The organism is Veillonella dispar (assembly GCF_900637515.1).
Taxonomy (GTDB): domain Bacteria; phylum Bacillota; class Negativicutes; order Veillonellales; family Veillonellaceae; genus Veillonella; species Veillonella dispar.
Window position 1 is genome coordinate 346,028 of record NZ_LR134375.1, and the last position, 57,671, is coordinate 403,698.

The following is a 57,671-nucleotide window of genomic DNA, read 5'->3' on the forward strand; positions in this document are numbered from 1 at the left end:
ATAAAATGACTATATAACTATAGAATTATGATATGTTTATAGAACTTTGTATTTCTTGTATAATAAGTATATAAATACTGAACGTTGTAAAAGGAGGCGCTATGGCATTTGTTAGATATTACGTAGGCGATGTGGTAAAGATGAAAAAGTCACATCCTTGCGGCAGTGATGAATGGGAAGTCAAACGGATTGGCACTGACTTCCTCATTGTATGTAATGGCTGTGGTCATCAACTGTTGATGCCGCGCCCAAAATTTGAAAAGGCAGTTAAGAAAATTATATCTAGATTGCCAGAGAATGAATAAGGGGGACGTATGGTACGACTCACTGATTACGTAACAAGTGGGGGCTGTGCATGTAAGATTGGGCCTCATATATTAAATCGTGTATTAAAAGCGGTGACGCCTGTTACTAATGAACATGTATTAGCAGATATGACAGGCGCTGACGACGCAGGCGTATATAAACTTTCAGACAAACTAGCATTAGTACAAACATTAGATTTCTTTACGCCTATGGTTAATGATCCTGTTTTATTTGGGAAGATTGCTGCGGCTAATGCGTTGAGTGATGTGTATGCTATGGGAGGAACACCGTTAACGGCTATGAACATTGTGGGGTTCCCTGTGCCTCTTGTTGAACAAGGCGTATTAACAGATGTATTAAATGGGGCGGGATCCATTGTGGCTGAATCTGGTGCTGCCATTGTTGGTGGTCACAGCATTGAAAATAAAGAGCCTATCTTCGGTATGTCTGTAACAGGGCAAGTGAATCCAAACCGAATTTGGAAAAATAAAGGGGCCCAAGTAGGGGATGTGCTGATATTAACTAAGCGAATTGGTACAGGGATTATGAATAATGCTCTAAAAGGTGATTTATTTCCTGTAGGTACTGAGCAGGCCGTCACTAGCATGAGTACGTTAAATCGGGTGGGAGCAGAAGTGGCTCACAACTTTACCATCCATGCTTGTACGGACGTAACAGGCTTTAGTCTCATGGGGCACTCTGTAGAAATGGCTAGTGCCTCTGATGTGACAATACACATTAAGGCTTACGACATTCCTCTCTTTGATGATGTCATCGAAGCGGCTCAGATGGGATTAGTACCAGCTGCATCCTATGGGAATCGAAAGGCTATAACAGACGTTCAAGTAGATCAGGCTTTGGACCCTGTATGGACGGATATTCTCTTTGATCCCCAAACCTCGGGTGGTTTACTGTTCTCTGTTCCCGCTAATGAAGGTGAACAACTCGTAGAGGCGTTACATAAGGCTGGTATAGACTGTGCGGCTATTATTGGTACTGTTGAAAGCTTTAGTGGATTAGCAGTACGCGTTACAGAATAGATTTATAAAAAACAAGTTTTCTACTATTGGCTATCGATATTTAATTACAATATCATTAGCTGATAGCTGATAGCTGATAGCTGATAGCTGATAGCTGATAGCTGATAGCTAATAGCTGATAGGTAATACTTTTACAAAATATATAATGTATATAATATAGAGGTGTATGATGAGCAATACAAATGAATTAACTGTAGATGTACGTGGTAGCTTGTGTCCAAAACCTGTGATTGAAACTAAGAAGGTTAGCGATGCGAATCCAGATGCTGTTATTACTACTATTGTAGATAATGAAGTGAGTCGCGATAATGTAGAAAAGTTTGGTAAGTCTCGTGGTTATGGTGTGGCTATTCGCCAAGATGGTAAGGATTTCTACCTCACTATGACCCCTAATGATAATCCAGTATCAGATGGTAGTTGTGAACCAATGAGTTTTGGCAACCGTGTCATCTTGATGACAAAGGACTATCTTGGTGAAGGTAGTGAAGAATTAGGCCGTAACCTAATGAAAACGTTCTGGGTATGCATGGTAGAAGCAGATGTGAAACCATCTAAGATTTATTTCATTAATAGCAGTGTTAAGATGGTAACTAACGATTCTGTTCATTTGGAAAATATTAAAAAGTTAGCTGATGCAGGTGTTGAAATTGCAGCCTGTGGGATTTGCCTCGATTTCTATGGTGTGAAAGAAAACATTGGCGTAGGTAGTATTACAAATATGTATGCTATTACAGATGCAATCCTTGGCGACAATATTGTTAAGCTATAATGTTAGCAGCTTATTTTGATATATTGATTTTAAGCTATTGGTTTAGATTAGATTTTTCATTTCGAGCATTAATAGTTTAGGTGAAAGAAATCTAATCGTATCGATTGTGGTAGGAGGTGAGGCATTGGAAAATAAAAAATTACTTGTTGTTTTTACATCCTATTATTTTGGCGATAAAGCAGATAAGTTATTAACAGAACTAGAGGTGCCTCATCAATTAATGGCTACACCTCCAGAGCTGTACGATATGTGTGGTTTATCGGTGCAAATAGATCCGAGTATTGTTGAGCAGGTTCAGACTATTTTAAAAGAACATAAGATTAGTACGTCAGGACTTTTTTGGTATGAAAAAGGGGAGCTGGCTGTACCATATAAAGACTAGACTATGTCTAGTCTTTTGTGTTTTATGATGCATTTCATATGATTAGTATGGATATTATGGTAGTATAAGCATAGGATATTTTTATCACTTATGGAGGTATATATGAGCAAATATGAAATAGAAAATGTAAAATTAACGGCTCCTAAATTGGATCGTAAAGATTTAGAATATGCTATGACATATCGTTATGCATGTAAGAAGTTTGATAGCAAGAAGAAAATCTCTGAAGAAGACTGGAATGCAATTTTAACAGCAGCTCGCTTGGCACCAACATCCCTTGGTTTTGAACCTTATGAATTGTTAGTCATCCAAAACCCTGAAATTCGTGAAAAAATGAAAGCTCATGGCTGGGGCATTCAAGCAGGTCTTGAAGCAAGTCATTTTGTAGTGTTCTTAACACGCAAAAAGGTAGACTTAGAATTTGATTCCCCTTATGTTCGTCATATTCAAGAGGAAGTTAAACAATTACCTGCAGAAATTGATGCAGCATATCGTGAAAAATATGCCCAATTCACTACAAGCGATTATAAAACATTTGAATCTGAACGGGCTGCCTTTGATTGGGCCTCTAAACAAGGGTATATCGTTATGGCGAATATGATGACTATGGCGGCGTATGAAGGCTTAGATTCTTGTCCATTAGAAGGCTTCAATCAAGATGACATGACCGCACTCTTAGGTGATGAACTTGGCCTGTTCGATACTAAACACTTTGGCATTGCTGTAATGGCTGCCTTTGGTTACCGAGACGAAGAACCACATCGTAATAAAACACGTCGTACAATGGATGAAATTGTAACAGTAGTTGAGTAGATCATATATGTAGAACTAAATCGAAATTCTTCATTTAACCTTTAGAATTGAATGCTATATTATAAATATATAACAATTCTAAAGTATTTATAAATACTGTATTTTTGATGGGATTTATGAATATTTTGATTGAATAGGAAGGAGTCACAATTATGGCATTAGAAGATAAATTAGATCAAGTTAAAGGTGCAGTAAAAGAAAATGCAGGTAAATTAACTGATGACAAACAAATGCAAGCAGAAGGCGTTGTTGAAAATACAGTAGCAAAAGTAAAAGACGCTGCTACTAATGTTGCTGATGACGTTAAAAAGGCTGCGGATGATGTTAAAGATGTAGTAGATGGTGCGATTAGCGGCCTTAAAAATGCATTGGGCAATGATGACAAATAAAATTAAATAAAAGCTATTATATAGCAATGAAAAAAACCAGTAAATCGATAGATTTACTGGTTTTTATTATTTATAGATTTGATTATACGTTGAAGCGGAAGTGTGTTACATCGCCGTCTTTCATAACGTAGTCTTTACCTTCAAGGCGTACAAGGCCTTTTTCTTTAGCCGCGTTTTGGCTACCGCAAGCTTGTAAGTCATCGAAGGATACGATTTCGGCGCGGATAAAGCCTTTTTCGATATCAGAGTGGATTTTACCAGCCGCTTGAGGCGCTTTTGTGCCGTTTACGATTGTCCAAGCACGAGCTTCCATTTCGCCAGCTGTGAAGTAGTTGATAAGACCTAAGAGTGCATAACTTGCTTTGATAAGTTTAGTTAAGCCAGATTCTTCAAGGCCAAGATCTTCGAGGAATGCAGCGGATTCTTCTTCGGATAACTCTGCAATTTCGGACTCGATACGAGCGGACACAACAACGATGCCAGCGCCTTCGTTTTTCGCATATTCCTCAACGCGTTTTACATATTCGTTGGAAGAGTAGTCAGATACTTCATCTTCAGAAATGTTAGCTACATAAAGAGATGGTTTTGCTGTAAGCAATGTTAACTCTTTAATCATTTCCAATTCTTCTTCTTCAAGACCTTGTGCACGAACTGGTTTTGCTTCACCTAAACCTTCGATGATGCGTTCTAGCAATGGTAATTCAGCGCGAGCATCTTTATCGCCAGATTTAGCGATTTTTTCAATACGTTGTTTACGTTTTTCAACGGATTCAAGGTCTGCAAGACAAAGTTCAGTGTTGATGATTTCGATGTCGCGAATTGGGTCGATGGAGCCAGACACGTGAGTGATGTTAGGGTCATCAAAACAGCGAATAACTTGTGCAATAGCATCTACTTGGCGGATGTGGCTAAGGAATTTATTACCTAAACCTTCGCCTTTAGATGCACCTTCTACGAGGCCAGCGATATCTACGAAGCGCATAGCAGCAGGAAGAATACGTTTGGAGCCGAACATTTCAGCCAATACAGCTAAACGATTATCTGGAACGTCAACTACACCTACATTCGGCTCAATTGTACAGAATGGATAGTTGGCAGCTTCAGCGCCTGCTTTTGTAATAGCGTTGAATAATGTACTTTTACCAACATTTGGAAGGCCTACGATGCCTACTTCTAAATTTGTGCTCATGGTACCACCTTTTATTAAAACATTGATTTCGTTCTTTGTGAAAGCTTTCATTAGAAACATATTTCTTATAAAAACCTTATCAAACACATATTATATCATATTCTAATCGATATATACATTTCTATAGAATTTGGTCTAGATTATTTTTTGATTAGTGCTATAATGAAATGGCGATAAAAAATATTCATAAAAAATATTGATAAATAGATGTAACTATATAATAAATATATAACTATTTCTTATTTATTAATTAAATGAAAAATTTTGATAATCGTAATGAGACTAAGCTGTGTATGAATAAATATATGTATCATAGATTTGTTTATAACCTGGCTAAGGAAGGAAGTTAACCATGTTTTCTAAGTTATTTGATAGTTTTCTAGTACATTATTTAGAACGGTTTAATGATCATTGTTTTACTGTGAAAATTGGCGATAATGAATACACGATCGGTGAAGGTGAACCTGAGTTTACGATTCGCGTAAATAGTGATATCCCTAAAAAGGATATACTTGTTTCTGCAGAGCTAGCATTGGGCGAAGCGTATATGCGCAAGGATATCGAAATAGAAGGGGATTTGTTTAAAGCACTTTGCGTTGTGCTTGGCCATGTAAACAAAGATTCTATCAATAAAAAAGTACTTAGTTCACTATTTAATGTAGGTCTAAAAAAGAAAGACCAAAAACAACAAGTGTCCTCTCACTATGATTTGGGCAATGAGTTTTATAGCTTATGGTTAGATAAAACAATGAGCTATTCTTGTGCGTATTTTAAACATGAAGATGATAGCTTAGAAGAGGCACAGTATCAAAAGGTACATCATATTCTTGATAAATTGTATTTAAAAGAAGGCATGACCTTACTTGATATTGGCTGTGGTTGGGGCTTCCTTTTGATTGAAGCAGCTCGTAAATATGGTGTTAAAGGCTATGGTTGTACCTTGTCTGAAGAGCAATGGAAGAAAGGCCAAGAGCGTATTAAGAAATTTGGCCTTGAAGGACAAGTTGAAATTGAATTAATCGACTATCGCGATGTAGCTGCCTCTGGTCGTACATTTGATCGTATTGTCAGTGTAGGTATGTTAGAACATGTAGGGCGTCCAAACTTCCCACTCTACATGGAAGATGCGTCCACCATGTTAAATGATGGGGGATTGTTCTTGCTTCATTACATCAGTGATCCAGCCGAAAAAGAAACAAGTGCATGGATTCGTAAGTATATCTTCCCAGGTGGTTGCTTGCCATCCCTTCGTGAAATGGTTGGCATTGCCTATGATTATGGTATGAATGTTATCGATGTTGAAAGCTTGCGCTTGCACTACTATAAAACATTGATGCATTGGTACAATAATTTCCAAGGCGTCCGAGATCAAGTAGAAAAGGTACGTGGCACTGAATTCGTCCGTATGTGGGATTTATATCTCTGTGGTTGTGCTGCTGGTTTCTATATTGGCAATATGGATTTACACCAAATCCTTATGACAAAAGGCGTTAATAACGATTTACCATTAACTCGTTGGTACTAATAGTATTGTAGTAAAGCATATATTGTAATTAGTAAAGAATATAATGTCTATATATATAGGGACCGTCTAAGGACGGTCCCTTTGTTGTATCTAATTATTATAGTTAGATGTGTTGTATGTGAATGTGTTTTGATTAGATATATATTGAAAGCATAAAAAAGAGGATAACCGAAGTTATCCTCTTTAGTGTGTATTGAATTATAGAGAGTGAGCTCGTAATTCTTCAGCGGAATGTGTGGAAATCCAAGCCGGTGGAATATCGAATACAGTGTAGCAACCTGTGCCGCCATGTTTAGCAAGGCGGTAGATACCACGAGCGTAAGCAACAAGTGCGGAGCCTGTGAATTCAGGGTTGGAGTCAAGTTTTAAGGAGTACTCGATAACGTGACGAGTGCCTTCTGTGCTTTCACCAGAGCGAAGAACGAAGCCACCATGTGGAATACCTTTGTGGTTGCGATCAAGTTCTTCTTGAGAGATGAAGTTTACTACAGTTTCATAACCTACGAAGTAGTTTTCCATAGTTTTGATTTCATTTTCAATTTTAGCTTTGTCAGCATCAGGAGCAGCTACTACATAGCACTCACGAAGGTGACCTTTGTAGCCATCAACGTCTGGAGTTTCACCATTACGGATTGCTTCAAGGTATTGTTCTTTAGGAACAGTGTATTGACGAGCATCAAGAACACCATCGATACGACGGATAGCATCGGAGTGACCTTGGGAAACACCACGGCCCCAGAATGTGTAAGATTTGCCTTGAGGCAAGATGCTTTCAGCATATACACGTTGTAAAGAGAACATGCCTGGGTCCCAACCACAAGAAATCAATGTAGCAGTTTTTGCTTCTTTAGCTACTTTGTCTACGTTTGCGAAATGTTCAGGGATACGTGCATGTGTGTCGAAGGAATCGATACAGTTGAAGTATTTTGTTACCATTGGAGTTTGTTCGATAAGGTCTGTTGCAGAACCACCGCAAAGAACCATAACATCGATTTTACCTTTGAAGTTTGGTAGATCTTCCATAGTATATGTAGGAACACCAGACACTGTTTTTAAACCTTTACGGCGAGAGAATACACCAACAAGCTCCATATCAGGTTGTAATTTTACGGATGCTTCAACGCCACGACCTAAGTTGCCGTAGCCAACGATACCAATACGAATTTTGCTCATATTAGCCTCCTATATAAATCGAGAAATTTAATAATTAACATTTTTATTATAGCATAAAATGATAGTTATTAATATTTTTCTATAGAATCAAATAAAATTAAATACATAATACTATCTATCATATTGATGCTGAGATAGATCATAACGTTTAACTAACATAAAAAGGACCGATTATACTCCTAATATAGGTGTACAATCGGTCTTTTTGTCGTTATAGGTTTTAGTTTCTATAGGGGATAAGCTTTATGCTAATTATCCTATTAGAATTTTAATGTTTTAATTCTTTCAACGGCGCGAATTGTATTTTCACGGCTACCGAAAGCTGTTAAACGAAGGTAACCTTCACCGTGAGGACCAAAGCCAGAGCCTGGTGTAGATACGATTTGAACTTGTTCGAGCAAGATGTCGAATAATTCCCAGCTAGTCATGTTACCAGGTGTTTTTAACCAAATGTATGGAGCGTCAACGCCGCCGTATACAGTAAGACCAATAGATTCAAGGCCTTCTTTGATGATGCGAGCGTTTTCTTTGTAGTATGCAATGTTAGCGCGAGTTTGTTCGCGACCTTCTTTTGTGTATACTGCTTCAGCACCGCGTTGAATGATGTAAGGAACACCATTGAACTTAGTGCATTGGCGACGATTCCACATAGGGTTTAGTGCTTGGCGTTCGCCGGATTTAGTTTTACCAGTTACTTCTTTAGGTACAACTGCATAAGCACAACGAGTACCAGTGAAACCAGCTGTTTTGGAGAAGGAACGGAACTCGATAGCTACTTCACGAGCACCTTCGATTTCATAGATGGATTTTACAGTGTCTTCTGTGCTGATGAAAGCTTCGTAAGCGGAGTCGAACATCAAAATCGCATCATTATCTTTACACCATTTGATCCATTCTGCTAAACGAGCACGGCTCAAAACAGTACCTGTTGGATTGTTAGGGGAGCAAAGATATACGATATCTACGCGTTCAGAAGGGAATTCTGGAGAGAAGTTGTTTTCCGCGTAAGTAGGGAGGTATACAACCTTTTGGAAGATGCCATCTACTGCTTCGCCAGTACGACCACCCATTACGTTGGAGTCTAAGTATACTGGGTATACTGGATCCGTGATAGCGATGATGTTATCTTCGCTGAATAACTCTTGGATATTACCAACATCAGATTTTGCACCGTCGGAAACGAATACTTCATCAATTGCAATGTCTACGCCTAATGGTTTGTAGTCGCCATCAACAATAGCTTGACGTAAGAAGTCATAACCTTGTTCAGGACCGTAACCGCGGAATGTTTCAGCTTTACCCATTTCTTGAACAGCTTTGCTCATAGCATCGATAATTGCTGGAACAAGTGGTAATGTAACATCGCCGATACCAAGACGAATGATATCTGCATCTGGATGAGCTGCTTGATAATCTGCAACCTTTTTAGCAATATTTGCAAATAAATAAGAACCTTGTAGGTTTAAATAGTTTTCATTAATATTAGCCATGATGACTCCTTTTTATAATCAGATTTCTCTATATATAGTAAATTATATAGAATAATGACGCAAGGATTTTCTATAGAATTTTTCCTTAATCTAAATAGTGTAAATAATTTTAATATAAAAGATTATAATATGAGGCATTTATTACTCGTTGATTGTATTAAAGTAAAAATATAGGAAGATTGTATTCGCATAGAATTTGATTTTTTCATCATTTACTCATAAAAAGACCATTGATATAATGAATTTATAATAATACATTGATCTATTGTGTATGATATGGGGTAGTTTTAGTAGTTATGTGCAGTGAGTTAAATTGCTATTAAGGGAGGCGTTTGTAATGTTAAAGTCTAAAGAGGCATATGAATTTATTTGTAAAGGTATTAATCGAAAAGGTAAAATTAATGAATTTGAAACTATTTTTGGTCAGAATAAAACTGATATAAATAACGATACTGTAAAAACAAATAAAGTTAAGCAAGACGATAACTATATTGAAGTAAAAAGATTTGCAGCAAATTTTTATAAGGCTCCTATTGTAAATTACAAAGGCTATGTAAAGGGAAAGGAGCAAGCGGATAAGAATCGCTATAGTGAAGTTATTTCAAGTACTCTTTTATCAAAAAATCTTTTAAAGACGTGGAAAGAATTAGAGCCAGTACGAACGAATCATTTTGATACAGACCATACTCCTTCTGAAGAATTGGATATGAAAAGGCTTCAAAGCACTAATCGAAAAGAGGAAATATTAGCTAAGTTATTATTTTACCAAGGTAATATTGATGGGCTAGGATATATATTTGATTATCAAACACCATTAAAGGAAGCACGAAATGATTCTTATGGAAAAATAGATTTATTAGGCTATAACACTGATGACGAATGTTATTCTGTAATTGAATTAAAATATCGTCCATCTGGTAGTGATGAAACTTTACTAAGATGCGTTTTAGAGGCTTATACATATTATAAGCTGCTAGATATAAATCAGATTAAATCTGCTGTTGGGCATGATGGTATACAGAAACTAAAGGAATTGTCTGGATATAAACATACGAATGAATCTGAGTTAGTCGTTTTATTTGATGAAAAATCTTGTGCCAAAGATGATGGTGGAGCAGAAAATAATTTGATGCTTCGTATCGTTTCAAATGAACCTGATGATCCTAATAACTATCCATCCAAAACTGTTGTGTCACAACAGTATAAAGAGTGCCAGGAATTAATTAATCCAAGTAAAAGAAAAGCATTACGAGCTTTATGTGAGGCTATATTAAAACAAGAATCTAAATTAAAACAAATTCGATTTGTTGTATTACAAGCTCAAAAAGTAAGTAAAGCGCCTTATAAAAATAAAGTAGATAATTGGTCAGAAAATTTGGATCATTTATATCGAGCAGAAACATTGCTTACCATTTCTAAGTAAAGGTTGAATATGAATATTGTTGTTCATCGTGGCACTCATCAGATTGGTGGTAGTGCTATAGAAATTAGTACAGCATCTACTCGCATTATGTTAGATTTTGGTAATGAATTAAGTTTAGATGAAAAGTACACACCTATAAATCTGGATATAGACGGCGTTACAAAAGGAAAGCCGGATTGTGACGGTATTGTGATTTCTCATTATCATATGGATCACTTAGGGCAACTAACCTCTGCACTATCAGAAATTCCATTATATATGGGTGAATTAAGTAAGGAAATCGCGCTAATAGGTGCTGAGTATCAAGATAGAGGTTTATACTTGCGCTTATTAGGTGCTAATACATTTCGGGGCGGAGATGTATTTTCTATTGGTGATATACGTATCAGACCTTTAGTTATCGATCATAGTGCTACGGATAGTTATATGTTTGTCATTGAAGCAGAAGGTAAACGTGTCTTATATACAGGTGATTTCCGGAGGCATGGGTTGCGCCATCACGTATTAGACAAATTAGTTAATACCTATATAGGTGAGGTTGATGTATTAATTACAGAGGGCACCTCATTGTCTAGAGACGCAGGTGATTATATATCTGAAGCCACAGTGTTAGACGATATTTCTTCATATATTCAAGATGGGAAATATGTTTTTGTTATGTGTTCCTCTACGAATATTGACCGTATTATGGGGATTTGGCAGAATATGCCAATTGATAAAGTACTCATTTGTGATGCTTATCAGAAAAGAATATTAGATACTGTGATTAATAATGTATATTATGAAAGTTCTTTGTATCGTAGATATGATAGTCCATTAGTTATTGATAAAGGAAGGTATCCTAAATACTATATGGAACATGGGTTTGTATCCTTAGTAAGAGGGACAGAAAACTTTATTTCTAAAATTAAAGAGTTCCCTAAAGATGATGTACGTATTATATATTCCATGTGGACAGGATATATTGAGGAGAATTTAGCATTGAAAGAATTGTTAGATACATATCCATCTTATATATGTCATGCCAGTGGTCATGTCTCAAAGGACGATTTAGCTCAGTTCATAGAAATGGTTGATCCTGATATTGTTATTCCGGTTCATACTGATACCCCTGAAAAACTAAGGAGAATACTGCCTAATAGAAATGTTTATGTCGTTAATGATAAAGAGCCATTTATCATATAATTCCTTTAAGAAATTCTATTTATGTTGTATAATAAATAAAAAGAGAGCCATCAACGTGTGGTAGCGTTAGGCTCATCTTATAAATGTTTTCTTATGATTGCCTAGCGTGCGAGTATTTTGAATACTCTGTTGCGTTAGGCTTTTGTCTTTACATTATTTGAATAGTGCAAAGAGTGATATTGCTATGGAAATTACAAAAAGAATTAAGTAGTACTTTTCGAATTTGCTCATAGTATCACCACCTTTCGGTGATGAGCCTAACTCACGTGATGACTCTTAGCATTAGTATATCAATGTAATTTTAGGAAAAATAGAATTGACATTTTGTTATATACCAATTTTTGCGTAGTGTTTTACTACGCTTTTTTATTGTAAAATATCAAAACTATATAGGATTAACTTTGTTTTTGATATAATCTAAATAAATACATATTATAGTGCGATTTTATATGAAAGTGGTGTCTTTATGCTGACGATTAGCAATAAAGGATGGCTTTTTACTTCTATATTAAGTGCTTTGATGGCGTTTACGTCGTTGTCGACGGATATTTATTTGCCTGCCATGCCAGAGATGGGACGTGATCTCCATGGTGATGCGGAGTTAACGTTGACTGGTTTCTTAATAGGTTTTGCGCTGGCTCAGCTTTTTTGGGGAGCTGTTAGCGATAAAATTGGTCGTAAGAAGCCTTTGATTATGGGGATAGTCTTATTTATCATAGGCTCAGTAGGTTGTGCCTTGAGTTCATCTATGCTAGAATTACTAGCTTGGCGCGTCTTCCAAGCTTTTGGTGCCTGTGTAGGACCCATGTTGTCACGGGCTATGATTCGTGATTTATATGGTCGGACTGAAGCCGCAAAAATGTTATCTACCTTGGCTATTGTTATGGCCATAGCTCCCATAGCAGGGCCGATGTTAGCAGGGCATTTACTAGTGTGGTATACATGGCATTCCATATTTTGGTTGCTTGTTGCCATCGGTATTTTAATGCTTGTTGCCGTATTAGTCATTCCTGAAACACATCCTGTAGAGAAGCGTAGTAAAAAGTCTATAGGTCATACCTATAATAATTATTGGATTTTATTACGCAACAAAGGCTTTATGAAGTATACGCTATGTGTTAGCTCCTTTTACATTGCTATCTATGCATTTTTAACAGGATCGCCTTATGTATATATTGATGTATATGAGGTACCAAAAGAGTATTTTGGATATCTCTTTTCCGTTAATATTATTGGTGTAATGTTATTAAGTGCCATCAATCGACGCATTGTAAGTGCTATACGTCTCGATAGATTATTGCGATATGCCACATTATTTGCTGCTATTTGTGTATCTGTTGTAATGGGATTGATTGTTCTAGGTTACCATTCACTGTGGTTAATCGTTATTGGTTGTTTTTTATTCTTCTCTATGAACGGCATCATTGCAGCTGTAACGAATGCATTAGCATTAGATAGAGCAGGTAGAATGGCTGGCTCTGGGGCAGCATTATTAGGGGCTATGCAATATGGTAGTGGTATTGTATCATCGTTGATGCTTACCTTCTTGCCAAATGACTCGGCAGATCCTATGATGGGGGTCATTACATTATTTGTTATTATCTGCGCCATTATCGCTTTTCCTGAGGATGAAAAATATAATCGTATATAATATTGGTGAAAGCAAGGGTTTAAATTTGAACCCTTGCTTTCATCATTTTTTTAGGTTATAATAGTAAGGCTTATTGATGGTAAGCACTTCCTACCCCTATGTGTCGATAGGGGCATTAGTCCGAAAGAGGAGGTGATTTTGTATGAACAAATACGAAGTCATGTTTATTGTGAAACCAGCTGAAGAGGAAGCAACTAACGCTGTTATTGAAAAAGTAGAAGCTTTAATTGCTCGTGTAGGCGGCACAGTAGAAAAGGTAGATCGTTGGGGCAAGCGTCGTCTTGCTTACGCTGTGAAGAAATTCACTGACGGTTTCTATGTATTGATCAACTTTGAAGCAGCACCTGCTGAAATCAAAGAAATCGATCGTGTATTGAAAATCAACGATGAAGTCCTAAGACATCTAATTGTTAAACACGAAGCATAATTAAAGCCTGGAGGAAAACATGAACTCTGTACAAATTCTAGGTAATTTAGCTCGTGATCCTGAAGTACGCTATACCAAAACTGGTCGTGCTGTAGCAACTTTCACAGTAGCTGCCACAAACACCTATATTGATTCCACAACAAATGAGACGAAAGAACAAACTGCTTTCATCAACTGCGTTGCTTGGGGTAAACTTGGTGAAGCGGCAGGCAATCTTCGTAAAGGTAGTCGTTGCTTTGTAGAAGGTCGTTTGCAAACTCGTTCTTACGAGACTCAGGACGGTCAAAAACGGTACGTTACTGAAGTAGTAGCGAACTTTGTGGGCCAATCCCTTGATATGAATACTAATTCTTTCGAAGGTGGGTCCAATTTTGATAGTTTCAGTACAGGCGGCGATGACGAAAACATCCCGTTCTAGTGTCAGGGACTCCTACTAATTCGAAAAGGAGGATTCGCAATGAGAAGAGATAGAGGCAGAAAGCCAAGAAGAAAAGTATGCGTTTTCTGTGCAGACCATATCGATCAAATCGACTATAAAGACGTTGCTAAACTTCGTCGTTTTACGACTGAACGCGGCAAAATCTTACCTCGTCGTATTTCCGGTACTTGCGCAAAACATCAACGCAAATTGACTACATCTATCAAACGTGCACGTGCAATTGCTTTATTGCCATTCACTGCTGAATAATTGATGAATCAAGGCGGTACAACCATTTGGTTGCACCGCCTTTTTGCTATGTAAGAAGAAGAGCTATCCGTTGGATAGCTCCTCTTTGTTATACAGCTCTATATTTTTTAGGTGATTCACCTTTTTCAGCGGCTTCTTTATCGGCGCGCCATTTGCGTTCGAAATATTTATGATACTCTACAGGAACATCATCAGGTGTTAAGCTTTCATAAAAACTAGTAGTTCCATTTGCTTGAGCTTGTTCATAAAACCATGTTTTAAATTCTAGCATGGACAAGCGTGCTTGTAGGCTTTCGATTTCTACTAATACGCGATCTCGCTGATTTCTGATAATAGATAATCTATCGTTGATGCGACTATCACCTTCGACGCAGTAGTCGATAAAATGTTTAATTTCTTTAATAGGCATACCTGTATGCTTCATGCATTCAATCAATTCTAGCCAATCCATATCTGTGTCATGGAATACACGGATACCACCAGCAGAACGTTCTACGAAGGGTAATAGACCTTCTTTATCATAGTAACGCAATGTAGAAGGTGCCACATTTAGTTTTTTTGCGATTTCGCCAACAGTATATGTCATAGGACCTCCTTAAGGGTTCATATTAAATTCGTAAAAGATTTAGTGTCAGGAGTAATGTATTAAGCGTATAATATACGTATATTTTTAAGGTTAGAGTTAAGTTTTACGTTCTCGCTTGACTTAAACCTAACTTTAAGTTCTATACTTATTACATGCTGGACATACAGTATAGCACGGTTAGTAATACAATACAAATTCTAGAGGTTGTATTGTTATATGACACCTAATGAAAGGAACACATATGAACTTAATTGATATAAAATCTCCAGCCGATTTAAAAGGCTTATCTATTTCTGAATTAACTGATTTAACGGCACAAGCTCGCCAAGCTCTTATGACAAAGGTCTCTGAACACGGCGGTCATTTTGGTCCACCTATGGGCGTAGCAGAAATGATCATGGCTTTGCACTATGTATTTAACTCTCCTGTAGATAAGATTGTATATGACGTATCTCATCAGTCCTATGTACATAAGATGGTTACCGGTCGCGCGTTGGCGTTCTTAGATCATGATCATTATGATGATGTAACAGGTTATACAGATCCTACTGAAAGTGAGCATGATTTCTTTAATATTGGTCATACATCCACATCTATCTCCTTAGCATCTGGCCTAGCTACTGCTCGGAATTTAAAGGGAGACTCTGAAAATATTATCGCTATCATTGGTGATGGTTCTTTATCTGGTGGGGAAGCCTTTGAGGGTCTAGATTATGCGGCCACATTAGATAGCAATATGATTATTATCGTCAACGATAATGACCAATCCATTGCAGAAAACCATGGGGGTTTGTATCGTGGCCTTCGTGAATTGCGCGAGTCTAATGGTGAAAGCTCTAACAATATTTTTAAGGCGCTTGGTTTAGACTATCGTTTTGTAGCCGATGGCAATGATTTGGAAACATTAATCAATGTGTTTAAGGATGTAAAAGATATTAACCATCCGATCGTTTTACATATTGTTACTCAAAAAGGTAAGGGTTATGCTATTGCAGAGCAAAACAAAGAGGCCTTCCACTGGACAAGGCCATTTGATTTAGAAACAGGTAAACTCAAAAAGGAACATCATGGTCCGACCTATGCTGGTACAATTGCGGACTATTTGATGGAGCAAATTAAAGCAGATCCAACAGTGGTAGCTATTGCTGCAGGTACACCAGGGGGATTTGGGTTTAATGCTAAATGGCGTGACGAGGCTGGTAAACAATATATCGATGTAGGTATTGCGGAAGAACATGCTATTGCGATGAGTTCTGGTATTGCGAAAAATGGTGGTAAGCCAGTGTTTAATGTATATAGTACGTTCTTACAACGTACCTATGACCAACTGGTACAAGACCTTTGTGTAAATAATAACAGTGCGGTTATTATCAATCATATGGCGTCTGTATATGGCATGAACGATGTCACTCATTTAGGTTTCTTTGATATTCCTATGCTTACAAACATTCCTAACTTAGTATACTTAGCACCTACTAATAATGAAGAGTTGTTGGCTATGACCGAATATGCTGTGCATCAACACGAGCATCCTGTGGCAATTCGTGTTCCTGTAGGTGAATTTACATCTACTGGTGTAGCTGATACGACTGATTACAGCATTTTAAATAATTCTGAGGTGACTCGTCGTGGTGAACGCATTGCCTTGTTAGGCCTTGGTAATTTCTACCATTTGGCAAATCAAGTGGCTGATGCATTGGCTAAAGACGGTATCAATGCAACTGTAGTAAATCCTAAATTTGCTTCTGGTCTTGATGAAGTATTATTGGAAGAGTTGAAAGCAAATCATTCTGTAGTATTTACTTTTGAAGATGGTGTAGTTGAAGGCGGTTGGGGACAACGTGTAGCTAGCTTCTACGGTACATCTGATGTGCGTGTTAAGAACTATGGTATTGCTAAAGAATTCCACGATCGTTATGATGCAACGGAATTGTTACGAGAAAATGGCGTTTCTCTAGATCAGATTGTGGCGGATGCTAAACAAATTTTATCTGTTTAGTTCGATGAAATATTAAATAAATACTTTTATCTATAAATGCAGTAGAAATATGGGTTTACCCTGTTTCTACTGCATTATTTCTTGCTTTATATTTTATAAAAATATAAAAAATGTTAAAAGATTATAGATTTTTTTCGAATAGGACTATAAAAATTAGATGAAGTATTATATAATATTATCTACAGTATGTATTACAGTAGAACAAGTTTGTTGTTAATGTACAAAAATATCACAGTATTATATAAGTAAGTATTAATGAAAAGGGAGATTCTAAGACGTTGAAAAAAGTATTAACCTTAACATTAGCCGTGGCCATCGTCGCCGGTGGCTATATGTCTGAGGCTAATGGGGCGGGAGAACAGCCTTCTAAGCAGGCGCCGTCTATATCTGAGATAAATATATATACGCCTAAAGAACTCAATGCACGTCAAAAAGACTTGGTTGATATCGGTCGCTATACAGCATCCGGTGATCAAGGTGCATTGAAAAGTACAATCGCCTCTGCTATTGAGCGAGGTACGTTGACACCGCAAGAGGTGAGTATTGCGATTCGTCAACTTTACTCTGCTGCTGGTTTAAAGCAAATGAATGCAGCATTAGCTACATTTGATCAATTACGTGAGGAGCGTCCTGAGTTTGGCGCTGATTACGAAAAAATGGTTCCAAAGCAAACAGGACTTAGTGCTTTATTGGGGAATGGCACTAATGGGGCTGCTTTGGCTAAGGCTAAAAATGAGGATACAAAAGAAGCGGTTCAATACAATACGTTCCGTATGAAGAAACCAAAACCGCAAAATCGTAATCGCTCTCGCCTTGGTAAGTTGGACCGTGAATTGGTCGCTGCCGCAGCTTTAGGTACGCGTGTAGGTAAAAATAATCTATTCGCTGCATCTGAAAAGAGTTTATCTGAGCTTGGCCTCAGCAAATATCAAATTGAAAATCTTGAATCTTTGATTTTCTAAGAATATAAAGACCTACTTCTTTGGAAGTAGGTCTTTTTTATATGGTTGATAAGGGAAATGTAATTGACGTTTAACTCCCCCTTTTCTATAATTAATAAGATAGGTATATGACCTGTAATAATAGATATAATTAATAGTTAATATAGATGTAAGGAGAAAGTATGCGCCTTCGTAGAAAACCGTGGATTGATGAAGCTATCCACGAATATGACTCTCATATCATTTTGTCTGGTCAAGAACAGTATAAGGGCAAATGGCGTGAGTTATTTGCCCATCCTGAACGTCCATTATATATGGAACTTGGAACAGGTAAGGGACGTTTTATTGCAGGCATGTCTGAAGCGTATCCAGATGCTAACTTTGTAGGTTTTGAAGTGCAAATTGGCGTAATTTATTATGCGGCTCAAAAGATTTATGAAGCAGAGCGTGATAATGCTAAGGTATCTCTCTTTGATATCGCTGGCATTGAAGAGGTTGTAGCGCCTGGTGAAGTAGATCGTTTCTATATCAACTTCTGTGATCCATGGCCTAAGGCAAAACATGCTAAGCGTCGCCTCACATACCATACATTCCTCGATCGATATGCCCGTCTTTTAAAAGATGGTGGCGAGGTTCACTTTAAAACTGATAACGAAGGTTTATTTATGTTCTCTCTTGAAGAATTCAAAGAATGTGGCTGGGAACTTAAGAATGTAACCTATGACTTACATAGCACAGATCTTCCTAATGTAAAAACTGAGTATGAAGAGAAGTTCAGTGCTAAAGGGCAACCTATTTTCCGCTTAGAAGCAATTAAGCCAAAAGTACAAAAGGAGGCTTAATATGGAAACACCGAATAAGGGGGATAGTCGGTGGGGCTCACTCTTTAAAAATGATTTACAAGGTATGCTCTTACCTATAGTACTCATCACGATTATAGGTAGTGTGAATATCTTCAGTGCCACCTATATTAGCTCTATTTACGAAAATACAGGGCTTTTAGGGTATTTTTCAAAACATATAGGTTTCCTATTTCTTTCAATGGCAATAGGTGTTATCTTATATCGGTATGACTATAGACAACTACAAAAGCCACATATGTTGCAACGCATAATGATTGCAACCCTAATAGGCATGGTGTTAGTTCTTGTGGCGGGCTCTGTCATTAATGGTGCGCGTCGGTGGATTGTTATCGGTCCTGTATCGATACAGCCGTCGGAATTTGCCAAGTTAGCTGCCATAATATGGACATCCGCTAAATTGAGTACCATGAGAAAATGGGGTAAATCAAGATATAATAATCCACTCACAAACTTACAAGGTTATGTGAGTGAGCGCGTAGGTTATATGTTGCCAATGTTAGTTTGGCCTATAATCTTTGCAGTGTTAACGATCTTGCAACCAGATATGGGGACAACTGTGCTAATCTTTGGGTTCTCCTTCATATTAATTTATTTAGCAGGTTTTGATGGTCGATTTTTTGGTGGTGCCTTTGCTGTAGCTGGTGTGATAGGCTTTATTGCAGCTCGTATGTCACCGTATCGTTGGGAACGGATTCAGTCTTGGTTCGACCCTTGGCCTCATGCTCAAGATATGGGCTATCAAACGGTGCAAGGCCTTTTGGCCGTAGGTTCTGGCGGTATTCTTGGGGAAGGCTTTATGCAAGGTACATCTAAGTACTTTTACTTGCCAGAAGCACATACAGACTTTGCATTCGCCGTGTGGGCTCAAGAAATGGGCTTTGTCGGTGCTGTCTTTGTCGTTCTCTTGGTAGCGGCCTTTACATACTTTGGTTTCCGCATTGCTAATAAATCTCGTGATGAATTTGGCAAATGGTTAGCGATGGGGATAACCTTGCTCATCAGTGGACAAGCATTATTTAACATTGCCATGGTTTGCGGTATTATGCCTGTAACAGGTGTACCTTTGCCATTTATTAGTTATGGTGGTTCCTCATTGCTGATGAACTTTATGGCTATAGGCTTGTTAGCTAGCGTTGGTCGTCGCAATGTAGAAGGTGTAAAACAAGTTGGTACTGCTGAGGCTTTGCCATCTTTACGTGAGGAAACGCAAAGCCGATTCAAACCGGCTGCTCCGAAGAGTCCTCAAAAAACGGAAATGCCTGGTCCATTTAGACCCAGAGAGACTAAAAAGCCTACTCGTAGACGACCTAGGTCCGAACGTTGATATTTAACTTATGTAGTATAATGTGAATATATTTAGTGTGGATTTATATAGCATCTCTTAAGAGGTTCTGTATAAATGCAACGTACTTGTATTGTGTGTGAGGAGAAAAAATGAAGGATTATATTGATATCCAAGAACGCCCGTCCTGGGGGCGAATGTTGCCACTTAGTTTCCAGCATTTATTTGCTATGTTTGGTTCTACTGTATTGGTACCATATTTGTTAAAAGTAGATCCGGCAACAGCTTTATTCATGAATGGTATCGGTACATTACTGTATTTATTCGTTTGTAAAGGCAAAATCCCTGCATACCTCGGTTCTAGCTTTGCTTTCATTGCTCCTGTAGCAGGCGTATTATCTGCAGGTCTCGGTTATGAGGCTGCAAAGGGGGCCTTCGTTGTATTTGGTTTATCCTTTGTAATTTTATCTATTCTCGTTCGTTATATTGGTACTCGTTGGATCGATAAGTTATTCCCTCCAGCAGCGATGGGGGCTATCGTAGCTATTATCGGTTTGGAATTAGCGCCAGTAGCGATGAGTATGTCTGGCCTTATTGGTAATCAAGATTTAGGCATGAGCCACAGCCAAGCTATTTTTATCTCTATGTTTTCCTTAGTTGTTACCTTGCTTGGTACTGTTGTGTTCCGTGGCTTCTTAGCTGTAATCCCTGTTTTGATTGGCGTTGTTTCCGGCTATATCTTGTCTGCCTTCATGGGCGTTGTTGATTTCTCTGGTGTAGAGGCTGCTCCTTGGTTCTCTTTACCACAGTTCTATGGCATGCCTGTATTTGATATTAATGCCATTATTATGATTATGCCAGCACTCTTTGTAGTATTTGCTGAGCACGTAGGTCACTTAGTTGTAACGAGCAACATTGTATCAAAAGACTTGATGAAAGAACCAGGTTTACAACGTTCCTTGCTCGGTGATGGCCTTGCGAACATCCTTTCTGGTTTCTTTGGTGCTACACCAAATACGACATACGGTGAAAATATCGGTGTCCTCGCTATTACTCGTTGCTTTAGTGTATGGGTAATTGGTGGTGCTGCGGTTCTTGCGATGATTATCTCCTTTGTAGGTAAAGTAGCTGCTCTTATCCATGCTATTCCAGTACCAGTTATGGGTGGTGTATCCATTCTCTTGTTCGGTATCATTGCAGCATCCGGTTTGCGCATGCTTGTAGAACGCAAGGTAGATTATACAAACCCTGTTAATATGATCTTAACATCTGTTATCCTTGTTGTAGGTCTTAGCGGTGCAGAACTTGCTGTAGGTCCTGTTGTATTGAAAGGTATGGGCCTTGCGACTGTAGTAGGTATGGCAATGAGTATCATCTTATTGATTCTTCAAAAAACAGGCGTTGGTAATGACCAATTGAAAAAACAGAAGTATAATTACAGTCAAACCTATTGATGAAATAGCAACTTACGATGATGACTGACAATAGTAAAGCTTTAAACTAATATACTTTATAAATAACGACTACTGAATCAGGTATAACCTGTGAAAGTAGTCGTTTTTATTATCTTATAAATATCATCGTTTAATACTTGTGAACCGAATAGGTTTAGGATGTAAGAATATTTGATATGAAATAGATTTATATGATAAGGGTTATCTTTATAATTTATTCTTTATATTGTATAATGAAGATATAAGTTGTATAAAATTAATTGAAGAGAGGAGGGCCTATGGAGTTTTTAGTATGGATGGCTATAGGGATTGCCCTAATGGCTGTAGAACTCGTTGTTCCAGGTGGTATTTTGGGACTCATCGGTTATTGTACATTCCTTTGGGGTGTGTATGTAGCCCTTGGAGAAGGTACGGTGGCGCTATATGCCGTACTAGGATTAACAGCCTTGTTAATTGTCCTTATCATCGTGTTCTTTAATCACTTTGAAAAGACTTGGATAGGCAAATTGTTTACCTTAGGGCAACGATCTACGACAAAAGCTGGTTATGTATCTAATGATGTATTAGATGACTTAGTCGGTAAAGAAGGCGTAGCTCATACTACACTACGCCCTGCAGGTATTGCTAAAATTGATGGTAATTTGGTGGATGTTGTGACCGAAGGGGACTTCATCGATGCCGGTTCACCTATTGTGGTGCTTCGTGTTGTGGGCGGCCGCAATATAGTTAGAAAGCGCGATTAAGCTTTCACCACATCGTCGTATATAATGGAGGTTATTATGGATGTAGGTATTTTAATCTTGATTCCCATTCTACTGATTGGGATTATGGTGTTCTTGTATGTTGTGCCATTAGGCCTTTGGGTATCTGCTCTTGCAGCAGGCGTTAATGTTGGAATCTTTACACTTGTAGGCATGCGCTTGCGTCGTGTAAATCCATCCCAAATCGTAATGCCTTTGATTAAAGCTAATAAAGCAGGTCTAGATGTTAATGTAAATCAGCTTGAAGCGCATTACCTTGCAGGTGGTGACGTTGACCGCGTTGTAGATGCTTTGATCGCCGCTGAACGTGCATCTATTCCTTTGACATTCGAACGTTCTGCAGCTATCGACCTTGCAGGTCGTGATGTATTGGAAGCGGTTCAAATGTCCGTTAATCCTAAGGTTATTGAAACACCAATTATCTCTGCAGTAGCAAAAAATGGTATCGAACTCAAGGTTCGTGCTCGTGTAACTGTACGTGCTAATATTGACCGCCTCGTTGGTGGTGCTGGTGAAGCTACGATTATCGCCCGCGTTGGTGAAGGTATCGTAACAACTGTAGGTTCCTCTGAAGAGCATACAGACGTATTAGAAAATCCAGATCACATCTCTCGTACTGTATTGGGTAAAGGCCTTGATGCGGGTACTGCATTTGAAATCTTGTCCATTGATATTGCGGACGTAGACGTAGGACGTAACATCGGTGCTCAATTGCAAACTGACCAAGCGGAAGCGGATAAGAAAATCGCGCAAGCTCGCGCCGAAGAACGTCGTGCTATGGCTGTTGCGACAGAACAAGAAATGCGTGCTAAAACACAAGACATGCAAGCTAAGGTTGTGGAAGCACAAGCTGAAGTACCTAAAGCATTGGCAGAAGCTTTCAGAAATGGTAATCTTGGCGTTATGGATTACTACAATATGAATAATATTATTGCAGACACTAAAATGCGTGAAAATTTAGCAGATAGTGAATAGGAGTAGCTATGGACTCTATTTTGTCTTCTGTGCTATCCATCTTTTCGCATAACCCTATATTTGTGCTAGGTATCATCGCGTATATTGCTTTTTCCATTATAAAAAGCAAGAATACAGAAGAGTCTGATGAGTATGACAATAATGAAAGCTCAGGCCAGACTTGGGAGGATATGGAACGTGAATATGGTATCTCTATAGAGAAAAAGCCTGTAGAACCTTCGCCTGAGGACTTGTTGTATGATGATGATTTCTATCGAGAAATATTTAAAAATAGACCGATTGAAAATCAGCACCCTGAGGCTCCCTTAAGACCGAAGGGGGGAAGACTGTTTCAATATGATGATTCGGAGACATCTGAAAAACATGTTGAAGAGCATCCAAGTAATGATAAAGCTCAAACAGTTTTAGCTTCCGAGCATCATTACGATGAAGCGTCTACAACTCAACAAGGTACTCATGTTTCATCCAAGAAAACTTCAAGTAAATCAACTGGCTTTAGTACGAGTACAACTCGTTTAAGTAGAGAGTCTGTTACAGGGCCAACCTTAAGTGAACGATTGGCCGAATTCAAGCGAGATAAGGCTTCTAAAGAAGGAAAGGTACTCCTTGATACGAATATGGTAACGACTTCGCCAATCACTTCGACCAGTGTTTATACATCAAGTCATAAACGTATATCAAATCATGCTCTAAAAGAAGGCATGAAATGGTCTATTATCTTGAGTAAGCCTAAGGCTCTTGAACGCAGATATCGTTAAGTTGGGGTAGCCAATACGTTTATTAGTCATTAGAAAATATGGCTATCAAAATATTGGTCATAACGTCTACTGGATTATTGGTGATTCATGATCATCGTTATTTGCGGATAGATGTTGTATAGCAATTATAACGGCACATATCCTATGTGGTGCATATAATTACATATGGAAAGAGGTTCCTATTGGTCACCTATGTGACTATTAGGAACCTCTTTTTTATTGTCTTTTTTTGATGGAACTTTCACAATAATAGGGAAAGGAGTTCGTCTACAAGGAAAGGTGATAGTATGTATCGTAATGTGCGCGTTATACCTAAACAGTTACTGGAACAATTATATGTAGAGAAACAGTGGAGTGTTCGCGAGGTGGCAGAGTATTTTCAGTGTAGTGTAGATACTATTATGCGGCGTATGAAGGCATATGATATTGAGCGAAGACCGTTGAAGAAGGATATAAATATGGTTCATGTACAAGCTCTATATGAGTCAGGTAAGTGGTCATTACATTCTTTAGCGAAGCGTTATGATGTATCGATTACGACGATGGCAAGTCGGATGAAAGAATATGGACTAGCTTGTCAGCGTTCGACCAAGAATGTAGCTATCGATCCGGTGCGTATTTGTAGGGCCTATAAAAGTGGAAATACGTCAGACTCAATTGCGCGTATGTATGGCATATCCCGATGGAAAGTACATCATGTATTGCGTCATATGGGAATGTGTACAACGCTTAAAGTAAAACCATCTCGAAAGGTGGACGAGATGGCTTACTTGTATATTCATCATCATATGAGTACGGATGATATAGGTTTAGCTTACGGTATACGAGGGTCAACAGTGGCCATGTATTTACGGGAGCAAGGTATAGAAATTCGTTCAAATATATTAGAATTAGACGAAAATAGGATAAAAAACTTACGTGCTCAAGGGTATGGTGTTGCCAAAATTGCACAGATGATGGGCTGCTCTGCTTCTGCCGTAAGAAAACGACTAGCCATGAAAAAATATATCTCTCCTTGATGTAGTGCGGTAGATACTATATACTTAAATTTATACAATGATGGGAGGAATATTATGCTTGAAATTATATCTGCTTTAATACCGTTTTTCTTACTTGGCATAGCGGCCGCTGGTTTATCCCGTGTATCTGGGGTGGCACTGTCGATGATCATAGTACCAACACTATTGATTTGGGGAGCTAACGCGATTGATGTTATCGCCTTTATGCTGCTATTTGTGGTGTACAACAACTTTACAATGGAGACACAAGACGTTCGATTAGATTATAAAGACCTTGTATTATTCCCTAAATGGCGCTTATGTATTCCATTTATTTTGAGTTTAGTTGCTGCGTTCTTTGTACCAGCTGCAGGGATTGCCATCTTTATGGCCTGCTTTGTCCTAGAATTGTTAGCTACTGTATACAAACGCATTCCAGAAAATAAACGACCTCGCTTGCATCGCGTTATTGTTACATCCGTTTTAAGTGCTGTTGTAACTGCTGTAGGTGCTTATGCGGGCCCTAAAATTCCTAGTGAATACTATTTCATCTGTGCTGGTTTAGCCATCTTAATTATTACGGGCTTTGCTTGGTACGTAGGCAACCATCGAGATGCCTTTAGAGGTGCATGGGAAACAATTTGGGCTGACTTCAATTTGTTCTTGGGTATGTTTGGTGTAGAAGCCTCTTATTATCCAGCAGCGCTTACACGTTCCATTCCAAATCCAATGGACCGCATGTTACCAATGATTACCGTAGTAGGTGGATACGCTGGTCTTATGGTGGTATTTGGTGTTTACAATATCTTCTCCATACCATCCTTGATTACCGCTATTGGTGCTGCTATTGGTATTCGTCTCTTTGGTATGTATGAGTTTTCACGTCATGGCAGCTTCTCCTACTTAGCGATTGGCTTTGCTGTAGCTGCTGTTGTATGCTTGTATCTCGTATCTCCTACACCAGTAGGCTTTGATCATATTAATACATTAGTATCTCAACCAATCGGTCAATAAAGACTATATATGATTAGTGATATAATTCATATATTATGCTGAAAGTTGAGTTCATACTAGATTGTGAAAGGGGTTGATGCTCTGTGGCAGAAACAATTGAAACGAGACCATTTCCACCGTTCTTACCAAAGAATACGACGGTGATGATGATGGGGACATTCCCACCAACTTCCGAAAAGCGATCTATGGAATTTCATTATCCTAACTTTCAAAATGACATGTGGCGCGTGTATGGCTTAGTATTCTTTGACGATAAGGAACACTTTAGAAAAGGGGAGGAAAAAGCCTTTGATGCGGATAAGATTAAAGCGTTCTTATCTGAAGTGGGGATTGCTTCTTGTCCTACTGTATTAAAAGCTATACGCGAAAAGGGGAATGCATCAGATGCATTTCTTAAGGTTGTTGAACCTGTACCGTTGGCAGAGGTATTGGACCAAATTCCAGACTGTAAACACATTGGTACCACAGGTGGTAAGGCCACAGAAATTTTGTTGAGCCTTTTACCAGAAAAGGTTAAATTACCTAAAACAGGGGAGACAATTCCTTTTGTGTTTAATGGTCGCGAATTGACGTTAACAAGATTACCATCTACATCTCGTGCGTATCCGTTGAGCCTTGCTAAAAAAGCTGAAGCTTATAAAAACTTCTTTAAGGCGTGTGGATTAAAAACGAAATAATATAGGTAGATATGTAGAGCATATAGATGTATCAGCTATATAGAAAAGTCATTAACTAAATAGTTATAAATAACACCTTTGATGTTATATCGTATCTTTGGGGATACAATATAAATGATCAAAGGTGTTTTTATTATCAAAAATTAATGTGAATTATTAGAATAGAGATGCCTATATTATAATTGATTATACACATCTTGTTATAAATAAAAGTAATGAGGTGTATAACATTTTAATTCTTGATTTCTATAGTGAGAGGTTTATAATTAATCGTTGTCGCAAATGGTTGACAATAGTTTAAGAAAATGGAGTTGATATTATGGATAAGGCTAAAGAGGCCTTATGGACAAGATCCTTTGTCCTTGATACTTTGATTAATTTCTTAGTATTTTTGATTTATTACTTATTAATCGTTATTATTGCAGTAGTGGCAAAGGATAATCTTCATGCTACAGCAAGTCAAGCTGGCTTGGCCGTTGGTATTTATATTATTGGTACCGTTGTTGCTCGGTTGTTGGCGGGACGGTTCATTAGTATCTTGGGCTGTCGTAAGATGTTGTACCTTGGTTTGTTAATTTATTTGGTTTCAACAGCCATGTACTTCTATACACCTAATCTATTGATGCTCGATAGTGTTCGTTTCTTAAATGGTTTTGCATACGGTATTACCTCGACTGCTACAAGTACAATCGTAGCGGCTATTATTCCAATGTCACGCCGTGGTGAAGGGATTAACTACTATGGCTTGTCTACATCTCTTGCTGCTGCAGTAGGCCCATTCTTGGGGATTTTAATGCTACATAGCCTTGGTTATGACTTTATCATCGCATTCTGTGTTGCTCTTATCATCCTTTGTGGTATTGGTTCTGTTCTTATGAAGTTTGAGGAACCTAAGCTCGATATTGAATCTGAAGAACGTAAGGGCATTAGAATTTCCGATTATATTGAACCACGTATGAACTCTATTAGTCTTGTTTCTGTACTAGTAGGTTTTGCATACTCTGGTGTTATCGGCTTTATGGCAGCCTATACAAAAGATTTAAATCTTATCTTAGCAGGCACATTCTTCTTCGTTGTGTATGCTGTAGTTATTACTATAACAAGACCATTACTTGGTATTGTGTTTGATATGAAAGGGGAAAACTTTGTTCTTTACCCTTGCTTCATATCCTTAGCCCTTGGTATTTTCTTATTATCCATCGCTCACTCTACATGGCTTATTCTCTTATCCGCTGTGTTTGTTGGCCTTGGTTACGGTACATTCATGTCAAACGGTCAAGCCGTAACTGTTAAAATTGTGCCGGTTCACCGTATTGGTGTTGCCACATCCACATACTTTATTGCCTTAGATATGGGGTTAGGTTTTGGTCCATACATCTTAGGTGCTATTAAAGAGGTAGTAGGCTATACAAGCATGTTCCACGTTACTGTTGTAGTAGCACTTCTTGCCTTCGTTGCGTACTATTTCTTATATGGTCGTTATGTAGGTACTGAAAAAGATCTTTCTTTGAAAGCTCGTGCTGAAGAAGAACAAATTAGAAATCGTAAACGCAATGGTAAACTTGCGTAGGATATAATCTACTAGTGCTGATGAATAGAATTAATCTAGTTCATAGATTTTATAACTTCATAGATTTCCATAACTAAATCAGGACCACCCGTAAAACGGGTGGTTTGCTCACGGGCTATAAGCCCGTAGTACTAGGCCAGCGTCTAAAGGCGCTGGCTTTCACTACGTTCAAGCCGCATAGCCATTGACTCGTAACGGTCCCCTTAAAGGGGATATGTATTACTTGCTACCCTTAAAAGGGTCCTCATATTCTTTTACACTAAGTTTATCTTTCATTTGGTCATGTAATTCTTGCTCACGTATATATTTTTTTACGGTAGCTTCATTTAATCCTACCGTACTTACATAATATCCCTCGGACCAAAAGTGTCTATTTCCAAATTTATACTTTAAGTTTGCGTGTTTATCGAACATCATTAGCGCACTTTTACCCTTTAGATATCCCATAAAAGATGAAACTGATATTTTAGGTGGAATTAACACTAGCATATGCACATGATCTGCCATAAGCTCCCCCTCTATAATCTTGACGCCCTTATATTCACATAAACGTCTCAGTATTTCACGTAAACTATTTCTATATTGATTATATATAACTTTACGTCTATACTTAGGTGTAAATACTATGTGGTATTTGCATAACCATTTTGTGTGCGCAAGGCTCTGTGTCTTTGTTGCCATATAAAATCACCTTTCTTTTGTATATAATGCGGCTTGAACACCTACATTATACTTAAGCAAGGTGATTTTTTTGTATAACTTTCGTTGCCGCACCCGCATAGCGGGTGGTTTTATGATTCGCGACTACGTCGCGAACCAGTCTAAAGACAATAATAAAAGGACTATACGAAAGATTTCGTATAGTCCTTTTGTATTATTTATGTATTTAGTATTCCATGTTCTAGAATACTAGTTTGATACTTAAATACCGTTCAAATAATCTCTAGTAGTATAGGTATGAGTAGTTATATCATAAGATATTATTTCTCAATATTTACGATATTTACAATAACTTCTACGGCTTTCTTCATGTCATCAATACATGCAAATTCATGGCGGCCATGTAGGTTTTCTACGCCTGTAAAGATATTAGGAGTAGGGATGCCCATGAAGGAGATTTTAGAACCGTCTGTACCACCGCGGATAGGATCACAAATAGGAGTGATACCCGCTTTTTCCATAGCAGCTTTAGCTACGTTAACGCATTCCATGTTGTCTTTAATGATATCGTACATGTTGTAATATTGATCTTTTACAGATACTTCACATACTTCACGGCCGTAGATTTCATTTAATGTTTGACCAGCTTGTAAGAAGAATGCTTTTTTCGCTTCGAATAATTCTTTGTCATGGTCGCGGATGATGTAGTTCATTTTACCAGTATCTACTTGTGTTTCCATGCTCATAAGCATAAAGAAACCTTGACGACCACATGTGTGTTCAGGAACTGCAGCACCTGGTAATAGAGAATCGAATTGCATTGCTAATTTAGCACAGTTGATCATAATGCCTTTGGCAGTGCCTGTATGAACAGATACACCTTTGAGGGTTACTGTACCGCCTGCAGCATTGAATGTTTCGTATTCAAGTTGACCGAGGCTTTCACCATCGATAGTATAAGCAAAATCAACAGGGAATTCTTTGACATCAAAGTGATCGGCGCCAGTACCGATTTCTTCGTCTGGACCGAAAGCACACATGATTTTACCGTGCTTAATTTCTGGATGAGCTACGAGGTATGCAAGAGCTTCCATAATTTCACAGATACCAGCCTTGTCGTCGCCGCCGAGAAGGGTAAGACCATCTGTGACAACTAAGGATTTACCAATGTAATTCTTTAGATTAGGGAAATCTGCACGACGTGTGAAGATTTGATGTTCTTCGTTAAGGCAAATATCGCTGCCATCGTAATTTTCAACGATACGAGGCTTAACATTTTCTGCGTTGTAGTCTGCTGTATCCATGTGAGCGATGAAGCCGATAGCAGGTGCTTTTTCATCTGTATTAGCATTTAATGTGCCGATGACAAAACCATTTTCACGGTTGTAAATAACTTCATCTAAACCGATTGCTTTTAAATCCGGAACGAGCACATTAGTAGCAAAGTCTACTTGAGTTTGAGTACTAGGAATTGTTGTACTTTCCTCATTAGACCGTGTATTTATGCTTGTATAGCGTACAAAACGTTCGACCATTGATTCCATAATGAGCCTCCTCGTAAGTAAACATACGTGTTATACATACTGGTATACATACTGTATATAATAAAGATTCTTAATATACTTTCATTGTAGAACAGGGGCGGTGAAAATGCAAAATAAATATTTATGGATTGTGTGATATTTTATTCGCATAATGCATAGAAAAGCATTGAACCATATATAGTGCCGTGTTAGTATAAAGGTGAATAGTTATACGTTTGTACATTTTCTGTGAGGAGGTTTTACCATGTCGGACGAAACTCGTTCTATTCCGCCCGTAGAACCCGTATTGGATCCTAAGAATGATTACGTAGAGATTAACTCATATGTAGTATTCTGGGGCCTATTCTATGCGGCAATTTTTACACTGGCTGTAGGTTATTTATGTTTGAAAATTGGTCAAACAGTAGATGCCTTTGCTCCAGTATCTGTACTTGCTATGGGTACAGCAGTTATTTTGAAACGGCAAAATGCTTTTGCCGAAACGGTTCACATTCAGGCTATCGCTAGTTCTAGTACGAACACATTAGCTGGTGCGATGTTCTTCTTGCCAGCTCTATACATTTGGAATGTTACAGATGTATCCTTCGTACAGATGGCGATTCCTATCATCCTTGGTGGCGTACTTGGTGTTCTATTATGCGTTATGTTCCGTCGCTACTTCGTTGAGGAAATGCACTATGTGTATCCGTTCCCAAGTGGTCGTGCTGCTGCTGAAGTACTAATGAGTAATGAAGGTAGCAAAGCGAAACTCATGCTTGGTTCTGGTCTTATCGCTCTTATATATGACTTTATTCTTAACAGCCTTGGCTGGTGGGAAGAGGTTATCCGTACTACTGCATTTAAATGGGGTTCTGCACTAGCAGATTCAACTAAATTAAATGCTGCTGTAGATACAGATGCTGCGTTGCTTGGCCTTGGTTACTTCACAGGCTTACGGTATGCAGCTATTATCGCAGCTGGTTCCTTCTTCTCTTGGTTCGTATGTATTCCAATCGTATACTATTTAGCTCCGGAACATATCATGCAAATCAATGGTCATGCAGTTCCACTTGCAGAAGCTCCAATTCGTAAAGTATTCTTAGACTATGTTCGCCATATTGGTATTGGTATGCTTGCTATGGCAGGTATCATCGGCTTGCTCAATATGTCCAAAGTAGTGGCTAGTGTTGTTAAAAATGCAGTGCTTGATATTTTCAGTTCTAAAACTGTAGATGTTAATTTGCTTCGTACACAACGCGACATACCTACATCTTGGATTGGCGCTGGCATCTTGTTATGTACAGTTCTATTCGCAGCATACTTCCACTTTATGTATGCTGAAAGCTTCGGTCAAACAATCGTAGCATTCTTAATCGTTCTTATCATGTCCTTCCTATTATCTGTAGTAGGTATTAGCTCCATCGCTTATACAGGTACAGAACCAGTATCTGGTATGACAATCTTCATGATTATCATCTCCGCTGTATGCTTAACAGCAGCAGGCATGACTGGTAAAGTAGGTATGATTGCAGTCCTCATGATGGCATCCTTCATTGGTACAACTATCGGTATGGCTGGTAACTTCATGTCTGAACTTAAAGTAGCGCACATGACAGGTGCTACACCTAAGAAAATGGAACAATGGCAAATCGTTGGTACCATTCTTTGTGCCGTACTTTCTGTCGGCGTTATGATCCTCTTAAACGATGCATATGGCTTCGTAGGGGACCATGCATTAAATGCGCCACAAGCGAATGCTATGGCTGCTATCATTGAGCCGATGATGACTGGCGGTAGTGCTCAATGGCCTCTATATATGGCTGGTGCATTATTCGCAATCATCTTGTGGATGGTAAAAGTTCCACCATTGGCATTTGCCCTTGGTACTTACTTGCCAATGGAAATCAACACACCATTACTTATCGGTGGTTTGATTGCATACTTCGTACAAAACAGTACAAAAGATAAAGAATTGGCAGATCTTCGCTTCTCCAAAGGTAGCACAATTGCATCTGGTCTCGTAGCTGGTGGTGCTATTGGATCTTTGTTCAGTGCCGTACTTCGTATTGCAGGTATTGATGTATTTGCTGAAGCTTGGGTTGAAACACCGGAAGCAACATACCTCAGTATCGTAATGTACTTGTTACTCTGTGCATTCTTGTACAAGGTAGCTATGTACGTAAAAGCTAAAAAAGCTTAATATTGAATAGGATATCCTCTAGAATGTGAGTATATAGCTTACTTCAAATATGTTAGGAATTCTCCACTCTGGGGATGACCGCCTTTACTGAGTTTATATTGCTTAGTAAGGGCGGTCTTTTCATTATCTATTTTAGTATTAAGACTATAGGAGTGAATGATTTTTTCGGTATAGCTAAAAGCTATGTTAATATAATACCTATTAATATAGTTGGATTTATTGACCCTAACTATATCGAATGTTATCATAATATTATAATACCTCTAGAGGTATTATTTTTATTATACTCATACTGTAGGTATAGATAGATTTATTCGTATATAGAAAGAAAGCTTTACAGATTATTGTAACGTTAGAGTAAGATTAATTATGAAATTTAAGAAAATAGCAACTCTTTTAGGGGCTTTTACCATCGCTAGTAGTTTATTTATAGCAGGCTGTGGTAATACAGGTACTAGTCAAAAGACATGGCGCGTTGGTACTGATGCAACCTATGCACCATTTGGTTTTAAAGATAAAGACAGTGGAAAATTAGCTGGTTTTGATGTAGATATTATTAATGCCATTGCACAGGAAGAGGGCGTTGAAGCAGATGTTCAAAACTTGAACTTTGATGCACTTTTACCAGCACTACAAAGTAATACCATCGATATTGCTATTTCGGATATGACTATTTCCGAGGATCGTGCTAAGTCTGTAGACTTTAGTAAACCATACTATATTGCAGGTAATGGCCTTGTTGTAAATATCGATAACACTAATATCAATAGTTTTAAGGACTTAGAAGGAAAGCGTATCGGTGTATCCATTGGTTCTACTGGTGCGGAAATTGCTAGTAAGATTCCTAATGCCGATGTGCGCCAATTTAATCTCATCGTAGATGCATTCTTAGAATTACAAAATAGAGGTGTAGATGTAGTTATTAACGATACACCGGTCAACGAATATTATGTTAATAGTAAGGGCAAAGGTATCGCAAAGGTCACTGGAGAGGACTATGATGCGGCACCACTTGGTATTGCTGTGAAGAAAGGCAATACAGAGCTTCTTAATAAAGTTAACGATGGTTTGGCTAAGATTAAAGCCAATGGCAAATATGCAGAGATTTATAAAAAATGGTTTGGTAAAGAGCCACCTGCAGAGGATTTAAAATAGTTTGTAGATAGAACCTAAGCGTATTATTTGTTATAATACGTTTAGTAAACCTCAAATGATATGAGGTAGTATAGAATGGGTGATATGATGGCTAAACGACGTGCATTTTTAGATATAATTAAAGAGAAGGGCGCCCTCGTTTTAGATGGTGGCTTAGGATCAGAGTTAGAGCGTTACGGCTGCAATCTTCAGCATAAATTATGGTCTGCTAAGATTCTTATGGACCAACCGGATATCATCAAAAAAATACATATCTCGTACTTGGCAGCTGGGGCTGATATCATTCAAAGCTCTGGATATCAAGCAACAGTAGCTGGCTTTAAAGGCCTAGGTTATGGTACGGAAGAGGCTATTGAACTTGTAAAATTATCTGTTCGCTTGGCAGTACAAGCTCGCAATGAGTTTGTAGAGGCTAAGGCGAGTGGGGCACTTACATTGCGTGGCATTACACTGGGAGAAGAGACCCCAGATGGGGTTAGATATTTTTCTGAAGGTGCATTGCCTAAACCATTAGTGGCGGCTTCTGTAGGACCATATGGTGCATTTTTGGCGGATGGATCTGAGTACCGTGGATATCCTGATGTGCAGACTGAATATCTCGAAATATTCCATATTCCTCGGTTAGCATTATTCTGTGAAGAAAACCCGGATATATTATCCTTTGAAACTATTCCCTCTTATGATGAAGCCATTGCCATAGCTCGCGCCATGTCTGATCCATATACATCGAGAGGGATTCCAGGATGGATCGCCTTTTCTTGTAAAGATGGACATCATGTTTCTAGTGGTGAAACCATCATTAAATGTGCAGAAATGATCGATAAGGTTAGACCTATAACTGGTATTGGTGTCAACTGTACTAAGCCAGAATACGTAGAGTCCTTGATTAAGGATATTCGTACTGTTACGGATAAACCAATTGCTGTATACCCTAATCTTGGTGAAAGCTATGATAGTGAAACTAAGACATGGTATGGAGACCCTGCATCATTTGTAGATTACGTTGATGTATGGCGTAATGCGGGGGCAGATATCATAGGTGGTTGTTGTAGAACAACACCTGAAATCATTGGTGATATAGCTAAAAAAATTCATAAATAGTGACATAAACTAATGATATAAGCATAAAAGGCTATCGATGTTGATTCGATAGCCTTTTTCTATTAGCTGATGTTTTATTGGTTTTATGTAATAAAAAAGCAGTGCATAAGCACTGCTTTTACTATGGCGGAGAGACAGGGATTTGAACCCTGGGTACGGGATAACCGCACACATGATTTCCAATCATGCTCCTTCAGCCGCTCGGACACCTCTCCATGTATTCTGTTGTGTAACAGGTACTTGTATAGTATATGAAAAAGTTAGATTTATGTCAAGCAAAAAATCGTGAAAATCTTAGACTTTCATAAGACTTTTAAACTCCAAAAATTTAGCTAAGTTTCTACAGTTAGTAGTAATAATTAAATTGTAAAAATGTTACGCCACATATTGTTAAAACGTAAGATATGTATCCTTTGAAGTATAAGAAAAAAGACCGCCTAAACAGGCGGCCTTTAGTTTGTGTATTATAATACTTCTTTGATTTCAGCTGCATCGATGGATGCTTTGATATCGTCTGCCATTTTTTCGATTTTTGGAAGATCTTCTTCTTTCAAAGAGGATTTGATATCAAGTGGTTCGGATACGATTTCAATGTCTTTGAAGTCGTTTTCGAAGTGAGCAACCATTGTTTTCATTGCAGCAGATGCCCAAGAGTGGTTACCTATGATGGATACCTTGTGGTTTTGGAAGTTAAGCGCTTTCAATTCATGAATGAAGTTTTCCATAGTAAGGTATAGGTTCAAATTGTATGTAGGTGCAATTGTTACCAAGTTAGTGTATTTCCAAGCATCAGCGATGATGTAGGAAGCATTAGTTTTGGAAACATCATAAATTTTAATATCTGTCACACCGCGTTTGGACAATTGTTTTGCCAATTGTTGTGCAATAGCACGAGTGTTGCCGTACATGGAACCAAAGGCAATAACTACACCTTTTTGTTCAGCTGTGTAGCTGGACCAGTGTAAGTATTTGTGCAAGATATAATGGATAGATTCAGGTGTACGCCAGATTGGACCATGAAGTGGAGCAATGCGTTTAATATCAAGACCAGAAACTTTGCGAATTGCATTTTGTACTTGAGGACCGTATTTACCAACGATGTTTGTATAGTAACGACGAGCTTCTTCTTCGTATGTAGCAACGTAATCAGTTTGGTCGGCAAAGATATTGCCATTCACTGTACCAAATGTACCGAAAGCATCGGCAGAGAACAATGTACCAGTAGATTTTTCAAATGTACAAGTTACTTCTGGCCAGTGAACCATAGGCATAGTGTAGGAAACAAGAGTATGTTTACCAAGGCAAATTTCGTCGCCTTCTTTTACAGTGTAATATTGGTCTGGTTTTGGAGAATTGTAGAATTGCTCGAACATGCGGAATGTTGTAGCATTACCAACCATTTTACAGTTTGGATAACGTTCCAATGTTTCCAACAATGTTTGGCAATGATCTGGTTCCATATGGTTAACGATGATGTAATCAAGGTCGCGACCATTCAATAGGTAAGTCAAGTTGTCGAAGTATTCTTCGCGAATTTCAGCATCAACAGAGTCTACAACACAAGTTTTTTCATCATCGATGAAATAGCTGTTATAGCTAACACCATTTGGAATAGGGAATAAGTTTTCAAAACGTTCTGTAGTCCAGTCATTACTACCAATCCAGTAGATATTATGGGTCATTTTCTGAGCACAATGCATAATAAAATCCTTTCTTAACTCACATTTGTTATGTATAGGTTTACACGAATTCTCATGTTCGTAAATATATCATCAACTTATAATACTAATATTTTCGAAAAAAATCAATATTGAAAAGCCTACCCAAAGGAGTAGGCTTTCACAGGAAAGAATAATCATTAATTATTTAAAGTATTTTACACCAGATGTAAAGATTGGCATTTCTAATAAACCAGGAATATTTTTACTGATACCAGCATCGCAGCGTTCGGAGTGAGCCATCTTACCGAATACGCGACCATCTGGACTATAAATGCCTTCGATAGCAGCTACAGATTGATTTGGATTGAAGTGGCTATCCATGGAGGCAATACCATCAAAGTCTACATATTGCGTAGCAATTTGACCAGTTTTGTTGAATTCCAATACTTGTTGAGGGGAAGCGATGAAGCGACCTTCGCCGTGAGAAATTGGCACAGTGTAGATTTCACCTGCTTTAGCATCACTCATCCAAGGAGATTTAGTAGAAATAACTTTAGTGTTAACCATACGAGACAAGTGACGACCGATTGTGTTGTATGTCAATGTAGGATGATCGGCGGTTAACGTTTCGATATGACCACCTGGCAACAAGCCTAACTTGATAAGGGCTTGGAAGCCATTACAAATACCAAGTACAAGGCCATCTTGTTTGTACAAGAGGTTTTCTAAACCTTCTGCAAGGTATGGATTGCGGAAGAGGGTAGCCATGAATTTGCCAGAACCATCTGGTTCATCACCAGCACTGAAGCCACCAGGGAACATAAGAATTTGGGATTCAGCTAATTTTGTTTTAATTACATCGATAGATTCTTTTAATTGTTCTGGTGTTTGATTGCGAATGACTACGATATCTGTTTCTGCCCCAGCACGCTCAAAGGCACGAGCGGAATCAAATTCGCAGTTTGTACCAGGGAATACAGGGATGAGTACTTTAGGTTTTGCCCCTAAGGATGTGCTGCGAGGTTTAGCATGTTGGTCGTGGATGTACGCTACCGCTTCACCAACACCATTTGGCGCATGCATAGGGAAAATATCGTTTAATGGAGCTTCATAAGCTGCTTGAATTTCCTTAAGAGATACGGATTGGTCGGCCCATTCAATAACAGGATTTGCTTGTGTTACACCGATTACTTTAAGACCTGGTAATTCTAAGAGATAGTTAACAGCTTTAATATCTACTTCTACAATAAATGCACCAAGAGCTGGTTGGAAGATAGCTCGTTCAGCATATTTATCGAATTTAACGCCAATGTTGTTGCCGAGAGCCATTTTGGTAACTGCTTCAGGGATGCCACCTTGGTCAACTACATAAGCAGAGTAAACGCGACCTTTTTCAATTTGTTCTTGTAAAACTTCACAGTTTTCCTTGAAACGATCCCAATCTGGAGTGTCATCGTATGTACGAGGTACATCGAAGAATACAAGGCGATGATCTACGCCTTTAAGGTCTTGGCTTACAATGTTATCTACATGGGCTGTACCAACTGCAAAGGATACGAGGGTAGGAGGAACTGTAAGATCCATAAAGGTACCGCTCATAGAATCTTTACCGCCAATAGCGCCGATTTCAAGTTCTTTTTGAGCTTTATAGGCACCGAGAAGGGCTGCTACAGGTTTGCCCCAAGATTCTTTAGAATTGAGGCGTTCAAAGTATTCTTGTAATGTTAAGTATGCATCTTCACGATGACCGCCAAGAGCTACTAATTTAGCTACAGATAAAAGTACTGCATATTGTGCGCCATGGTATGGACTCCAAGCAGATAATTCTGGTACGAAGCCATGTGTCATGATGCTCGCAGTTGTAGTTTCACCATTTAATACAGGTAATTTTGCGACCATACCTTGGGTAGGCGTCTTTTGGAACTTGCCACCGAATGGCATGAGCACTGTATTAGCACCAACAGTGCTATCGAAGCGTTCTGCTAAACCTTGTTGGGAAGCGGCATTTAAATCGGATACTGCGGCAAGCCATTTTTCTTTGAAGTTATCTGCGCTTGAAGAACCGCGTAAGAAGTAAGAACGATCTGCTGGAGCTGTTACGATAGCCTCTTGTTGTTGGCTAGCACCATTTGTATTTAAGAAATCGCGGCTGATATCTACGATTGTTTCGCCGTTCCAGTTCATGATAAGGCGATTTGTATCAGTTACATCAGCTACAACGGTGCACTCTAAGTTTTCTTCGTCACAATAGGATTTGAATGTTTCTACATCAGCTGCGGCGATGACGCAAGCCATACGTTCTTGAGATTCAGAGATGGCTAGCTCTGTACCATCAAGGCCAGCGTATTTTTTAGGAACTAAATCAAGATTGATTGTTACACCATCTGTTAATTCACCAATTGCAACGGATACACCGCCTGCACCAAAGTCATTACAACGTTTAATAAGCGTTGTTACTTCACCGCGACGGAAGAGTCGTTGAATTTTACGTTCTGTAAGGGCATTGCCTTTTTGAACCTCTGCGCCACATGTGGAAAGGGACTCTACGGTATGTTCTTTAGAGGAACCAGTAGCGCCACCACAGCCATCGCGGCCAGTTTTGCCACCGAGCAATACTACTACATCGCCTGCGACTGGTACTTCACGGCGTACTTGATTGCGAGGTGCAGCGCCGATAACAGCACCGATTTCCATGCGTTTAGCTACATAGCCAGGATGGTAATATTCTTTTACTTCACCTGTAGCAAGGCCGATTTGGTTGCCGTAAGAGGAGTAGCCACGAGCAGCTTCTTGGGTAATTTTCTTTTGTGGTAATTTGCCTTCTAATGTATCTTCAAGGCTAGTATGAGGGTCGCCAGCGCCTGTAACGCGCATAGCTTGGTATACATAAGCACGACCGCTCAATGGATCGCGGATACAGCCACCTAAGCAAGTTGCAGCACCACCAAATGGTTCGATTTCAGTAGGGTGGTTATGAGTTTCGTTTTTGAATAATAACAACCATTCTTCGGTTTTGCCGTTTACATCAACAGGAACGATGATTGTACATGCATTGATTTCATCGGATTCATCAAGATTTGTTAAACCACCTGTATGACGCAACTCTTTGACTGCAAGTGTTGCCATGTCCATGAGGGAGCGAGCCTTTTTCTTTGTTGTATATAGCTCAGCGCGGCCCTCCATGTATTCTTCAAGAGCTTCTTTTACAGAGCCCGTAAAACGACTATCCTCGATAGTAATATCCGTTAATTCTGTCATGAATGTAGTGTGACGGCAGTGGTCGGACCAATAGGTATCGAAGAGGCGAATTTCTGTAATGGTAGGATTGCGGTGCTCTACCTCTGCATATTGTTGCTTAATTAATTTGAGGTCTGCCAATGTCATAGCGAGACCATAGCTATCGATGAGAGTTTCTAAATCAGCATCGCTCATGTCTGTAAAACCGTCGATTGTTGCCACTGGTTTAGGATCTTCTAATTCAAGGGCCAATGTAGTTGGTAATTCAAGACTCGCTTCGCGGGAATCTACTGGGTTAATGTAGTACGCTTTGATAGCCTCTTCTTGTTCTTTTGTGAAAGTACCTTCAATAGCATATACACGAGCACATCGAACGATGTGGCCAGATGTAAGGGTGAGCATGGAAATACATTGCTCAGCACTGTCAGCACGTTGATCGTATTGACCTGGCACATATTCAACAGCGAAAACGAAACCTTGTACAGCTGGGATTTCTTCTAATACTGTATCTACAGGAGGCTCGGAGAAGATAAGGTTTTTTGCAGCCTCTAAATCTTTTGCATCTACATGTTCGATATCATAACGCTCGTAGATGGTTACCCCTGTAGCAGGCATAGATAATTCCTGTTGTAAGGTTTGTAACATGCGTTGTGCTTCTTGGTTGAAAGATTCTCGTTTTGTTACGAATAATCGTTGTATAGCCATTGTAGCCTCCTGTAATGTATATAATTCCCTGTGGGATATTGACAAATTAAGTATAGTCGGTCTAGACTTATAAGTAAAGATAATCTTACTTATGAAAAGATTAGAAATACTAATAAATATGAAGGGTTCATGAAGGTCATAAGACCTAACTTTCATGAAGATTTCTACATATTCATTATATATTGAGAGTCCATGCTTATAATATAGTAAATGATATGTATATTTAAAAGTAAGACACTACTATTAGTATATAACAGAGGTGAATAAAATGGCAGTATCTGCAGATTTATATAGAACCTTTTTAGGGGTAGGCTTATATTTATCCTTTTCCCGTGCAGCCAAAGAGTTAGGCGTTTCTCAATCCGCCATCAGCCAAAGCATTAAGCAATTAGAAGGTGAACTTAATATGCCTCTTTTTGTGCGCACTACAAAATCTGTAGGGTTCACGCCAGAAGGCAAAGAATTATTTGATACAGTAGCTAAGGCTTTTTCTATTCTTGATAATGGTGTAACTCAATTGCAAGAACGTGTTAGCCAAGCTTATGAAAGTTTAAATCTGGCTGCTACAGATACATTATGTCGCCATTTCTTATTGCCTTACTTCCATAAATGGCAATTGCAAGAAAGCGAAATCGGACTACATATCATTAATCGACCATCACCTGATTGTGTAGAATTAGTACTCAACAAAGAAGCGCAGTTAGCCGTCGTTAACGATTATGAAGGCTTGCGCGATAATCCTCAACTAGAGGTAACTACATTGGCTACAATTCAAGATGTATTTGTTGGTGGTCCTGATTATAAAGGGGCAGGCTTCTTTGATCAAGGTCGTCTTCTTAATGAGCCTATTTTGCTCTTGCATAAAGGTTCTGCGAGCCGTACATTCTTTGATGAAGTAACTCATGGCGCATGCCGTAAACCGCGCTTTGAATTGGGTAGCGTCGATGTGCTGCTTGATCTTGTAGAAATTAACATGGGGATTTCTATGTTGCCTAACCATGTAGTGCAACAAAAGATGCAAGAAGGTACAGTGGTACGTATCGATACAGATATTCCAGTGCCAACACGTGATATTGTACTTGTCCGTTCTCGTTTGGTACCTCAATCTGAAGGGGCTGCGCGCTTTACATCCTTGCTCGTTAATCGTGAAAGCACACGCGATAAGGTTTTATAATAATGAGACACACTTTATGAGAATTTTCAGAAAGTGTGTCTTTTTATATTTTAGAGTACTGTTATCTGTGCTATATTATATTGTTATAAACCTACTGAATTTTATAATTTAGTGTGGAAAGTTTTGAAGTCTTAAAGAGAGCTGTTTTTCTAGCTGTATTGTTAAGTCTTTTACTTGATATAGGTTGACCCTAAGGGGTTATTTACGTTAAAATTTAAAGATAGTTATGCTGCGGAGGTAAGAGCACATGGAATTATTAAAACAACGCATTCGTGAAGAGGGGATTGTCCTCAATAATCGCGTGCTAAAAGTCGATGGTTTCTTGAATCATCAAATCGATCCACAATTGTTTAAAGCAATCGGTAAAGAAATCGCCGATCGTTACCGTGATGCAGGTGTACAACGTATTGTTACTATTGAAGCATCTGGCATTGCATTGGCATTGATGGCTGCTCTTGAACTTGATGTGCCATTAGTATTTGCGCGTAAGAAAAAATCTATTCTTATGGTAGATGATGTATATCATAGTGTTGTGTACTCTTATACAAAAGAGGAAAACTACGATATTACTATTTCTAAAAAATTCTTGCCAGCCGGTGAAAAAGTGTTGATCATCGATGACTTCTTGGCATCTGGTGAGGCTGCTATGGGCCTTGCTAAATTGGTGGAAGACGCTGGTGATGAAGTGGTTGGTATGGCGATCGCTATCGAAAAATCCTTCCAACCTGGTCGTGAACGCCTTGAAAATGCAGGGTATCGTGTTGAGTCTTTAGTTCGTATTAAAGAATTTAAAGACAATGGTTGTGTATTTATCGAAGACTAATAGTCTGATTATTTGTAGAGGGAATTATGAATCAAAAAGCAGAAAAATTTGACTTACTCGTTGCTGACTTAAATAAAGGCGGTAACTCTTGGTTTACAAAGGAAGAAATGACAGATGACCTTCATACAGTCGTTTACCACGGCCGTTTGGATGTTCATGAGCATAGCTTGCCTGTATTCATCGTTGTGGATGATTCTGCATTCTCCTATGCACGTATTGCTATCACAACAACATCTATTGATGAAAAAGTGATTCCTGCTGTGTTGAAAGAACTTAATACATTGAATCAAGATTATAAAGTATCTAAATACTATGTGAGCAATGAAGACAATAACATCTATATGGATGTGTCTGTTCCTGGTTTGACTGAGCAATTTGATCCTACAGTAGTAGTTAATTTATTGCTTGAAGTCGTTCAACCACATTTAGATGCTGTACATAAAGGCATTCTTAAAGTAGCTGGTTTAGCTAAATAGAGGTTGTTATGAATCCTAAAGCATTATTATTTGATAAGTTTTTAAAAGACGAAGAAATCACATCCTTTGAACGTAAGGATTTTGAGGATGAAGACGGTACTGTTGTATACCGTTCTTACATTAAATCCCCGTTGTGGGATATGCCGTTATTTGTCATTCTTGATAACAGTATTTACAGTGTAATTCGTTTGGTGTTAGGCCCTGAAAAGGTAACCGCACAAAATATGAATGCCTTGAATGCGTTGATCAACCGCGACAATGCGACATACAAAAACTATAAGCTATATATTGATGAACAAGATTCCAGTCTATATTTAGACTGTGTATACATGTGTGGTGACGATGCGTTTGAACCAGCATTAATGTATGCATTGATGTCTTCTATCGTAGACTATGTCCCTGAAGCTGTAGGCGAGTTGAAAGCTGCTTTTGAAAGTAGCACACACTAATTAATAACAAATACAGATTAAAGAGCGTAATGTTCGGAAATTAATTAAAAGAGGGTATCCTATCTATAAAGGTGGGATACCCTCTTTTTATTTTTTGTAAAATATACATTAATACCTCTAAAGACCTAACTTTAATAGAATGTTTGATTTTGTAAAAAAGAGTATATATTTCTAATCATATATTTTGAATAACGTCGATATAATTAAATTTAATTCTTTCTAAAAGTTCGGAATATAACGAATAATAAAAATAATTAATTAAAAAATATTCGAAAATAATGTTGATTTTGTAAATGTTAGGTGTTACAATTTGTGTACAAGAAGGAGGTAGCACCGTGAACTATGCAAATCAACAAACTCAACGCAAGTCTACGGAGGCTATTTGTGCGCATTTTTCCCAGTCTATTTCGGCTGGGCTTTTTTATTAGGAGGATCTATGAAGGTCGGTATTATTATGGGCAGCAAGTCTGACCTAGACACAATGAAAAAGGCATCTGCCGTACTTGATGAATTCAACATTCCTTATGAAATGGTAATTGCTTCAGCTCACCGTACACCTGAAGCTGTAAAAGAATTTGTTACAAGACTTGAAGATGAAGGAGCTATCGCATTTATCGCTGGTGCTGGTGCAGCAGCTCATCTACCTGGCGTAGTAGCTAGCTTTACTACATTACCTGTTATCGGTATTCCTCTTAATGCAACGGCCTTAAAAGGTATCGATTCCTTACTTGCTATTGTTCAAATGCCATCTGGTATGCCCGTAGCGACAATGGCTGTTGACGGCGCTAAAAATGCAGCACTCTTTGCCGTACAAATTGGAGCAGCTTTCAACAAAGAATTGAAAGAACAATATGTACAGTATCGTAAAGATATGGCCGAAAAAGTCCTAGCAGATAATGCAGAGCTACAAGGCGCTATTAAACTATAATCATATAATTTGTTACAGATTACATTGCTAGTAAAGTAAGCGTAATTCTTTTATTACATATCCATATATAGTTTGTATCATTCATTTATGATAAAGGAGACACATCATGGCTAACATCGACTTGGAAAAATTAACATTATTGTACGAAGGTAAAGCAAAACAAGTATATCAAACAGATAACAAAGATGAGTATATCGTTCATTATAAAGATGATGCTACTGCATTCAATGGCGAAAAACATGATACTATCCTTGGCAAAGGTGTATTGAATAATAAGATTTCTTCTTTCTTCTTTGAATTGTTGAAAAAGGAAGGCGTACCAACTCATTTTGTTCGTCGCGAAGATGATCGCAATCAAACAGTACTTACTTTGGATATCATTCCTTTAGAAGTTATTGTTCGTAACATTGCTGCTGGCTCCATGGCTAAACGCTTTGGTATTGAAGAAGGTACTCCTCTTAAACATCCAATCCTTGAATTCTGCTACAAAAATGATGAATTAGGCGATCCATTTGCCAACGAATCCCAAATCACAGCACTTGGTTGGGCTACGCAAGAACAACTTGATGTAATTTCTACAATCACTTTAAAAGTAAATGATATTTTGAAAAAATTCTTGGCTACAAAAAATGTAACCCTTGTAGACTTTAAATTAGAATTTGGTACACACAATGGTGAAGTATTATTAGGTGATGAAATCTCTCCTGATACATGCCGTTTCTGGGATGCTACAACAGGTGAAAAGCTCGACAAAGACCGCTTCCGTCGAGATCTTGGCAATATTGAAGAAGCGTACAAGGAAATGTTATTCCGTCTTACTGGCGAACGCGCCTAAGGGGGCACAATGAACTACGATCCTGTTTTTGATAAATGGCATGAAGAGTGTGGTGTATTTGGTGTCTATGATAGAACCGTTGATGTAGCACGCTATGTATATTGGGGGCTCTTTGCACTCCAACACCGTGGCCAAGAAAGCGCGGGCATTGCCGTTACAGATGGTCATGATGTAGAACTAAAAAAAGGGATGGGCTTGTTAACTGAGGCCATTAAAGAATTACCATCCTTACCAAGCCATATGGGGACTGGTCATGTGCGGTACTCTACAACAGGTTCCAATAATCCACGCAATATTCAACCTTTAGTGATTCATTATCAAGGTGGTCAAATTGCGGTAGCTCATAATGGGAATTTAACGAATGCCTTAGCCATTCGCAAACGTCTTGAAGCGGATGGTTCCATCTTCCAAACAACGATGGACTCTGAGGTTATCGTAAACCTCATTGCTCGATCTAAGGCTGAAACGCAAGCGGAACGCATTGCTGATGCGGCGCGTCAAATTGAGGGGGCCTTTTCTCTTGTGATTACCACAAATGACTCCTTGGTAGGTGTGCGCGATCCACAAGGCTTTAGACCTCTGTGCTTAGGGAAAACTGAAAATGGTTATGTTTTCTCTAGTGAAAGTTGTGCATTAGATGCTATTAAAGCCGAGTTTATTCGTCACATCGATCCAGGCGAAATGGTAATTATCGATGATTCAGGCGTGCGTAGCGTTATCTATGCAGAACCAGAAAAAATAGATAAGAAGCTCTGCGTTTTTGAATATATCTATTTTGCACGCGGCGATAGTCATATTGATGGTCAATCAGTTTACCAATCACGTCTCAATATGGGCCGTGAGCTATATAACGAAACGAAATACGATGCAGACATTGTCATGTCGATTCCTGACTCTGGCACTACAGCAGCACTAGGTTATGCTCGTGCATCGGGCATTCCTTTTGCAGAAGGGTTAGTGAAAAATCGCTATAGCGGTCGTACCTTTATCAAGCCAAATCAAGAGGAACGGGAATTAGCTGTGCGTATGAAATTGAACCCACTACCTCATGTGGTAAGTGGTAAACGGATTGTACTCATTGATGACTCCATCGTACGCGGTACTACGAGTGGCATCATCGTTAAGATGCTAAAAGAAGCGGGTGCCAAAGAGGTATACATGTGCGTTAGCTCTCCATCCATTGAATATTCTTGTCACTATGGCATTGATACATCCGTGCGTAAAGAGCTCATTGCTGCTACACATACAGTAGATGAAATTAAAGACTATATTAATGTCGATAAATTACATTATTTATCTCGAGAAGGCTTATGTCGCGCTGTTTCTGATATAGCGCCTAATGACTTATGTTTTGCTTGCTTTAATGGTGATTACAGTGTAGAGGTTCCTGCGGAACAAGAGGAAGGGGTCAAATATGTGCTCGAATAAAACTAGTTTAACCTATCGCGATGCAGGCGTTGATATCGATGCTGGTAATCGCGCTGTAGAATTGATGAAAGAATCCGTGAAACGCACCTATACACCTGGTGTTGTTGGTGATTTAGGTGGTTTTGGGGGCCTCTATTCCTTAGCTGGTCACTCCATGTCTGACCCTATGCTCGTATCTGGTACAGATAGGGTAGGCACCAAATTGCGCCTCGCTATCATGATGGATAAACATGATACTATTGGCCAAGATTGCGTAGCCATGAGTGTTAACGATATTCTCGTACAAGGTGCTACACCTCTATTCTTCCTCGATTACATTGCAGTAGGTAAACTTGATCCTGTGAAAGTAGCAGGTATCGTGCGCGGTGTGGCAGAGGCTTGTGAAGAGTCTGGCTGTGCTTTACTGGGTGGCGAAACTGCTGAAATGGCAGGCTTCTATGATAATGATGATTACGATGTGGCTGGCTTTGCTGTTGGTATCGTTGATCGTCCTAAATTGATTACTGGTGAAAGTATTAAAGCGGGTGATGTCATTTTAGGTTTGCCATCTTCTGGTGTTCATTCCAACGGTTTTTCCTTGGTTCGTAAAATCGTATTCGACCATAAACAATTGTCTATTGATACAGAAATTCCAGAATTTGGTAAAACCTTAGGCGAAGAATTATTGACACCTACACGTTTATATCCAAAAGCGGTATTACCACTAATTGAACAAGAACTTGTAAAGGGTATGGTTCATATTACAGGCGGTGGTTTCTATGAAAACATTCCTCGCGTATTGCCAAAGGGTGTGACTGCAGAGGTAGATGTTACAACATGGCCACGACTTCCTGTATTTACGAAACTACAAGAATGGGGCAATGTAGCATGGCCTGAAATGTACCGCACTTTCAACATGGGTATTGGTATGATTCTCATCGTTGACCAAAATGATGTAGAAACGGTTAAAGAAAATCTTGGCAATCGTGGTGAAGCGGTTTATGAAATTGGCCGTATCGTAAGCGGTGATGGTCCTGTTGTCCTTAAAGGGGCTGAGTTCGATGCGTAATTCTAAAAAGCGATTAGCCCTCTTTGCTAGTGGTCGTGGTTCTAATGGGGAAGCACTGTATAAGGCTATGCAAGAAGGCTATATTAATGGTGAATTTGTTGTCATTATTACAGATCACGGCGATGCAGGGATTGTAGAACGCTCTAAATTTTGGAATATTCCCCTTATTGTTATCGACCGTAGCGACTATGATTCTAAAGCCAGTTTTGAACAGGCTCAACTAGATGCTTTAGAGCCTTATAAGGTTGATGGAATCGTCTTGGCCGGCTATATGCGCATTGTAGGTGCTCCTTTGATAGAGCGATATGAACATCGTATATTAAATATTCATCCTGCTCTGTTACCATCATTTCCAGGCCTTCATGGTCATCAACAAGCCATTGACGGAGGCGTAAAAATTACAGGGTGTACGGTGCACTTTGTCGATACGGGAATGGATACGGGGCCTATCATTATGCAGAATACGGTGCCTGTATTACCTGATGATACAGAGGATACTTTGAGTGATAGATTATTACCTATCGAGCATAAAACGTATAAAGAGGCGTTGCGACTATTTTGTGAGGATAAGCTCACTATAAAAGGTCGTGTTGTATATATTGAAGATTGATGTGTAAGCAAAGGAAGACGTTACATGATTAAAAATGCATTACTTAGTGTTTCTGATAAAACAGGTATTGTAGACTTTGCAAAGGGATTAGTTGAATTAGGTGTAACCATTTATTCCACAGGTGGTACCCTTAAGGCTATTACCGATGCGGGCATTACAGCAAAAGCTGTAGAATCTTTGACTGGTTTTCCTGAAATGATGGACGGCCGTGTAAAGACATTACATCCAAAGGTTCATGGTGGTATTTTGGCAATCCGCGATAATACGGAACATCAAAAAGCTATGGCTGATCACGGTATTGAACCAATTGACCTTGTGGTTGTCAATCTCTATCCATTCCGTGAAACCATTGCAAAACCAAATGTATCCTTAGAGGAAGCTATTGAAAATATCGATATCGGCGGTCCTACCATGGTGCGCTCTGCTGCAAAGAACCATGCGTATGTGGGCATTGTAGTAAACCCAAATCATTATGACGAAATCTTAACAATGCTTAAAGAACATGGGGAATTGACTAAGGAATATCGCTTTGGTCTAGCGAAAGAGGCCTTTGCTCATACTGCAGCTTATGACGTAGCTATTGCTAACTACATGAGTAGTATCTTGAACGAAGGTCCTACACCTCCAGAATATTTAAGTGCTTATGAAAAGGTAACAGACCTTCGCTATGGGGAAAATCCGCATCAAAAAGCGGCATTCTACAAAGAAATCGGTAAAGCCCATGGCATGGGCGCTTTGAAACAACTCCATGGTAAAGAGCTTTCTTATAACAATATCGTAGATATGGAAGCAGCTTGGAATATGGTGTGGGAGTTTGCAGATCCTGCAGCATGTATCATTAAGCATACAAACCCATGTGGTGCAGCTACAGCAGCTACATTGCATGATGCTTACGTAAATGCTTACGAAGCAGACTCCGTATCTGCCTTTGGTGGTATCGTGGCTTTAAACCGTGAAGTTGATGCTGCTACTGCCGGAGAAATGAGCAAAATTTTCTTAGAAGTCATTATGGCACCTGCTTTCACAAAAGAAGCATTACACATCCTTGAAGCAAAGAAGAATATTCGTCTCATTGAGTTATCTAAACCTGAGTCTGGACAAGTGACAGTGAAAAAAGTCTCTGGTGGTCTATTGGTGCAAACAGAGGATGATATCCAAGAAGACCGCGCTCACTATAAAGTAGTTACGAAGGTACAACCAACAGAGGAACAATGGAAAGCCCTTGAATTTGCTTGGAAGCTTGTAAAACATGTAAAATCCAACGCTATTTTGATTTCTAATGAAAAACGTACCCTCGGTGTGGGGGCTGGTCAAATGAACCGCGTTGGTTCTGCGAAAATTGCCCTTGAACAAGCTGGTGAAGCTGCTAAAGGCGCTGTATTAGCTTCTGATGCATTCTTCCCATTCGGTGATACTGTAGAGACATCGGCAAAACATGGTATTGCAGCTATTATTCAACCGGGTGGCTCTATTCGAGACGAAGAATCCATCAAGGCTGCCGACGAAGCGGGCATTTCTATGGTATTTACAAGTATTCGTCACTTTAAACATTAATTTGTTTAGCCTAATTGAGGGTTACAGTCGAGCACTAGCTCGTAATCATTGATGCATAATGATGATTATAGAGGATATAGGTGCTTACATAAATGATGTATTGATGGCGTTTAGGCGTCGATGGAGGATTTATGAAAGTATGTGTAATCGGTAGCGGCGGCCGCGAACATGCATTGGCATGGCGATTGTCCATCAGCCCTAGCGTAACAAAGGTATATGCCATTCCTGGTAGTGCGGCCATGTCAGATTGTGCAGAGCTAGTCGGCATTGATTGGCAGCAAAGCAATCATTTAATACGTTTTTTGAAAGATAATCATATTGACTTAGTCGTTGTTGGTCCAGAGGCTCCTCTTGTAGCAGGACTAGCAGATGCACTCAATGCAGCTGGAATTCCTGTGTTTGGTCCCTCTAAAGCAGCTGCTCAGCTAGAAGGATCCAAAGTGTTCGCCAAAGATTTAATGAAAAAATACAATATCCCAACGGCTGCCTATGGTGTGTTTCACAAGGTAGACGAAGCAAAAGAATTTATCAGTCAAACTGGTGCTCCTATTGTAGTTAAAGCTGATGGTTTAGCCGCTGGCAAGGGTGTTGTAGTGGCTATGACTATTGACGAAGCAAATGCAGCTGTAGAAGATATGCTCAGCGGCAATCGCTTTGGAGAGGCTGGTAGTACCGTAGTTATTGAAGAGTTCATGGAAGGTGAAGAAGCGAGCTTGCTTGCTTTTGTAGATGGCAAAACAGTAGTTCCTATGATTGCATCTCAAGACCATAAACGCATTTTTGATGGAGATAAAGGTCCTAATACAGGTGGCATGGGTACCTATGCACCAGCGCCAGTGCTTACTGATGCATTACGAGATGAGGCGATGAAGACAATTTTAGAACCTATGGTAGCTGCCATGGAGAAAGAGGGGATGCCTTATGTGGGCTGTCTCTATGCAGGTCTTATGATTACGCCTCAAGGCCCTAAGGTTGTAGAATTTAATGCCCGCTTTGGCGATCCTGAAACACAAGTAGTATTGCCATTACTTGATAGTGACTTAGGTCAAGTTATGATGGCTTGTGCCACAGGCACATTAACAGCTGATATGGTGAAATGGAAAGACTCCTCGGCAGCTTGTGTCATTCTTGCTTCTAAAGGGTACCCTGAAACATCCTCCAAGGGTGATGTGATTCATGGTGATATTAAACAACATGATACAACCATCGTATTCCACTCTGGCACAAAACTTGTTGGGGAAGAATATGTTACAAATGGCGGCCGCGTGCTTGGCGTTGTGGGCCTTGGTAAAGACCTTAGAACAGCGCTCGATAGAGCTTATGGACGTATAGAACACATTGATTTTGAGGGCATGCAATATCGTACAGATATTGGGGCGAAAGCTTTCAAATAAACTAAAGGTCTTTTACATCATGTAACATGTATTTAAATAGTACAATAGCATTTCAAAAATATAAAAACCTCTACATTTATGCATAGTGCATGTGGTGTAGAGGTTTTTATTTTCTACCTTTTAATGGTTACCTATGTTATAATAATGTAGATATAAAGAGGGCCCATCGACGTGTGATGGCGTTAGGCTCATCTCAAAAATTTTGAAACCTATTGATGGCGCCTAATATGTAGAAGTACATCTTCTACATATTAGGTGTTTTTACTATAGTCTATTTTTCGTATAGCGACATACAACTATGAAATATAACAAAGAACCGTTAAAACTGAATAGTCCGGTATCATTTTGGATGAATTTCCCCAATGAAGAACGCGTGTTTTGGGTGGATCGCCAAAGTGACCGCATCGTTGTGGGCGCTAAACGTCTAGCGACGGTTAAAGATGATGACGATCGCCATAATTACGCTTATGTATTTTATGGGGATACTTTTTTTGATACTGTAAAAGACCCTAAATGGTCTAATATGGGCCATGAAATGATTGCTTTTACCCATTATTACATCGTAGAAAATGGAGAGTCCTTCTATCTACATGCTGGTGAAAGTGTACCGATTGAGAATTATGAGGTGCCTCGAGTTCATCACAACTACAAAGAAACCAGTGATGATAAGGCGGATTGGGACCGATTGATGAATGCTATTGCCAATGGTATTAGCAGTGGTGAGATGACTAAGGTCGTCTCCTCTCGCGAGGTGGAATTCACTAGCGAAACACCATACAATGTGGCAAGTATCTTAGCTAATTTAGTCGATAATAATCCAAATTGCTTTATCTTTGGCTATGAAAAGGATGGGCGTACCTTTGTAGGGGCATCGCCAGAAATTTTAGTCCGCCATCGTGGCAGTGAAATACTTAGCTATGCACTAGCTGGAACAGCCCCAAAGGATGGTCCTAATGCGTGGACAGAGGAGCAATTACTAACCAGTGAGAAAAATCTTATAGAACATAATATTGTTCGTGACCGTATCGTGAATACGATGAAACAAATCACTTCAGATGTTACGGTGGGGGAAACGGGCATTATGGAGTTATCTCACCTCTATCATTTGCGTACCATAATTACTGCAAAGGATAGTACAAAATCTCTTGTGGAATGGGCCAAATTATTACACCCTACACCAGCCCTTGGTGGTGAACCTCGAGAAAAGGCGCTAGCATTATTACAAGAGTATGAATCCCATGAGCGCGGTATGTACGCAGCGCCTTTTGGCTTTATGAAGGATATGGGGGACGGCATCGTTGTAGTTGCTATACGATCTGCTCTTATCATGGATAATGTATTGTATGCCTATGCAGGATGTGGCGTTGTAGCTGATTCTGATGCGGATGAAGAATACGCTGAAACTAATAATAAAATGCGCACCATTCTTGATGCCTTATAATTGTTTCCGTACCTCTAGGGGTGTTTGAAAGGGAATATAATGAATGAATATATTGCTGCCTTGGTAGACGAGTTCTACCAACTCGGCGTCCGTCATGCGGTGTTTAGCCCTGGTTCTCGTTCTACGACGATGGCCATGCTGTTCAAGGAGCATGAAGGATTTGAAACCTATATGAATATAGATGAGCGCTCTGCTAGTTTTATGGCTCTTGGTATTGCAAAGGCTCATAAAGAACCAACTGTACTCGTATGTACCTCAGGTTCTGCTGTGGCCCATTATTTGCCAGCTGTTTTGGAAGCTCAATATAGCAGGGTTCCACTTATCATACTATCTGCCGATAGACCTCATACATTATTGCATGTAGGGGCTCCTCAGACTGTAGATCAACACAAAATCTTTGGCACTGCGGTAAACTACTATGAAGAATTAGCAGTACCTCAAGAGGCTCATTACTATACATATCCACGCCAAGTGGCTCGTAAAGCGTATATGAAAGCGATGGATACTAAAAAAGGGCCGGTCCATATTAATGTGCCTCTCTTTGAACCATTGGTACCAGAATTGAGTCGTAACCATTTTGAGGCTGGTCGCAGTTCCTTTAAAGTGGTTAAGCCAAACTATGGTAGTGTATTTGACTGTCGCCATGAAAATGATTTGACTCATATTAATACTGCTACTGATATTGCTCATGGTCCTAATAGTAAAGAAAAGACTAATAATTTATTAGAAAAATTTGAACGTATCCTTATCCTAGCAGGCCCACAAATCGATATAGATGAAGCTAATACGATTCGTTCCTTTGGGGAGGCTTTACAAGCCCCTATTTTGGCCGATCCGTTGTCTAATGTAAGACGACGTTATAACTCGGAAGGTAATCAAAGTAGCAAGGAGTGTGTCGATGCTAGTAATGTTGTTATCTCTACGTATGATGCATTATTAGCAGGGCAAGCTCTTTGGCATGAGTTGAAACCAGATTGTGTAATTCAGTTTGGTCAAATTGTTGTATCGAAACGTGTACAACAGATGATTGCTAGCTGGACTGATGCGGAGTATATCGAGGTAAATCCTACCATGGACTCCATGAATCCAACAGGTAAAACTACGATGCATATGCAAGCTAGCATTGATGTATTTACACATTTGTATGGCAAAAATAATAGCTCTGATACGTACTTAAAAATATGGCAACGGTTAGAACAAGAGGGTAAAAAACAACTAAGTACAGCTATTGATGAGCCTCATTGCTTTGAAGGCCGAACTATACGCGAGCTACAAGAACACATTCCTGAAGATGGACAAATTTTTGTTGCCAATAGTATGACGATTCGCGATTTTGATTACTTCTGGTTCAGTGGAGAATCTAGAGCGGTTCTTTACGGCAATCGAGGTGTCAATGGTATTGATGGCACTATTTCTACGGCTCTAGGACTTGCAGCCAATGGTAAACCTACGTATTTAGTAACAGGGGATTTATCCTTGTTCCACGATTTGAATGGCTTGGCTGTAGCTAAAACCCATAATTTAAACTTAACCATTATTTTGCATAATAATGATGGAGGCGGTATTTTTGAATACTTACCTCAAAAGGGGACAAAGCATTTTGACTATTTGTTCTCCACATCACAAGGCTTAGATTACAGTGGGGCTGCAAAACTCTATGGTTGTGGCTATACTAAAATCTCCAGTCCCGATGAGTTGAGTTCTGTATTGGCTAATGTTAGCCAAGAAACCGGCGTTCATATCATTGAGATTCCTACAAATCGGGAATATAGCAGAGAATTGCATAAGAAATATACAAAGGTTTCAGTTGATATGGAGGCATTACTATGAGTCAGTATTTTTGCAGTATTGTAGATAATGCTTTGCGTAATCCAGCTCAGCGCATGTACTTTGATTTGGGTGAATACCGCTACGGCTTGACTATAGTTGGCGATGGAGAACCTATTGTGTGTTTCCATGGCTTCTCTGAATCGAGCTATACTTGGGATGCTATTAATCTTCCCGGTTATCGCGTTATCCGTATCGACTTGATTGGTCATGGTGATTCCGATATTCCTGATGAAGATAAGGCGTATACGATCCCTCAAATGATAGAGGATTTGCATACCGTTATTTATCATATGGTTGGTGATAGATATTACCTCATGGGCTACTCCATGGGGGCCCGCATAGCGCTTTCTTATGCTTTGGAATATGAAAGTGAAATCAAAGGGCTCATCCTTGAAAGTGGCTCTGTAGGTATCGCCTCTGACGCTGAGCGATTAGAGCGCCGTAAGGCCGATGAAGATTTAGCGGTTCACATTGAAAATCATGATGGTGCTTGGTTTGCTACACGTTGGGCGGAGGCTCCTATTTTTGAAAGTCAAAAGCAACTTTCAGAGGGTGTAGAGGAATTAATCTATCTACGTCGTTCCAATAATAGTACATACGCCTTAGCCTGTACCTTGCGTGGCTCAGGTCAAGGTGTCATGCCTTATGTGGGGGATAAATTAGAAAAATTCTCTGTTGAAGGCCTATATGTGAGTGGCGCACTAGATACAAAATATACTACAATAGGAAGAGATGTATTTGGCAAGTTGCCAAACTTTAAACATGTCATCGTCGAAGGAGCGGGGCATAATGTACATATAGAAAAACCGCAAATGTTTGAACAAGCGGTATTAGATTTTTTACACAAGAAAGGTTAAGTCCATGAGCAAATTTGATTGGAAAGTATTGGATCGTAATTATGAAGATGTAATTTACGAAACATATAATGGCATTGCAAAGATTACTATTAATCGCCCACAGGTACGTAACGCGTTCCGTCCTAAAACTGTTATGGAGTTAATCGATGCTTTCACAGTAGCTCGTGAAGATAACGAAGTAGGCGTAATTGTATTGACTGGTGCAAACCACGGTCAAGGTGAAGATAAAGAGGCATTCTGCTCTGGTGGTGACCAAAGCGTACGCGGCCATGGTGGTTATGTAGGTGAAGATAATGTGCCTCGCTTAAATGTTCTTGATTTGCAACGTTTGATTCGCGTTATCCCAAAACCTGTTATCGCTATGGTTAACGGTTTTGCTATTGGTGGCGGTCATGTATTGCACATCGTATGTGACCTTACCATCGCTTCTGAAAATGCCAAATTTGGCCAAACTGGTCCTCGCGTAGGTTCCTTCGACGCTGGTTATGGTGCAGGTTACTTGGCTCGCATGATCGGTCATAAACGCGCTCGCGAAGTATGGTTCTTGTGCCGTCAATACACAGCTGCTCAAGCCTATGAAATGGGCATGGTTAACTGTGTTGTACCATTCGACAAATTGGAAGAAGAAACAGTTCAATGGTGTAACGAAATTCTTGAATTGTCCCCAATGGCATTGCGCATGTTGAAAGGTGCCTTCAACGCCGATACTGATGGTCTTGCAGGCTTACAACAATTTGCAGGGGACGCTACATTGATGTACTACACAATCGATGAAGCAAAAGAAGGCCGTGATGCGTTCAAAGAAAAACGTAAACCGAACTTCAAACAATTCCCTAAATTCCCTTAATTGGAATAGATGTACTAGTCTAATACTAGGGATGGAATGTATTGTAAAAATGACAAGCGCGCCTCTATATGAGGCGCCTTTCTTGTAATATCTGTGATTATTAATCATTAATCATAAGGCATTATCTTTGGATACGAGGTGAGACGATGGAATGGTTACGGTATGGTGCACAGCACTATCCTGATCGCATATGTATAAATGAATATACCTATAAAGATATATATGGCGGTGTGCTTCATGTGGCTAGTGAATTGCTACCTCTTGAAAGCTCCCGTGTGGCCATTTTATCGGACAACTCTGTGATTATGGCAATCTATGTGTTGGCTGCTATGCTAGCTCATAAAGAGGTACTATTACTTAATGTACATCTTAAGCCTAATGAGATAGAAAACCAATTGAAACAATTAGGTGTTACCACCGTTTTACATAGTCAAGACCGACGGAATCAACTGCCTGATTCAATGTGTGTTATTGAGTTTGAACCTCTAGAAACTATTCTAGCTGACCGAGTTTTAGAAGATATCTTTGATTGGACATTTAATGATACAGACATTGCAGCTATTATGAACACTAGCGCTACAACAGGTCAGTTTAAATCAGTACCCCTTCGATGGAGGCAAATTAGAGCTCATGTACAAGCGTCTCAAGAGGTGTTAGGTAAAACCGAACAAGATAATTGGCTTATGGTATTACCGCTATTTCATGTCAGTGGATTATCTATCTTGATGCGATCACTTTATAATGGAACGGCTATCACTATATTGACTAAATACGATGAGGCGAAGGTTTTAGAACTCATTGAAACCGAGAAAATTAATATGATGTCTCTCGTGCCTACTATTTTAACTCAATTAGAACCGAAGATTACACATCATACATTACGAGTGATTCTGCTGGGTGGCGAGTTCATTCCGATGGCCTTAATCGATGCTTGTGAAAAGAAATTGTTACCAATTTACAAGACCTATGGCATGACTGAAACCTTTAGTCAAAGTGTGACATTCTCCGTATTGGATTACCCTCATAAACGAGATTCTGTAGGCAAACCATTACCAGGGATGCAGATTCGCATTGATAGTCCTGATGCGGATGGAGTAGGGGAAATCCATTTGACAGGTCCCATGGTTATGACTGGGTATATCGGCAAGGAGCCTATTGATGGTGACCTTAATACCGATGATATCGGCTATGTTGATGAAGACGGTTTTGTGTATATTCTGAATCGCCGCAAGGATCTCATCATTTCTGGTGGAGAAAATATTTATCCTAAGGAATTAGAGGATTTAGTCTACACATTGCCATCAGTCAAGGAATGTGCGGTTGTACCTGTATCTGATCCTAAATGGGGCCAAGTACCAGCACTCTTTGTGGCTTTTCACGATGGTGAAAGTATGACGTCTGATGAGA

At 39.1% G+C, this 57,671-nt stretch carries 52 protein-coding genes and 1 tRNA gene (1 of these 53 cut by a window edge); 44 read left to right on the top strand and 9 right to left on the bottom strand.

The genetic code is table 11. The annotated features are described in order from the left end of the window. Nucleotides 1–101 precede the first annotated feature (101 nt). From EL171_RS01500 to EL171_RS01525, 6 genes are all read left to right on the top strand, one after another. Nucleotides 102–305, top strand: coding sequence for a DUF951 domain-containing protein (locus EL171_RS01500; protein ID WP_005387793.1), 204 nt, complete (start codon nucleotides 102–104; stop codon nucleotides 303–305). 9 nt (nucleotides 306–314) lie between these two features. Beyond that, nucleotides 315–1,346, top strand: coding sequence for a selenide, water dikinase SelD (gene selD, locus EL171_RS01505; RefSeq protein WP_005387794.1), 1,032 nt, complete (start codon nucleotides 315–317; stop codon nucleotides 1,344–1,346). 169 nt (nucleotides 1,347–1,515) lie between these two features. Beyond that, entirely contained in the window at nucleotides 1,516–2,115 is a 600-nt protein-coding gene (gene yedF, locus EL171_RS01510) for a sulfurtransferase-like selenium metabolism protein YedF (RefSeq protein ID WP_039969586.1), read from the top strand. Between the two features lie 124 nt (nucleotides 2,116–2,239). Next, the gene (locus tag EL171_RS01515) at nucleotides 2,240–2,497 is read left to right on the top strand and encodes a putative Se/S carrier protein (RefSeq protein WP_039969589.1); all 258 of its coding nucleotides are present in this window, start codon (nucleotides 2,240–2,242) and stop codon (nucleotides 2,495–2,497) included. Between the two features lie 102 nt (nucleotides 2,498–2,599). Further along, complete coding sequence (locus EL171_RS01520; protein ID WP_039969590.1) at nucleotides 2,600–3,310, top strand: NAD(P)H-dependent oxidoreductase; 711 nt, start codon at nucleotides 2,600–2,602, stop codon at nucleotides 3,308–3,310. Nucleotides 3,311–3,462: 152 nt separating this feature from the next. After that, a complete protein-coding gene (locus EL171_RS01525) occupies nucleotides 3,463–3,699 on the top strand; it encodes a CsbD family protein (RefSeq protein WP_005387800.1) in 237 nt (78 codons plus the stop codon). A gap of 82 nt (nucleotides 3,700–3,781) precedes the next feature. Here the strand turns inward: EL171_RS01525 and ychF are convergent, their stop codons facing one another. Then, nucleotides 3,782–4,888 carry a redox-regulated ATPase YchF gene (ychF, locus tag EL171_RS01530; RefSeq protein ID WP_008602886.1) on the bottom strand — a complete coding sequence of 369 codons (1,107 nt, stop codon included), beginning with the start codon at nucleotides 4,886–4,888 and terminating at the stop codon, nucleotides 3,782–3,784. A gap of 352 nt (nucleotides 4,889–5,240) precedes the next feature. Between ychF and EL171_RS01535 the strand changes: the two genes are divergently transcribed. After that, the gene (locus EL171_RS01535) at nucleotides 5,241–6,413 is read left to right on the top strand and encodes an SAM-dependent methyltransferase (protein WP_005387802.1); all 1,173 of its coding nucleotides are present in this window, start codon (nucleotides 5,241–5,243) and stop codon (nucleotides 6,411–6,413) included. 198 nt (nucleotides 6,414–6,611) lie between these two features. Here EL171_RS01535 and EL171_RS01540 read toward each other — a convergent pair whose 3' ends face one another. Both EL171_RS01540 and EL171_RS01545 read right to left on the bottom strand, forming a co-directional pair. Next, nucleotides 6,612–7,586: a diaminopimelate dehydrogenase gene (locus tag EL171_RS01540; protein ID WP_005387803.1), complete on the bottom strand. Its 975-nt coding sequence runs from the start codon at nucleotides 7,584–7,586 to the stop codon at nucleotides 6,612–6,614. 260 nt (nucleotides 7,587–7,846) lie between these two features. Then, nucleotides 7,847–9,076: an LL-diaminopimelate aminotransferase gene (locus EL171_RS01545; protein ID WP_005387804.1), complete on the bottom strand. Its 1,230-nt coding sequence runs from the start codon at nucleotides 9,074–9,076 to the stop codon at nucleotides 7,847–7,849. 337 nt (nucleotides 9,077–9,413) lie between these two features. Here EL171_RS01545 and EL171_RS01550 point away from each other — a divergent pair, with 337 nt between their 5' ends. The 6 genes from EL171_RS01550 to rpsR all read left to right on the top strand — a co-directional run bounded on the left by EL171_RS01550 (nucleotide 9,414) and on the right by rpsR (nucleotide 14,450). Further along, entirely contained in the window at nucleotides 9,414–10,499 is a 1,086-nt protein-coding gene (locus EL171_RS01550) for a hypothetical protein (protein ID WP_005387805.1), read from the top strand. A gap of 9 nt (nucleotides 10,500–10,508) precedes the next feature. Beyond that, nucleotides 10,509–11,684 (top strand): MBL fold metallo-hydrolase, encoded by a 1,176-nt coding sequence (locus EL171_RS01555; protein WP_005387806.1) that lies wholly within the window; start codon nucleotides 10,509–10,511, stop codon nucleotides 11,682–11,684. A 466-nt stretch (nucleotides 11,685–12,150) separates the two neighbouring features. Further along, on the top strand, nucleotides 12,151–13,335 hold the full coding sequence (locus EL171_RS01560; protein ID WP_005387807.1) for a multidrug effflux MFS transporter: 1,185 nt from the start codon (nucleotides 12,151–12,153) through the stop codon (nucleotides 13,333–13,335). A 142-nt stretch (nucleotides 13,336–13,477) separates the two neighbouring features. Further along, on the top strand, nucleotides 13,478–13,762 hold the full coding sequence (gene rpsF / locus EL171_RS01565; RefSeq protein ID WP_004693799.1) for a 30S ribosomal protein S6: 285 nt from the start codon (nucleotides 13,478–13,480) through the stop codon (nucleotides 13,760–13,762). Nucleotides 13,763–13,781: 19 nt separating this feature from the next. After that, nucleotides 13,782–14,180: a single-stranded DNA-binding protein gene (locus EL171_RS01570; protein WP_004693797.1), complete on the top strand. Its 399-nt coding sequence runs from the start codon at nucleotides 13,782–13,784 to the stop codon at nucleotides 14,178–14,180. 39 nt (nucleotides 14,181–14,219) lie between these two features. Then, nucleotides 14,220–14,450, top strand: a complete 231-nt coding sequence (rpsR, locus tag EL171_RS01575) for a 30S ribosomal protein S18 (protein WP_004693795.1) — start codon at nucleotides 14,220–14,222, stop codon at nucleotides 14,448–14,450. 88 nt (nucleotides 14,451–14,538) lie between these two features. On the opposite strand, the gene EL171_RS01580 is transcribed toward rpsR, so the two are convergent. Beyond that, complete coding sequence (locus tag EL171_RS01580) at nucleotides 14,539–15,036, bottom strand: MerR family transcriptional regulator (protein ID WP_005387808.1); 498 nt, start codon at nucleotides 15,034–15,036, stop codon at nucleotides 14,539–14,541. 241 nt (nucleotides 15,037–15,277) lie between these two features. Between EL171_RS01580 and EL171_RS01585 the strand changes: the two genes are divergently transcribed. The 12 genes from EL171_RS01585 to EL171_RS01640 all read left to right on the top strand — a co-directional run bounded on the left by EL171_RS01585 (nucleotide 15,278) and on the right by EL171_RS01640 (nucleotide 28,328). After that, on the top strand, nucleotides 15,278–17,035 hold the full coding sequence (locus EL171_RS01585; RefSeq protein WP_039969659.1) for a 1-deoxy-D-xylulose-5-phosphate synthase: 1,758 nt from the start codon (nucleotides 15,278–15,280) through the stop codon (nucleotides 17,033–17,035). A 278-nt stretch (nucleotides 17,036–17,313) separates the two neighbouring features. Beyond that, on the top strand, nucleotides 17,314–17,997 hold the full coding sequence (locus EL171_RS01590; RefSeq protein WP_005387811.1) for a carboxymuconolactone decarboxylase family protein: 684 nt from the start codon (nucleotides 17,314–17,316) through the stop codon (nucleotides 17,995–17,997). A 161-nt stretch (nucleotides 17,998–18,158) separates the two neighbouring features. Beyond that, on the top strand, nucleotides 18,159–18,818 hold the full coding sequence (gene trmB / locus EL171_RS01595) for a tRNA (guanosine(46)-N7)-methyltransferase TrmB (RefSeq protein WP_005387813.1): 660 nt from the start codon (nucleotides 18,159–18,161) through the stop codon (nucleotides 18,816–18,818). Nucleotide 18,819: 1 nt separating this feature from the next. Continuing rightward, entirely contained in the window at nucleotides 18,820–20,163 is a 1,344-nt protein-coding gene (locus tag EL171_RS01600) for an FtsW/RodA/SpoVE family cell cycle protein (protein ID WP_005387816.1), read from the top strand. Between the two features lie 110 nt (nucleotides 20,164–20,273). After that, nucleotides 20,274–21,575 carry a uracil permease gene (uraA, locus tag EL171_RS01605; RefSeq protein WP_005387818.1) on the top strand — a complete coding sequence of 434 codons (1,302 nt, stop codon included), beginning with the start codon at nucleotides 20,274–20,276 and terminating at the stop codon, nucleotides 21,573–21,575. Between the two features lie 278 nt (nucleotides 21,576–21,853). Then, the gene (locus EL171_RS01610; protein ID WP_005387820.1) at nucleotides 21,854–22,318 is read left to right on the top strand and encodes an NfeD family protein; all 465 of its coding nucleotides are present in this window, start codon (nucleotides 21,854–21,856) and stop codon (nucleotides 22,316–22,318) included. 36 nt (nucleotides 22,319–22,354) lie between these two features. After that, the gene (gene floA, locus EL171_RS01615; RefSeq protein WP_059361546.1) at nucleotides 22,355–23,311 is read left to right on the top strand and encodes a flotillin-like protein FloA; all 957 of its coding nucleotides are present in this window, start codon (nucleotides 22,355–22,357) and stop codon (nucleotides 23,309–23,311) included. A gap of 8 nt (nucleotides 23,312–23,319) precedes the next feature. Continuing rightward, nucleotides 23,320–24,069 (top strand): hypothetical protein, encoded by a 750-nt coding sequence (locus EL171_RS01620; protein ID WP_039969594.1) that lies wholly within the window; start codon nucleotides 23,320–23,322, stop codon nucleotides 24,067–24,069. Nucleotides 24,070–24,356: 287 nt separating this feature from the next. Continuing rightward, nucleotides 24,357–25,088, top strand: coding sequence for a COG3415 family protein (locus EL171_RS01625; RefSeq protein WP_005387826.1), 732 nt, complete (start codon nucleotides 24,357–24,359; stop codon nucleotides 25,086–25,088). A 54-nt stretch (nucleotides 25,089–25,142) separates the two neighbouring features. Further along, complete coding sequence (locus EL171_RS01630) at nucleotides 25,143–26,081, top strand: hypothetical protein (RefSeq protein ID WP_005387828.1); 939 nt, start codon at nucleotides 25,143–25,145, stop codon at nucleotides 26,079–26,081. 83 nt (nucleotides 26,082–26,164) lie between these two features. After that, the gene (locus EL171_RS01635) at nucleotides 26,165–26,758 is read left to right on the top strand and encodes a hypothetical protein (RefSeq protein ID WP_005387830.1); all 594 of its coding nucleotides are present in this window, start codon (nucleotides 26,165–26,167) and stop codon (nucleotides 26,756–26,758) included. A gap of 319 nt (nucleotides 26,759–27,077) precedes the next feature. Beyond that, nucleotides 27,078–28,328: an MFS transporter gene (locus EL171_RS01640; protein ID WP_005387831.1), complete on the top strand. Its 1,251-nt coding sequence runs from the start codon at nucleotides 27,078–27,080 to the stop codon at nucleotides 28,326–28,328. A gap of 219 nt (nucleotides 28,329–28,547) precedes the next feature. Here EL171_RS01640 and tnpA read toward each other — a convergent pair whose 3' ends face one another. Continuing rightward, entirely contained in the window at nucleotides 28,548–29,009 is a 462-nt protein-coding gene (gene tnpA / locus EL171_RS01645; RefSeq protein ID WP_005380067.1) for an IS200/IS605 family transposase, read from the bottom strand. Nucleotides 29,010–29,308: 299 nt separating this feature from the next. After that, nucleotides 29,309–30,532 carry a peptidase T gene (gene pepT, locus EL171_RS01650; protein WP_005387835.1) on the bottom strand — a complete coding sequence of 408 codons (1,224 nt, stop codon included), beginning with the start codon at nucleotides 30,530–30,532 and terminating at the stop codon, nucleotides 29,309–29,311. Nucleotides 30,533–30,776: 244 nt separating this feature from the next. Here pepT and EL171_RS01655 point away from each other — a divergent pair, with 244 nt between their 5' ends. The 3 genes from EL171_RS01655 (at nucleotide 30,777) to mmuM (ending at nucleotide 34,967) form a co-directional block, all read left to right on the top strand. Further along, nucleotides 30,777–32,711: an OPT family oligopeptide transporter gene (locus EL171_RS01655; protein WP_005387837.1), complete on the top strand. Its 1,935-nt coding sequence runs from the start codon at nucleotides 30,777–30,779 to the stop codon at nucleotides 32,709–32,711. A 369-nt stretch (nucleotides 32,712–33,080) separates the two neighbouring features. Then, entirely contained in the window at nucleotides 33,081–33,866 is a 786-nt protein-coding gene (locus EL171_RS01660; protein WP_005387840.1) for a basic amino acid ABC transporter substrate-binding protein, read from the top strand. Between the two features lie 75 nt (nucleotides 33,867–33,941). Continuing rightward, complete coding sequence (gene mmuM / locus EL171_RS01665) at nucleotides 33,942–34,967, top strand: homocysteine S-methyltransferase (protein WP_005387843.1); 1,026 nt, start codon at nucleotides 33,942–33,944, stop codon at nucleotides 34,965–34,967. A gap of 124 nt (nucleotides 34,968–35,091) precedes the next feature. Here mmuM and EL171_RS01670 read toward each other — a convergent pair. The 3 genes from EL171_RS01670 to EL171_RS01680 form a co-directional block, all read right to left on the bottom strand. Next, nucleotides 35,092–35,182: transfer RNA gene (locus tag EL171_RS01670), tRNA-Ser, on the bottom strand. Nucleotides 35,183–35,431: 249 nt separating this feature from the next. Beyond that, a complete protein-coding gene (locus tag EL171_RS01675) occupies nucleotides 35,432–36,667 on the bottom strand; it encodes an FprA family A-type flavoprotein (protein ID WP_005387845.1) in 1,236 nt (411 codons plus the stop codon). Between the two features lie 162 nt (nucleotides 36,668–36,829). After that, on the bottom strand, nucleotides 36,830–40,570 hold the full coding sequence (locus EL171_RS01680) for a phosphoribosylformylglycinamidine synthase (RefSeq protein ID WP_039969597.1): 3,741 nt from the start codon (nucleotides 40,568–40,570) through the stop codon (nucleotides 36,830–36,832). A 268-nt stretch (nucleotides 40,571–40,838) separates the two neighbouring features. Here EL171_RS01680 and EL171_RS01685 point away from each other — a divergent pair, with 268 nt between their 5' ends. The 16 genes from EL171_RS01685 to menE all read left to right on the top strand — a co-directional run. After that, a complete protein-coding gene (locus EL171_RS01685; protein WP_005387848.1) occupies nucleotides 40,839–41,744 on the top strand; it encodes a LysR family transcriptional regulator in 906 nt (301 codons plus the stop codon). Between the two features lie 247 nt (nucleotides 41,745–41,991). Further along, nucleotides 41,992–42,567, top strand: a complete 576-nt coding sequence (locus EL171_RS01690) for a xanthine phosphoribosyltransferase (protein ID WP_005387850.1) — start codon at nucleotides 41,992–41,994, stop codon at nucleotides 42,565–42,567. Between the two features lie 26 nt (nucleotides 42,568–42,593). Next, nucleotides 42,594–43,043, top strand: coding sequence for a hypothetical protein (locus tag EL171_RS01695; RefSeq protein WP_005387851.1), 450 nt, complete (start codon nucleotides 42,594–42,596; stop codon nucleotides 43,041–43,043). Nucleotides 43,044–43,051: 8 nt separating this feature from the next. Continuing rightward, entirely contained in the window at nucleotides 43,052–43,492 is a 441-nt protein-coding gene (locus tag EL171_RS01700) for a hypothetical protein (protein ID WP_005387853.1), read from the top strand. A gap of 436 nt (nucleotides 43,493–43,928) precedes the next feature. Further along, a complete protein-coding gene (purE, locus tag EL171_RS01705) occupies nucleotides 43,929–44,420 on the top strand; it encodes a 5-(carboxyamino)imidazole ribonucleotide mutase (protein ID WP_005387862.1) in 492 nt (163 codons plus the stop codon). A gap of 106 nt (nucleotides 44,421–44,526) precedes the next feature. After that, entirely contained in the window at nucleotides 44,527–45,255 is a 729-nt protein-coding gene (purC, locus tag EL171_RS01710; RefSeq protein WP_005387863.1) for a phosphoribosylaminoimidazolesuccinocarboxamide synthase, read from the top strand. A gap of 9 nt (nucleotides 45,256–45,264) precedes the next feature. Further along, nucleotides 45,265–46,683: an amidophosphoribosyltransferase gene (purF, locus tag EL171_RS01715; RefSeq protein ID WP_005387865.1), complete on the top strand. Its 1,419-nt coding sequence runs from the start codon at nucleotides 45,265–45,267 to the stop codon at nucleotides 46,681–46,683. Further along, nucleotides 46,670–47,731 (top strand): phosphoribosylformylglycinamidine cyclo-ligase, encoded by a 1,062-nt coding sequence (gene purM, locus EL171_RS01720; protein ID WP_005387867.1) that lies wholly within the window; start codon nucleotides 46,670–46,672, stop codon nucleotides 47,729–47,731. The genes purF and purM overlap by 14 nt, the downstream gene beginning before the upstream one ends. Beyond that, on the top strand, nucleotides 47,724–48,341 hold the full coding sequence (gene purN / locus EL171_RS01725; protein ID WP_005387869.1) for a phosphoribosylglycinamide formyltransferase: 618 nt from the start codon (nucleotides 47,724–47,726) through the stop codon (nucleotides 48,339–48,341). The genes purM and purN overlap by 8 nt, the downstream gene beginning before the upstream one ends. Before the next feature lie 24 nt (nucleotides 48,342–48,365). Continuing rightward, nucleotides 48,366–49,895 (top strand): bifunctional phosphoribosylaminoimidazolecarboxamide formyltransferase/IMP cyclohydrolase, encoded by a 1,530-nt coding sequence (gene purH / locus EL171_RS01730; protein ID WP_005387870.1) that lies wholly within the window; start codon nucleotides 48,366–48,368, stop codon nucleotides 49,893–49,895. 131 nt (nucleotides 49,896–50,026) lie between these two features. Beyond that, the gene (gene purD / locus EL171_RS01735; RefSeq protein ID WP_005387873.1) at nucleotides 50,027–51,289 is read left to right on the top strand and encodes a phosphoribosylamine--glycine ligase; all 1,263 of its coding nucleotides are present in this window, start codon (nucleotides 50,027–50,029) and stop codon (nucleotides 51,287–51,289) included. Between the two features lie 298 nt (nucleotides 51,290–51,587). Then, nucleotides 51,588–52,730, top strand: a complete 1,143-nt coding sequence (locus EL171_RS01740; protein ID WP_005387875.1) for an isochorismate synthase — start codon at nucleotides 51,588–51,590, stop codon at nucleotides 52,728–52,730. Nucleotides 52,731–52,769: 39 nt separating this feature from the next. Continuing rightward, complete coding sequence (gene menD, locus EL171_RS01745; RefSeq protein ID WP_005387877.1) at nucleotides 52,770–54,560, top strand: 2-succinyl-5-enolpyruvyl-6-hydroxy-3-cyclohexene-1-carboxylic-acid synthase; 1,791 nt, start codon at nucleotides 52,770–52,772, stop codon at nucleotides 54,558–54,560. After that, a complete protein-coding gene (gene menH / locus EL171_RS01750; protein WP_005387878.1) occupies nucleotides 54,557–55,417 on the top strand; it encodes a 2-succinyl-6-hydroxy-2,4-cyclohexadiene-1-carboxylate synthase in 861 nt (286 codons plus the stop codon). Before menD ends, menH begins: the two co-directional genes overlap by 4 nt. A gap of 4 nt (nucleotides 55,418–55,421) precedes the next feature. Then, nucleotides 55,422–56,264 carry a 1,4-dihydroxy-2-naphthoyl-CoA synthase gene (gene menB / locus EL171_RS01755; RefSeq protein WP_005387880.1) on the top strand — a complete coding sequence of 281 codons (843 nt, stop codon included), beginning with the start codon at nucleotides 55,422–55,424 and terminating at the stop codon, nucleotides 56,262–56,264. Between the two features lie 146 nt (nucleotides 56,265–56,410). Next, nucleotides 56,411–57,671 carry the 5' portion of an o-succinylbenzoate--CoA ligase gene (gene menE, locus EL171_RS01760; RefSeq protein WP_005387886.1) on the top strand. It continues 125 nt past the right edge of the window, so 1,261 of the gene's 1,386 nt are visible here — the first part of the coding sequence; it begins with the start codon at nucleotides 56,411–56,413; its stop codon lies off the right edge, out of view.

Bases quoted from the DNA above. Each gene is read 5' to 3' on its own strand.
- EL171_RS01570 (WP_004693797.1), top strand. From the start codon at position 13,782: ATGAACTCTGTACAAATTCTAGGTAATTTAGCTCGTGATCCTGAAGTA.
- EL171_RS01525 (WP_005387800.1), top strand. From the start codon at position 3,463: ATGGCATTAGAAGATAAATTAGATCAAGTTAAAGGTGCAGTAAAAGAA.
- menB (WP_005387880.1), top strand. From the start codon at position 55,422: ATGAGCAAATTTGATTGGAAAGTATTGGATCGTAATTATGAAGATGTA.
- EL171_RS01675 (WP_005387845.1), bottom strand. From the start codon at position 36,667: ATGCATTGTGCTCAGAAAATGACCCATAATATCTACTGGATTGGTAGT.
- ychF (WP_008602886.1), bottom strand. From the start codon at position 4,888: ATGAGCACAAATTTAGAAGTAGGCATCGTAGGCCTTCCAAATGTTGGT.
- EL171_RS01695 (WP_005387851.1), top strand. From the start codon at position 42,594: ATGAATCAAAAAGCAGAAAAATTTGACTTACTCGTTGCTGACTTAAAT.
- EL171_RS01655 (WP_005387837.1), top strand. From the start codon at position 30,777: ATGTCGGACGAAACTCGTTCTATTCCGCCCGTAGAACCCGTATTGGAT.
- EL171_RS01740 (WP_005387875.1), top strand. From the start codon at position 51,588: ATGAAATATAACAAAGAACCGTTAAAACTGAATAGTCCGGTATCATTT.
- purF (WP_005387865.1), top strand. From the start codon at position 45,265: ATGAACTACGATCCTGTTTTTGATAAATGGCATGAAGAGTGTGGTGTA.
- EL171_RS01560 (WP_005387807.1), top strand. From the start codon at position 12,151: ATGCTGACGATTAGCAATAAAGGATGGCTTTTTACTTCTATATTAAGT.
- mmuM (WP_005387843.1), top strand. From the start codon at position 33,942: ATGGGTGATATGATGGCTAAACGACGTGCATTTTTAGATATAATTAAA.
- EL171_RS01610 (WP_005387820.1), top strand. From the start codon at position 21,854: ATGGAGTTTTTAGTATGGATGGCTATAGGGATTGCCCTAATGGCTGTA.
- menD (WP_005387877.1), top strand. From the start codon at position 52,770: ATGAATGAATATATTGCTGCCTTGGTAGACGAGTTCTACCAACTCGGC.
- EL171_RS01660 (WP_005387840.1), top strand. From the start codon at position 33,081: ATGAAATTTAAGAAAATAGCAACTCTTTTAGGGGCTTTTACCATCGCT.
- EL171_RS01640 (WP_005387831.1), top strand. From the start codon at position 27,078: ATGGATAAGGCTAAAGAGGCCTTATGGACAAGATCCTTTGTCCTTGAT.
- trmB (WP_005387813.1), top strand. From the start codon at position 18,159: ATGCGCCTTCGTAGAAAACCGTGGATTGATGAAGCTATCCACGAATAT.
- EL171_RS01585 (WP_039969659.1), top strand. From the start codon at position 15,278: ATGAACTTAATTGATATAAAATCTCCAGCCGATTTAAAAGGCTTATCT.
- floA (WP_059361546.1), top strand. From the start codon at position 22,355: ATGGATGTAGGTATTTTAATCTTGATTCCCATTCTACTGATTGGGATT.
- EL171_RS01620 (WP_039969594.1), top strand. From the start codon at position 23,320: ATGGACTCTATTTTGTCTTCTGTGCTATCCATCTTTTCGCATAACCCT.
- rpsR (WP_004693795.1), top strand. From the start codon at position 14,220: ATGAGAAGAGATAGAGGCAGAAAGCCAAGAAGAAAAGTATGCGTTTTC.
- purN (WP_005387869.1), top strand. From the start codon at position 47,724: ATGCGTAATTCTAAAAAGCGATTAGCCCTCTTTGCTAGTGGTCGTGGT.
- EL171_RS01690 (WP_005387850.1), top strand. From the start codon at position 41,992: ATGGAATTATTAAAACAACGCATTCGTGAAGAGGGGATTGTCCTCAAT.
- yedF (WP_039969586.1), top strand. From the start codon at position 1,516: ATGAGCAATACAAATGAATTAACTGTAGATGTACGTGGTAGCTTGTGT.
- purC (WP_005387863.1), top strand. From the start codon at position 44,527: ATGGCTAACATCGACTTGGAAAAATTAACATTATTGTACGAAGGTAAA.
- EL171_RS01580 (WP_005387808.1), bottom strand. From the start codon at position 15,036: ATGACATATACTGTTGGCGAAATCGCAAAAAAACTAAATGTGGCACCT.
- purM (WP_005387867.1), top strand. From the start codon at position 46,670: ATGTGCTCGAATAAAACTAGTTTAACCTATCGCGATGCAGGCGTTGAT.
- purD (WP_005387873.1), top strand. From the start codon at position 50,027: ATGAAAGTATGTGTAATCGGTAGCGGCGGCCGCGAACATGCATTGGCA.
- EL171_RS01700 (WP_005387853.1), top strand. From the start codon at position 43,052: ATGAATCCTAAAGCATTATTATTTGATAAGTTTTTAAAAGACGAAGAA.
- EL171_RS01500 (WP_005387793.1), top strand. From the start codon at position 102: ATGGCATTTGTTAGATATTACGTAGGCGATGTGGTAAAGATGAAAAAG.
- EL171_RS01680 (WP_039969597.1), bottom strand. From the start codon at position 40,570: ATGGCTATACAACGATTATTCGTAACAAAACGAGAATCTTTCAACCAA.
- purH (WP_005387870.1), top strand. From the start codon at position 48,366: ATGATTAAAAATGCATTACTTAGTGTTTCTGATAAAACAGGTATTGTA.
- EL171_RS01545 (WP_005387804.1), bottom strand. From the start codon at position 9,076: ATGGCTAATATTAATGAAAACTATTTAAACCTACAAGGTTCTTATTTA.
- uraA (WP_005387818.1), top strand. From the start codon at position 20,274: ATGAAGGATTATATTGATATCCAAGAACGCCCGTCCTGGGGGCGAATG.
- EL171_RS01535 (WP_005387802.1), top strand. From the start codon at position 5,241: ATGTTTTCTAAGTTATTTGATAGTTTTCTAGTACATTATTTAGAACGG.
- pepT (WP_005387835.1), bottom strand. From the start codon at position 30,532: ATGGAATCAATGGTCGAACGTTTTGTACGCTATACAAGCATAAATACA.
- EL171_RS01600 (WP_005387816.1), top strand. From the start codon at position 18,820: ATGGAAACACCGAATAAGGGGGATAGTCGGTGGGGCTCACTCTTTAAA.
- EL171_RS01685 (WP_005387848.1), top strand. From the start codon at position 40,839: ATGGCAGTATCTGCAGATTTATATAGAACCTTTTTAGGGGTAGGCTTA.
- selD (WP_005387794.1), top strand. From the start codon at position 315: ATGGTACGACTCACTGATTACGTAACAAGTGGGGGCTGTGCATGTAAG.
- EL171_RS01630 (WP_005387828.1), top strand. From the start codon at position 25,143: ATGCTTGAAATTATATCTGCTTTAATACCGTTTTTCTTACTTGGCATA.
- rpsF (WP_004693799.1), top strand. From the start codon at position 13,478: ATGAACAAATACGAAGTCATGTTTATTGTGAAACCAGCTGAAGAGGAA.
- EL171_RS01625 (WP_005387826.1), top strand. From the start codon at position 24,357: ATGTATCGTAATGTGCGCGTTATACCTAAACAGTTACTGGAACAATTA.
- EL171_RS01540 (WP_005387803.1), bottom strand. From the start codon at position 7,586: ATGAGCAAAATTCGTATTGGTATCGTTGGCTACGGCAACTTAGGTCGT.
- menH (WP_005387878.1), top strand. From the start codon at position 54,557: ATGAGTCAGTATTTTTGCAGTATTGTAGATAATGCTTTGCGTAATCCA.
- tnpA (WP_005380067.1), bottom strand. From the start codon at position 29,009: ATGGCAACAAAGACACAGAGCCTTGCGCACACAAAATGGTTATGCAAA.
- EL171_RS01550 (WP_005387805.1), top strand. From the start codon at position 9,414: ATGTTAAAGTCTAAAGAGGCATATGAATTTATTTGTAAAGGTATTAAT.
- purE (WP_005387862.1), top strand. From the start codon at position 43,929: ATGAAGGTCGGTATTATTATGGGCAGCAAGTCTGACCTAGACACAATG.
- EL171_RS01555 (WP_005387806.1), top strand. From the start codon at position 10,509: ATGAATATTGTTGTTCATCGTGGCACTCATCAGATTGGTGGTAGTGCT.
- EL171_RS01520 (WP_039969590.1), top strand. From the start codon at position 2,600: ATGAGCAAATATGAAATAGAAAATGTAAAATTAACGGCTCCTAAATTG.